Below are 51,372 nucleotides of genomic sequence, written 5' to 3'. Positions count from 1 at the left end.
CTATGAGTTCGGCCACAACGACGACTATCAGCGCACCGCTCAGCACTACGTCAAGGACGGCACGCTGATCTACGACGACGTCACCGGCTACGAGTTCGAGAAGTTCGTCGAGAAGGTCCAGCCGGACCTGGTCGGCTCGGGCATCAAGGAAAAGTACGTGTTCCAGAAGATGGGCGTACCGTTCCGCCAGATGCATTCCTGGGACTACTCGGGTCCCTACCATGGCTATGACGGGTTCGCGATCTTCGCCCGCGACATGGACATGGCCATCAACTCGCCGGTCTGGAAGATGGCCAAGGCGCCCTGGAAGCAGGCGCCCAAGCCGTTGCTTCAGGCAGCCGAGTAAGCACCACCGCCCACGGCCTGGCTCTCCTTCGGCGGAGAGCCAGTGCTCCCTGATCGACACAGGAACATAGAGAGGGTTATCCCATGACGCAGAGTGCCGAACATGTGCTCGATCACTTCGAGCTTTTCCGTGGTCCCGAATACCAGCAGATGCTGGCGAACAAGAAGAAGATGTTCGAGAATCCGCGCGATCCCGCCGAGGTCGAGCGCATCCGCGAATGGGCCAAGACACCCGAATATCGCGAGAAGAATTTCGCCCGCGAGGCGCTGACCGTCAACCCGGCGAAGGCCTGCCAGCCGCTCGGCGCCGTGTTCGTTGCCGTCGGCTTCGAAAAGACGCTGCCGTTCGTGCACGGCTCGCAGGGCTGCGTTGCCTATTATCGCAGCCATCTGTCGCGCCACTTCAAGGAGCCGAGCTCCTGCGTGTCGTCGTCGATGACCGAGGACGCAGCCGTCTTCGGCGGCCTCAACAACATGATCGACGGCCTCGCCAACGCCTACAACATGTACAAGCCGTCGATGATCGCGGTCTCCACCACCTGCATGGCGGAAGTCATCGGCGACGACCTCAACGCCTTCATCAAGACCTCCAAGGAGAAGGGCTCGGTTCCCGCCGAGTTCGATGTGCCTTTCGCCCATACGCCTGCCTTCGTCGGCAGCCATGTCACCGGCTACGACAATGCAATGAAGGGCGTTCTCGAACACTTCTGGGACGGCAAGGCCGGCACCGCGCCGAAGCTGGAGCGCGTTCCCAACGAGAAGATCAACTTCATCGGCGGTTTCGATGGCTACACCGTCGGCAACATCAAGGAAGTGAAGCACATCTTCGAGGCGATGGGGATCGAGTACACGATCCTCGGCGACAATTCGAACGTGTTCGACACGCCGACCGACGGCGAGTTCCGTATGTATGATGGCGGCACCACGCTGGAGGACGCGGCCAACGCGATTCACGCCAAGGCGACGATCTCGATGCAGCACTTCTGCACCGAGAAGACCCTGCCGTTCATCAAGAACCACGGCCAGGAGGTCGTCTCCTTCAACCATCCGGTCGGCGTGACCGGCACCGACGCCTTCGTGATGGCGCTGTCACGCATCACCGGCAAGGAGATTCCGGAGCAGCTCGCGCTCGAGCGCGGCCGCCTGGTCGACGCGATCGCCGACTCCAGCGCCCACATCCACGGCAAGAAGTTCGCGATCTACGGCGATCCGGATCTCTGCCTCGGCCTCGCCGCGTTCCTGCTCGAGCTCGGCGCCGAGCCGACCCACGTGCTCGCCACCAACGGCAACAAGGATTGGGCCGAGAAGGTGCAGGCCGTGTTCGACTCGTCGCCGTTCGGAAAGAACTGCCACGTGTATCCCGGCAAGGACCTGTGGCACATGCGCTCGCTGCTGTTCACCGAGCCGGTCGATTTCCTGATCGGCAACACCTACGGCAAGTATCTGGAGCGCGACACCGGCACGCCGCTGATCCGCATCGGCTTTCCGATCTTCGATCGTCACCACAAGCACCGCTATCCGGTGTGGGGCTATCAAGGCGGCCTGAACGTGCTTGTCACGATCCTCGACAAGATCTTCGACGAGATCGACCGCAACACCAACGTGCCCGCCAAGTCGGATTACAGCTTCGACATCATCCGCTAGGACACGGCGCGCGGCGGTCCCTCAAGGGCCGCCGCGTTTCGATCTGGACGACGAGGCTCATGGGGAAGGCACTGAAAGCCTGAGCCTCCTCGGCCAAAAGACGCGCAGAAGGTCCGCCAACAGGAGAAGCCGATGAGCTCGCTGTCTGCCACGATCCAGAACGTCTTCAACGAGCCGGGTTGCGGCAAGAACGCCAACAAGTCCGAGGCCGAGCGCAAGAAGGGCTGCACCAAGCAGCTACAGCCGGGCGGTGCGGCGGGCGGGTGCGCGTTCGATGGCGCCAAGGTCGCCTTGCAGCCGCTGACCGACGTCGCGCACCTCGTGCACGGACCGATCGCCTGCGAGGGGAATTCCTGGGACAACCGTGGTGCGGCCTCGTCTGGCTCGCAGATCTGGCGCACCGGTTTCACCACCGACATCAACGAGACCGACGTCGTGTTCGGTGGCGAGAAGCGGCTGTACAAGGCGATCAAGGAAATCATCGAGAAGTACGATCCGCCGGCGGTCTTCGTCTACCAGACCTGCGTGCCCGCCATGACCGGCGACGACATCAATGCCGTCTGCAAGGCGGCCTCGGCCAAATTTGGCAAGCCCTGTATCCCCGTCAACTCGCCCGGCTTCGTCGGCCCGAAGAATCTCGGCAACAAGCTCGCCGGCGAGGCGCTGCTCGACCACGTCATCGGCACCGTCGAGCCGGAGGTCACAACGCCCTACGACCTCAACATCATCGGCGAATACAATCTCTCCGGCGAGCTCTGGCAGGTGAAGCCGCTGTTCGACGAACTCGGCATCCGCATCTCCGCCTGCATCTCCGGCGACGGCCGCTACAAGGACGTCGCCTCGTCGCACCGCGCCCGCGCCGCGATGATGGTGTGCTCCAAGGCGATGATCAACGTCGCCCGCAAGATGGAGGAACGCTACGGCATTCCGTTCTTCGAGGGATCGTTCTACGGCATCCAAGACTCCTCGGACTCGTTGCGCGAGATCGCGCGCCTCCTGGTCGAGCGCGGCGCGCCGGCCGATCTGCTGGACCGCACCGAGGCGGTGATCGCGCGCGAGGAGGCCAAGGCCTGGGCGGCGATCGAGCCGTTCAAGAAGCGGCTCACCGGCAAGAAGGTGCTGCTGATCACCGGCGGCGTGAAGTCGTGGTCAGTCGTAGCGGCGCTGCAGGAGGCCGGCATGGAGCTGGTCGGCACCTCCGTCAAGAAGTCCACCAAGGAGGACAAGGAGCGCATCAAGGAGCTGATGGGCCAGGACGCGCACATGATCGACGATATGGCGCCGCGCGAAATGTACAAGATGCTCAAGGACGCCAAGGCCGACATCATGCTCTCGGGCGGCAAGTCGCAATTCGTGGCGCTGAAGGCGGCGATGCCCTGGCTCGACATCAACCAGGAGCGCTCCCACGCCTTTATGGGCTATATCGGGATGGTGAAGCTGGTCGCGGAGATCGACAAGGCGATCTACAACCCGATGTGGGAGCAGCTGCGCAAGCGGGCGCCCTGGGAGCAGGCCGACAGCAACTGGCAGGCCAGGGCGATTGCCCAGGTCAATGCAGAAGCGGCGGCGCTGGCGACCGATCCGGTCGCCGCGGAAGCCGCGCGACGCGCCAAGAAGATCTGCCACTGCAAGTCGGTCGATCTCGGCACCATCGAGGACGCGATCAAGGCCCATGGCCTCGCCGATGTCGCCGGCGTTCGCGAGCACACCAACGCCTCGGGCGGCTGCGGCGCCTGCGCCGGCCGGGTCGAGGACATCCTGGCGACGTTCAAGGCGCCGGCCGAGCTGCTGCAGGCGGCGGAGTAGGGCGGCGCTCATGGCCAAGGTCACCATTGGAAAGAAGGCCTGCGCGGTCAATCCGCTCAAGATGAGCCAGCCGATCGGCGGCTCCTTCGCCTTCCTCGGCCTGCGCGGCGCGATGCCGCTGCTGCACGGCTCGCAGGGCTGCACCTCGTTCGGCCTGACCTTGTTCGTGCGCCACTTCAAGGAAGCGGTGCCGATGCAGACGACGGCGATGAGCGAGGTCGCCACCGTGCTCGGCGGCTATGAGAATGTCGAGCAGGCGATCCTCAACATCTACAAGCGACAAAAGCCGGAGATCATCGGCATCTGCTCGACCGGCGTCACCGAGACCAAGGGCGACGACGTCGACGGCTACATCAGGCTGATCCGCGAGAGACATCCGGAACTCGCGAATTATCCGCTGGTCTACGTCTCGACGCCGGACTTCAAGGACGCGTTCCAGGACGGTTGGGACAAGACCGTCGCCAAGATGGTCGAGGTGCTCGTCGACAAGCCGACCTCGACCCGTCGCGACCCGGCGCGGATCAACGTGCTGCCGGGCTGCCATCTGACGCCGGGGGATATCGAGGAGCTGCGCACCATCATCGAGGATTTCGGTCTGGAGCCATCGTTCCTGCCGGATATCGGCGGCTCGCTCGACGGCCACATCCCCGACGAGTTCACGCCGACAACGATCGGCGGCATCGGCCTGGAAGAGATTGCGACCATGGGCAGCGCGTCCTGGACGATCGCGATCGGGGCGCAAATGAAGCGAGCGGCGGAAGCGATCCAGGCCAGGACCGGCGTGCCGTATCGGCTGTTCGAGCGGCTCTGCGGGCTGCTGCCGAACGACGAGTTCATGACGTTCCTCAGCGAGATCTCGGGACGCCCGGTGCCGGCGAAATATCGCCGGCAGCGCGGCCAGCTCGCAGACGCGATGCTGGATGCGCATTTCCACATTGGCGGTCGCAAGCTCGCTGTTGGCGCCGAGCCGGATCTGTTGTTCGACGTCGCGAGCATGCTGCACGACATGGGCGCGCATGTGTCGGTGGCGGTCACCACGACGCAGTCGCCGGTGCTCGAGCGGATGCCCTGCGATGAAGTGCTGATCGGCGATCTCGAGGATCTCGAAAACCTGGCAAAGGAGCGCGACTGCGGCTTGATGCTCACGCATTCGCACGGCCGCCAGGCCGCCGCCCGCCTCAAGATCCCGTTCTACCGGATCGGCTTTCCGATGTTCGACCGGCTCGGGGCAGGGCATCTCCTGACGGTCGGCTATCGCGGCACGCGCGATCTGATCTTTGCGCTCGCCAATCTGATCATCGCCGATCGCGAGGACAACCATCAGCCGACGCCCGACACCTGGCTCGATCCCTGGAAGGACCTCGAACAGGCATCGATCGACACCGCCGTCGTGGCGCCACTGCATTGACGTTTCAGGAGAAAGGACCGACGACATGAAAGTCGCATTCGCTACCCAGGATCTGAAGCGCGTCGACGCCCATTTCGGCTGGGCCAAGAACATCGCGATCTACGATCTCGATCCCGAGGGCTACCGCTTCATCGAGAAGGTCGAGTTCGACGGCGATCTCAAGGAGGATGGCAACGAGGACAAGCTGGCGCCGAAGATCGAGGCGATCAAGGATTGCGCGATCCTCTATGTCGCCGCGATCGGCGGCTCCGGCGCAGCGCGCGTCGTCGCCAACAACATCCATCCGATGAAGGTCACCCAGCCCGAGGAGATCACCGATCTGCTCGGCAAGCTGCAGGCGGTGCTCAAGGGCACGCCGCCGCCCTGGCTGCGCAAGGCGCTGGCCAAGGGCCAGGAACGCGCGCTCGATTTCGAGGAATGAGGAAACCATCATGTCCGATACCGCGGTAGCCGTCGAAACCATCCCCGCCGAGCAGCGGCCCTTCGTCAAGGAGCTGATCAAGGTGTGGCGGGCCCAGGACACCCATGGCGCATGGGAGGGCAAGAAGGACATCGACCTGCTCGAGCCCTACATCCTGGACAAGGAGAAGCGGCGGGCGCTGCCGATCATCGGCGATCCCGATCCGGAGACGATCTGGCGGCTGGAGCTGTTCTTCAATGCGGTCGCGCTGTCGATCGAGAAGGCCACCGGCGTCATGATCTCGCCGATGCTGAAGATGAGTCACGAGGGCTTCGGCCGCATGGTGCTGATCGGCGGCCGGCTGATCGTCGTCAACAAGCAGCTGCGGGACGTGCACCGGTTCGGCTTCGACAATCTCGGCAAGCTGGCCGACGAAGGCGACAAGTTCGTCAAGGCCGGCGTCGAGATGATCGAGAAGTTCAAGGACGTCGCGAACTACTGAACGGCGAGGATGAGAGAGATGAGCGACCTGGATACCCTGAAGGCCGAGATCAAGAAGCTGTCGGCACGCGCCATGGATGCCAAGATGAACCTGCACGACCTGTCGGAGGAACTGCCCATCAACTGGGACCAGATCCTGCCGACGGCGCAGAAGGCGCATGACGCGTTCGCCGAGCTGGAGAAGAAGCGGGCCGAGCTGAAGAAGCTCGAAACCGCGTAAGCCCGATTTGAGGATCCGTCATCATGTCCAACGCAACCCGTGACGGTCGCGACTGGCGGCCGGACTATCTGGTCGCCATCGATCCGGCCAAGTGCATCGGCTGCGGCCGCTGCTACAAGGTGTGTGGCCGCGAGGTCATGACCCTGAAGGGCATCAACGACGAGGGCGAGTTCGTCGAGCTCGACGACGACGAGGATGATGAGGTCGAGAAGAAGATCATGGTCATGAACGATACCGGCGCCTGCATCGGCTGCGGCGCCTGCGCCCGGGTCTGCCCGACCAACTGCCAGACCCATTCGGCGGCGGCCTGAGATTGTCGAGCGTGCTGCCATGATGCGGATGGAGGCGAAATTCACGATCGGCCAGGTGACCCGGCACCGCGTCTACGATCTGCGCGGCGTCGTGTTCGACGTCGACCTGTCGTTCTCCGAGGAAGAGGGCTGGCGCGCCATCACCATGGACGCCAGGCTCGACAAGGAGCAGCCATTCTACTATCTGCTCGCCGAATGCGGCGAGAGCAGCTACATCGCCTATGTGCCTGAGCAGAACCTGGTGGCGGACGCTTCCGGGGAGCCGGTGAAGCATCCCGATATCGGCGAACTGTTCGATGTCGACGATGAGGGCAGCTATCGCTACCGCGGGCGGATCTTTCAGTAGATCTTGCCACTGCCGTCATTGCGAGGAGCCGCAGGCGACGAAGCAATCCAGAGTTCCTTGTGCCGCCCTGGATCGCGTCGCTGCGTTCGCGATGACGGAGACTTGTGTTGGCCACGATCTATCCGCTCGTCATTCCGGGGCGCGCGAAGCGCGAGCCCGGAATCCATAACCACGAACGGGCATTGTCTTCTAAGAAGAGCGCCACAGGCATCTCGCGCCTCACAACCGCCTGTGGCTACGGATTCCGGGCTCGCGCTTCGCGCGCCCCGGAATGACGGTCGAGAGATGAGGGCCAGGCCGAAAGCGGGGACTTTTACTCGATCCCCTGTTCCCTGGCCTTCCACATCGCCGCGATCCGGAAGCGCTCGTTGATCGCGGCAGGGTTGGCGAGGATCTCGGCCTGGGCGGCGGCGAACGCGCTCTCGACGATCGCTGCCTCGTCCTTGGTCAAAGTGATGCGGCCGGCCATATGAGTCGCGTCGGGCGCGGCCTCCCAGATCTTGCGCCGGTTCGGATGCAGCTTGACCTCGACCAGCTCGAAAGCCTCGAGCTCGCCTTCGAGGCAGATGGCGAGGCCAATCACCTCGACCTTGCGGCCGTCCTGAGTGGTCTTGACCAGAGTCTTTGCCATGCTCGTGCTCCCGTCGTTGAAATCACGCCGCGACCGGCGTGTCGTCGAGCTGGCTCCATTCCGCCCAAGCGCCGTCGTAGACGGCGGCGTTCGGAACGCCGAGCCGGTAGAGCGCCAACGCCAGCATGCAGGAGGTGATGCCCGAGGCGCAGGTGGTAACGATCGGCTTGTTCAGATCGACGCCCGCGGCCGTAAAGCGTGCGGTGAGCGCGTCGGGCGCCAGCAGCACGCCGGAGTCCGGATCGACCAGATCGGCCCAGGGCAGGTTGATGGCACCTGGAATGTGGCCCTGGCGCTTGAAGGTGAACACGTCTGCCTGCGTGCCGTCGAACTTGCCGGGCCCGCGCGCATCGATGAGTTGGCCGCCGGCCTGCAGCAGGCGACGCACGTCGGCCGAGGTCGCGACCAGGCCGGGCTGGAAGCTGGCGGTGAAGCTCGCCGGCACCGGGCGCACCGGCGTCATCTCCGCCGGCCTCTTCTCCTTGGTCCATTTGCCGAAGCCGCCGTCGAGCAGGGCGACGTTGTCGTGCCCGAATACGCGGAACATCCACCACACGCGGCCCGCGGCCGAGCCGCCATAGTGACGGTCGTAGACGACGACGCGATCGGCATTGCTGATGCCGAGCAGCCCGACCTTGTGGGCGAAATCGCCCGCTGACGGCAGCATGTGCGGCAGCGGGTTGGACTTGTCGGCGACCTGGTCGATATCGAAATGCACTGAGCCCGGCAGGTGCCGGCCGCGGTATTGCGTACGGCCGTCCAGGTTGGTGCTCGGATGGTGCCAGGTGCAGTCGAGGATCTTGGTGGCGGGATCGGAAAGATGTTGTGCCAGCCAGTCGGAGCTGACCAGGGTGCTCGAGGGATCCGTGCTCATGCATGCGCTCGCGATTTGAAGAGCCAACAGGATGACTGACGCGCTTGCGGGCGTCAGAGCGTCTTCGGCATCGGATAGCCCGGGCGTGGATGGGTGTCGTAGTATTCCGGACGCTCCGGCCAGCCGCCTTCGGCGACGATCTTGAAGGTCGCGACCGTGACCGGCGCGCCGGGCGAGCACGACACTTCGGTGAACTTGATTTCGCGCTCGCCTGGGCCGGCGGAGAAATCGGCGACGGTAGTACCGTCCGCCTTGCGCGCCCGCGCAAAGCCGGGCGTGCCGACGGTGGCCGCCGGCACGGACGTCGCGACGAAGTTCGGCTGCTCGAGGCCATCCACCGCGGCGCCGAAGGCGGGCGAGCCGAACGTGAAGGTCGCGAGCACGCCGCTGCGGTCGACCGGCTTGTCCGCGGTGATCGGACGCGCCACCGAGTAGACCGTCAGCGTGCCGCCCTCCAATGCCGCCTTGATGTCGTCGAGCGAGCTCTCGACGAATTCCAGTGCCACGTTCATGTCGATCTCCTTACAAAGAGGCGCCTTTGCAGGAGAAATTTTCAAGTTCTGTGCCAGTCTATCGCAGCAGCAAAGAAGGCGAGGCGGACAGGCGGAGTTGCGCGAATCTTGCAACGCGGCTCGCAAGCGAGCCGACCGTCGCTCCTGCTGCGCCGAAGCGGCCGTGTCGGAGATGCGCCAGACATCGATGAGGCCCGACATGACGACCGACGTCGCCTACGCCATCTGCAGCTTCAACGACATTCCGAGCCGCCGCGCCATGGGCTTCCAGCTCATGATCGTCGCGGAGGACGGCAGCCACCGCCCGTGGCCGATCTTCGTGATCCGCTGGGGCAAGCAGGTGTTCGGCTATCTGAACATGTGCCCGCACGACAAGGTCAATCTCGACTGGGAGCGCAATCAGTTCCTGGAGGGCAACGGCCTTCGCATCCTCTGCGGCAAGCACGGCTCGCTGTTCGAGATCGGTACCGGGCTCTGCGTCGATGGCCCGTGCAGGGGCGAGAGCCTGACGCCGGTCGCGCTGAGCGTGCTGGATGGCGACATCTGCGTGACCGGCGTGACCCTCGTCGAGGATGACGAGGAAGAGGGTGAGACCGGCCTGCAGTGTGAGGACGGCTGAGGCGGCGATCGCGGTGAAGTCCCGACGGAAACTGCCGGGACTTCATCTTGAATTTGAAGAAACGGACGGTCTCAGACTGGCCGGTTCTCGTTGCGGTTCTTGACCGGCTCCATCCTGGCCAGTGCATCCGCGTAGGGCACGAGATCGTAGTTCTCGCTGAAGTCCTTGGCGGCGTCGAGCACGTAGTCGAGCTTGCCGGCGGTATCGAGCTTCTTGATGTCGTTCTTGTCGATCGACAGCAGCTCCAGCATCTCCTTCCAGACCGTGGATTCGTCGCAAGGCAGCACGTAGAAGGTGATGTCGTCGATCTTGATGCGGTACTTCGCCAGCAGATCGATGTTGTTGCAGAACATGAAGTACTTGCCGTCCGGCGTCAGCAGGCCCTTGAGCACCTCGGCCGCGGTCTCGAGATAGGCCAGCGAGTGGATGTAGCCGACGAGCACCGGGATCGTCGATGCGCCGTCCTGCGCGATCGTCAGCACCTGCTCGATCGAGAAGTCCGGCGGACGCTTCTCGTCCGCAACCTGGGTCTGGAACTTCAGCGCGATATCGCCGCGGAAGCCGAACCGCCCCGGCTTGGTGGTCGGCGCCTTGAGAACGGCGTTCAGCAGCCGCCCTTCCTTGTCGAGCTGCGCGAGCGCGGTGGTCTCGATCGCAACCGTCTTCTCCAATGTCGTCATCAGCAATCCCCTCGCATGTCCTTGTCAGCCGTTCGCCGCACGGCGCGGTCGAAAGGGGCGTGATGCAAATTGTCTGCCGGTGTGTGCTGGGGCTTGATTTGCTTGGTTCTTTTGCCTCTCGCGCCAGTCGATTGTCGGGTTTGCGCCCCGACATCGCGCCGACGCCCGCGCGACACGGCGTGAACAGCGCCTGTCGGAAAGCCGACACGCGTCGGAAACGCCACAGCGACAACATGAAAAGTTGAGGTCTTTCAGGCGATTGCTGCATGGCATGAGACTTGCCAATTCCGTTCACAACAGCCGAATGGGAAAGGCGAGACGATGATGATCAACCTGACCGACAGCGCCATCAATGCGGTCCGCAACGCGATCACGACCTCCGACAAGCCGGTCGACGGCCTCAGGATCATGGTCGAAGCCGGCGGCTGTGCCGGGCTCAAATACAACATGGGCCTCGTCAGCGGCAGCGAGCCGGAGGACACCGTGATCGAGCGCGAGGGTGTGCGCGTGCTCGTCGATCACAAGAGCCTCGAATATCTCGAAGGCACGACGATCGATTTCGTCATCGCGCTCGAGGGCTCCGGCTTCACCTTCGAGAACCCGAATGCCAAGTCGAGCTGCGGCTGCGGCAAGTCGTTCGCTTGAGTCTTCGCTCGATCATCCAACACGCGAGAAGTGAAACCATGCTGGTCGAATCCCAGGGCATCGTCGAAGCGCCGTCGCAGATGAGCGAGCGCGAGCGGATCATCCGGACCGTGATCGAGGAGGTCCGTCCGAACCTCAAGCGCGACGGCGGCGATTGCGAGCTCGTCGAGATTGACGGCAACAAGATCATGGTCAAGCTCGCCGGCGCCTGCATCTTCTGCAAGCTCGCCAGCGCGACGCTGGAGGGCATCCAGGCGCGCATGATCGAGAAGCTCGGCGAATTCGTCCGCCTCGTTCCGGTGGCCGGCGCAGCCAAGGCGCGGCATTAAGGAGCGGCCTTGCGTCCGGTCTATCTCGACAACAACGCGACGACACGAGCCGATCCGGAGGTCGTCGCGGCGATGTTGCCGTTCTTTACGGACCAGTTCGGCAATGCTTCGTCCTCGCATGCCTTCGGCAGCGAGGTCGCGGGCGCCGTGAGGCAGGCGCGCAAGAGCCTGCAGGCGCTGCTGGGCGCCGCCTTCGACCACGAGATCGTCTTTACCTCCGGTGGGACGGAATCCGACAACACCGCGCTGCTGTCGGCGCTTGAGACGCAGGACGGTCGCGACGAGATCGTCACGACGGCGGTGGAGCATCCCGCAATCCTGTCGCTCGTCGAGTATCTCAGCGGCAAGCGCGGCCTCACGGTGCATTTGATCGGCGTCGATGCGGCCGGCCGGCTCGATCTCGAGGCTTACAAGCGCGCGCTCGGCCCGCGCACGGCGATCGCCTCGGTGATGTGGGCCAACAACGAAACCGGCACGCTGTTTCCGGTGTCCGATCTGGCCAGGCTCGCGCATGAGGCCGGCGCGCTGTTCCACACCGACGCCGTGCAGGCGGTCGGCAAGATCGCGATCGATCTGAAATCCGCTGGCGTCGACATGCTGTCGTTGTCCGGCCACAAGCTGCACGGCCCCAAGGGCATCGGTGCGCTTTATGTTCGGAAGGGCACACCGTTCGCGCCGCTGCTGCGCGGCGGCCCGCAGGAGCGCCGCCGGCGCGGCGGCACCGAGAACGTGCCGGGCATCATCGGGCTCGGCAAGGCGGCCGAGCTGGCGGCAAAGCATCTCGCGGACGAGCAGGGCCGCGTCCGCGCGCTGCGCGACCGGCTGGAGCAGGGCATCCTCCAGAGCGTCGGCCATTGCGTCGTGCTCGGCGACCTCGCTGCGCGGCTGCCGAACACCTCCAACATCGCCTTCCAGCATCTCGAGGGCGAGCCGATCGTCATGCGGCTGAACCAAGCCGGTATCGCCGCCTCGCTCGGCTCGGCCTGCGCCTCCGGCTCGATGGAGCCGTCGCACGTGCTCCGCGCGATGAACGTGCCGCCGGACCTGCTGCGCGGGGCTGTCCGGTTCTCGCTGTCGCGCGACACCACGGACGACGACATCGATCGCATGCTGCAGATCCTGCCCGACATCGTCGGCCGGCTGCGCGAGACCTCGCCGGCCTGTCTGCAGCATCGTCAATCGCCCTCGACGGACGCCCTTCGCCCTACGGAGCTCACGCAATGAAAGTCATGATCCGCCGCTCGCCGGAAACGGGCTTGTCGATCTACGTCCCCAAAAAGGATCTCGAGGAGCCCATCGTCGAGTCGGAGCACGAGTCCTTGTGGGGCGGCTGGATCCGCATCGCCAACGGATGGGTCCTCGAACTGCCGCAGATGGCCGCCGACACGCGGCTGCCGATCACGATCAACGCGCGCAAGCGCGGTGGCGAAGGGGACGAGTGATGAATGCGCCGCTTCCTCATATCGACATCGTCAAGCAGGCCGATGCCGAGGCCCTGCTCAAGGACGTCGTCGCCGGACTGAAGGCCGGCAAGGTCGTCCCGTTCCTCGGTCCCGCCGTGTCGGAGCAGTCCGGCGCCACGGTGCCGATGAATCCCGAAGCGCTGGCTGCGTTCTTCGGCACCAAGGTGGCGCTGCCGCGCCGAGCCAAGGGCAATGCGTGGGCTTCAGCCCAGCACATCGAGAGCACGCGCCACCGCTCGACGGTGACGGCGTTGATGGCCGAAGCCTTTGCCGCGCCCGTTGCACCGACACCGCTGCAGCAGCATCTGGCGTCGCTGCCGCTGCCGATGATCGTCGACAGTTGGTATGACGGCGCAATGCGAACCGCGCTCGCCGGGCGCGGCGATTGGGGCGAGGTGCAGGGCATCACGCGGGCCGGAATCGGCGAGGACCGCTGGTATCGCTTCTACGACGCCGCGGGCGCCGAGAGCGATCGCGAGAAGGCCGCAAGCTGGACTACGCTGCTCTACAAGCCGCATGGCGGGATCACGCCGGCCAGGAACTTCCTGATCACCGACGCCGACTATGTCGAGGTGCTGACCGACATCGATATCCAGACACCGATACCCGACACGGTCAAGGACCGGCGCACCGACCGCAGCTTCCTGTTCATCGGCTGCCGCTTCAACGACCAGTTGCTGCGCACCTATGGCCGCCAGGTGATCAAACGCTCCGGCGCCGATCACTACGTCCTGGTCGAGCCCGACTCATTGTCGAAGAACGAGCTGAAGTTCTTCATCGCCGAGCGGTTGACGCCGATCGCGATTCCGCTGGCCCGCGCGAGCGAGATCATCATCGGCGGCTGAGCGAAACCACGACACCGGAAATCGAACAGCGCGGCCGCAAGCCGCGCTGTCTTGCCGTTCGTCGTGTGTCCCAATTCGAGTCTGTAACGTTTCTAACAACGCCCGAAACGAGAGCCTTTCGCATGTTGGCAAGGCGACAGCCGCAATGATTTTGCTAAGGCGTTGATAGTTCGATGAAATGATCTTGTCCGCGGCGTGGCACGCGAGTTGCTGAACCCTAGCCCAAGGCGGTTTGCGGCTCGCCAGCAACGTTAAGGAGCGGACATGGACGCGTCAGTGCAGCACGAACAGGCGACGATACCGGACGGCGACAAGCTGAGCTCGGTGATGCAGACCATCGCGGAGCACAAGGGCTGCGGCACCTCGGGCGGCAGCGGCAAGGCGAGCTGCGGCTCGGGCGCCGGCGAGAACGACCTGCCGCCGGAGATCTGGGAGAAGGTGAAGAACCATCCCTGCTACAGCGAGGAGGCGCATCATCACTACGCGCGCATGCACGTCGCCGTCGCGCCCGCCTGCAACATCCAGTGCAACTACTGCAACCGCAAATATGACTGCGCCAACGAGTCGCGTCCGGGCGTGGTCAGCGAGAAGCTGACGCCGGAGCAGGCCGCCAAGAAGGTGCTCGCCGTCGCCTCGACCATTCCGCAGATGACCGTGCTGGGCATCGCCGGCCCCGGCGATCCGCTCGCCAACCCCGAGAAGACCTTCAAGACCTTCGAGCTGATCGCGCGCACCGCGCCCGACATCAAGCTGTGCCTGTCGACCAACGGCCTCGCGCTGCCCGACCATGTCGACACCATCGCCGGCTTCAACGTCGACCACGTCACGATCACCATCAACATGGTCGATCCCGAGATCGGCGCCAAGATCTACCCTTGGGTATTCTGGAAGCACAAGCGCTACACCGGCGTCGAGGCGGCGAAGCTGCTCACCGACCGCCAGTTGCAGGGCCTGGAGATGCTGACCGAGCGCGGCATCCTCTGCAAGGTCAACTCGGTGATGATCCCAGGGGTCAACGACAAGCACCTCGTCGAGGTCAACAAGGCGGTGAAGTCGCGCGGCGCGTTCCTGCACAACATCATGCCGCTGATCTCGTCGCCGGAGCACGGCACCGTGTTCGGTCTGACCGGCCAGCGCGGTCCGACCGCGCAGGAGCTGAAGGCGCTGCAGGACGAGTGCGAAGGCGAGATGAACATGATGCGGCATTGCCGCCAGTGCCGCGCGGACGCCGTGGGCCTGCTCGGTGAGGATCGCTCGGCCGAATTCACCACCGACAAGATCATGGCGATGGAGGTGAACTACGATATCGACAGTCGCAAGGCCTATCAGGAGGCGGTCGAGCAGGAGCGTGTCGCCAAGGTCGTGGCGAAGCAGGAAGAGCTCGCCTCGCTCGCCGGCCAGTCCAGCGACATCAAGCTCTTGATCGCGGTCGCGACCAAGGGTTCGGGCCTGATCAACGAGCATTTCGGCCACGCCAAGGAGTTCCAGGTCTACGAGCTCTCCACCGCCGGTGCCAAGTTCGTCGGTCACCGCCGTGTCGACCTGTACTGCCAGGGCGGCTATGGCGACGAGGACAGCCTGGAGACCGTCATCCGCGCCATCAACGACTGCCATGCGGTGTTCGTGGCCAAGATCGGCGGCTGCCCGAAGAGCGACCTGCTGGCCGCGGGCATCGAGCCGGTCGATCAGTTCGCGCACGAGTTCATCGAAAAGTCCGCGATCGCCTGGTTCAAGAGCTACCTCGACAGGGTGAACAGTGGCGAGATCCAGCACGTCGTGCGCGGTGACGCCGAAATTCGCCAGGGCGCCCTGATCTCGGCGGCGTGACATCAGACCCCGGCGGCGCCGTCGCGTCGCCGGGCCCCTTCGACAGGAGCCTTTGATGACCTTGAAGATCATTGCCTCGCAGTGCACGAGCTGCTCGGCCTGTGAACCCGAATGTCCGAACGTGGCGATCTCGGAGAAGAACGGCACCTTCGTGATCGATCCGAAGAAGTGCACCGAGTGCATCGGCCATTTCGACGAGCCGCAATGCGCGGCGGTCTGCCCGGTCGACAACACCTGCGTGATCGACAATTCGTTCCCGCGCTACCAGCCGCCGGCTTGAGGGAGACCGAGATGAATTTCACCCTCACGCCAGCCGCGCAGAAATTCATGCGAATGATGCTTCGAACCGACGGTACCGCGGGCTCCGGCTTCCGTCTCGCGGTGTCGCCCGGCGGCTGCTCCGGCCTTGCGGCCGATATCAGCGTGCTCGCCACGCCGCAGCCCGGTGATGCCGTGGTCGAGCGCGACGGTGTCAGGCTGTTTCTGCCGGCGGAAAGCCGCTTGCTGCTCGACGGTGTGACCATCGACTTCGCGGATACTGCGACGCAGACCGGCCTCGTGTTTCACGATCCGAAGCAGGTTTCGTGCTCGACCCACGCCTTGAAGGCGCTGGAGCACTAGGACAGCTCGCCATGCCCACCGATGCCCGGCCCAGCTCTCAGACCGCCATCGAGGACGCGTTGCTCGCCGACGCGCTGCTCGGCGGCGGCCTGCCGGAGGAGGCCGAGTATCATCTGTGGCAGGCGGGCCAGAGCTATCATCTCGACGAGGTTGCGGAGACGCATCTGAAAGAGGCGGAAGCGCTGGCGCCTGGGCATGCGGCGGTCCTGATCGGCTTCTACCGGTTCTATTTCTACAAGGGACGGCTCGCCGACGCGCTGCGCATCGCCAAGCGGTGCCTCGCCAAGGCGGCCGCCGAAAACAGCTTGCCGCCGCATTGGCGCGACGTTCGCGCCGGTCATGCCGAGTTCGGCAGCTATGACAACATGCTGCCGCGTTTCTTCATGTTCACCTTGAAGGGATACGCCTATTTGCAGATGCGCCTCGGCAATCTCGTCGAGGGACGGCTCGCGGTGCAGAAGCTGCTCGAGCTCGATCCCAGCGATAAGATCGGCGCACGCGTCCTGCTCGAGGTGGTCGACCGGGTGGAGCTCGACGATGAATGACGACATCGACGAGGCCATCGACTGGCAGGGCAACGAGATCAGTTGCACGGGCTGCGAACACGTACAGCTCAACGCATCCGGTGGCTGTCGCCTTCGGCACGCCTGCGTGCACGACCGCTACGCCCGGCGCATCGACCGCTTCTTCAACTGGAATCCGGCGCTCGCCAACGGCTATGTCAAGCATCCGCATTTCGAGGTGCGTGCGATCGCGGCGAAGCATGCCAGCCCGTTCTTTCTGCCTCCGCTGCTCGATGATTCCGAGGAGACCGTGCGCTGGAACGCAGCGCGGCGGCTGCCGAAGCGGCTGGTGTTGCGGCTGCGCCATGATCCGCATCGCGAGGTCCGCATCCGGATCGCGACGGTGCTCGATCCGGAAGACCTGATGCCGATGATGATCGACGACGATTACTACGTCCGTCTGGTCGTGGCGCGCCGCATCGTACCGTCCGTGCTGGGCCGGATGATGGGGGACCCGGAGGCCGAGGTCCGTCGCGTCGTCGCGCGGCGCATCCCGAGCGACTGGCTGCTCGGCATGATCAGCGACCCCGATCCACGGGTGCGGCTCGAGATCGCCGAGCGCCTCGCGCCTGATCTCCTCACCGCGATGCGCAAGGACGCCGACTGGCGGGTGCGTCACGAGGTTGCGAGCCGGATCGCGCTCAGCGAGCTCACCGAGTTGACGCGCGACGAGGATCCGCTGGTGCAGGAGATGGCGCGCGACCGGCTCGCGAACCGCTCCGAGGCTGCGATGGAGAAACCGGCATGAGCAACATCGTTCGTGACAGCGAGGTCGTGGAGTTGTCGGCGCCGCCGTACTTCACGTTCGGCGAGAAGGTCAAGGCCAAGCGCACGATCCGCAACGACGGCACCTACGCAGGCAAGGAAATCGGCGAGATCCTCGCGAAGAAGGGCGAGATCGGCTACGTCGTCTCGATCGGAACCTTCCTGCAGCAGTTCTACATCTACGGCGTCGAGTTTCTCGAAAGCGGAAACCGCGTCGGCATGAAGCGCAAGGAGCTCGAATCGACCGTCCCCCGCGGGGAGGCCGAGGACGAGTTGCCCCTGCCGGGAGCATACAGATCATGATCGAGCCACGCCTGCCGAAATATCAATGGGGTCAGCGTGTCAAGGCGCTGATCGACCTCGTCAATGACGGCTCGTTCCCGAACGCGCCGGCCGAGGCCAAGCTCGTTGGCGTCGGCGATATGGGTGAGATCGTGCAGGTCGGCACCCACACGGAAGCGAACATGCCGATCTATCTCGTCGAGTTCGGCGAGCAGCTCGTCGTGGGGTGTCTCGAAGAGGAGATCGTCCCGGTTGAGGTGCGATGATCCACGATGGCCGCAACCGCGCTCAAGCCCAGCTTTGTCCTGCCCGCGCATCCCAATGAGTTGGATCGCAAGCGGATCGCGCGCGCGCTGAAGTCACGCAAGCGCTACCGCTATGTCGAGCCGACAGTGTCGCCGGTCGACGAGGGTTATCACGTCCGCAGTCCTTGCTGCTCGCGCAACATCGACAAGGACGGCGGGGTGATCGACGTCGCGCTGCTGCGCCATGATCCCGCGAATGCGATGTGGAAGCTGTTCTGGAGAGATCACGCGCAGGGGACGTGGGAGCTGCACAGTCTGCATCGGCGGTTGACCGCGGCGGTCGACGAGCTGAACGCGGACCCCGAGCGGATCTTCTGGCAGTAGAGCGAAGAGGACGGGTGACATGGCATTGGCCGAACAGGAATTGAATGAGATCGCGCAGGTCCTCGAGCGACCCGACGCCGGCAGCGCGGCCTTCGGCGAGCTGCGCCGCCGCTTTCCAAGGCTGGTACTGACACGTTGTGACGCGTCCGATGTCACGGAAGCGCCGTTCCGCAGCTATCCGGCATTCGACCTGCATCTGCTCGACGCCAGCGACCACTGCGCGGGTGTGACCGATGACCTTGCCAAAGCCACCGGCCTGATCCTGGCCAAGCGGAGCTGAGCATGACCAAGCCCTATCTGGTGCATGACGCCGATCGGCAGGAGCAGGATGAAGCGGAGCTTACGCCGGTCGAGGCGAGCTTCATTCCGCTCTCTGATCCCGACATTACCACGGCGGAGATTGCCGCCGTGGACGCCGCGCTGCGCTCGCCGCGGCTGTCCTGCGGTCCGCTGGTCGAGGAGTTCGAGGCGGCATTCGCAAGCTATCTCGGGCGCAGATACGCCATTGCCGTCCCGAGCGGAACGCTTGGCCTGGTGCTGGTCCTGAAAGCGATGGGCATCGGGTCGGGCGACGAGGTGATCACGTCGTCGTATTCGTTCCGCGAGATCGCGCATGCCATCAGCATCGTCGGCGCCAAGCCGGTGTTTGCGGATATAGATTACTACTCGGGCACGCTGGGGCCAAGCAAGATCGAGGCGCGCATCACGGAGCGGACAAAGGCGATCCTGGCCGGCAACACCAACGGCCATCCGGCCAAATGGTCGGAGCTGCAGGCGATCGCGAAGACCCGCAATCTGCCTGTCATCGAGGATTCGACCGAGGCCATCGGCTCGAAATACAGGGGGGCGCTGGTCGGCACATTCGGTACGGCCGCGGTGTTCGATTTCTCGCAGCCTTTCGCGCTCACCTGTGGTGAGGGTGGCATGGTCGTCACCGACGACGTCGACATCGCGGTGGCCGTGCGTCGGCACCGTTCGCACCGGCTCGACGAGCGCGCATCGGTCGTGGTCAGCAACAGCGCGTCGCACCAGGCGGTGATGAGCGACGTGACCGCCGCGCTCGGGTTGGCGCAATTGCGGCGGATCGACGAGATCCTCGAGCGGCGCAAGCTGATCGAGCAGATCTATTACAGCGAGGTGCAGTCGTTCGAGGGCATCAAGGACCCCTATGTCGGGCCCGATGTCACCGAGGTGAACTGGTTTCTCTACCAGGTGCATCTGGGCACGCGGTTCTCGAAGTCGAGCCGGGATTCGATCGTCGAGGATCTCAGGGTCGAACAGGTCGAGGCCGTGGCCTATTCGAATCCCCTGCATCTGCAGCGGCATTATTTCGACATGGGCTATCGCCGAGGCGATTATCTCGTGACCGAGAAGGTCGCCGATCGTGTGGTGGCCCTGCCATTCCACGTGCATCTCACCAGGGATCAGATCGCCTTCATCGTTGCGACGATGAAGGACGCCTCGGTCAATGTCGGGGCGGGCGCCGCGATCTACTGAGAAGTTCTAAGTTCAAACCGAAAAGGAGAATCCAAGTGGCGACATTGACGGTAATGCCCTCCGGCAAGACGATCGAGGTGGGCGAGGGCACCACCATTCTGGCAGCGCTGCTCGGCGCCGAGGTCGAGATCCAGCACAAATGCGAGGGCCAGGCAAAGTGCGGTTCCTGCCACATCTTCCTGCAGGAGGGACGCAAGGGCGTGTCGAAGGTCACCAAGCTGGAGAACGAGAAGCTCGACACCATCGTCGGCGTCGGCTCGAAGTCTCGCCTCGCCTGTCAGGCGACCATTCTTGGCACCGAGAACGTCAAGATCGAACTCCTGGGCTTCGGCTCGGGCCTGTAACAGGAGGATCACATGGACAAATTGACGCTTCATGTCCGCTTTGCCAATGATGGCACGGTCGCCGAGATCAGCGAGCGGCCGGTCGGGCTGACGCCGCAGCAGTGGTTCGACAAGCTCAGCGAGGCCATCGGCATGAAGGCCTATCAGACCTTCGCCGGCGGCCGCGGCGTGTTCAAGGTGGCTCGTGAGCAGATCGAGGCCCTGAAGACAGCGGCTGTCTCGTGACACGGTCGGCAGCATGAGCACCGATGCGGGACAGGCGTGCCGATTCTTCGTCTCCTACACGGGCGTCAAGCTGCCGCTGCGGCTGGTGACTGCGATTGCGCCGGAGCAGCTGTCGAACCGCAACACGTTCATCCGCGGCTATTTCGATGCCGCGGGCGTGCTGACCGGGTTCGAAAAGATCGTCTATGGCGAGATCGAACTCACGCACAGCTACAGCTACCATGCCAGCGGGGCGTTGAGCCGGGCCGAGATCGTCATGCTCCACGAGGATCCGGTGACGCTGAATTTTGACGAGACCGGCGCGCCCATCGCCGGTCAGGATGCGTCGGTGAAGGAGGCCTCGTGACTGTCGCCAAGCTGATCGAGGCTCTTGCAAGCATGCCGAAGGACGCTATCGTGCTGATGGACAGCGGCGGCGGATTGTCGCGTGTCGATGCGCTTCAGCTTGTGGACGAGCAGGGCCCGGGCGCTCCGGCCGAGGTGATCCTGCAGCCGAGCTTGGATGAGTAGAGGGCGGACTGGTCGGATGGCGGACGCTGGGACTTCAGAGACCGGAACTCCGGACGCAGGGCCGGTCGCGACCCCCTATGAGCGGATCGGCGGAGCGGTTGTCGTGGACCGTCTCGTCGAATCCTTCTACCACCGAATGGATACGCTGCCGGAGGCCAAGGGCATCCGCGACATGCACGGCCGCAATCTCGGGCCGATCAAGCACATCCTGAAGCGCTATCTCTCCGAATGGCTGGGCGGCCCCAAGCTTTATTCGCCCGAGAAGGGCCATCCGCGGCTGCGCCAGCGTCACATGGGCTTTGCCATCGGCAATGCCGAGCGCGACGCCTGGCTGCTGTGCATGCGCGGCGCGCTCGAGGAGACTGTCAGCGACGTCAAGGCCCGTCAGGATGTCGACGCCGCCATGACCAAGCTCGCCGACTGGATGCGCAACCACGCCGGCAACCCGCACGATGCTCGGGCCGCGCGGCCGTGAGCCTGCGGTGACGTCATCGCGAGGAGACGAAGGCGACGAAGCAATCCAGAGTCGCCCGCGTTACCCTGGCTTGCTTCGCTGCGCTCGCAATGACGGAGAGGGCGTGACACGTAGGCTGGACCAAGCGAAACGCGCCCACCGGCGGTCTCGCCTGCAAGATGGACCAGAAAAAGATGGACCAGAAAGGTGGGCACGGCGATCTTCCGACGGTGCAATTCACTGCCGTCCGTGGCGCCTTTGCCGACCTTACGCAATCCAGCTAATACAACGGCACGCCGAAGAAGGTCTCGTCGTCGCCGCCCCAGGCGCGGTGCAGCGCCAGGGCGTTCTGCCATTGCATCATCTCGACCTCGCTGGCATTGCGATGCGTGATTCTGCCGTCCGGCACCTCGGCAAGCAGAAAAGGCTTGCCGTTGCGGATGAAGCGGTTGAGATCCTTGGTGTCGTTGGGGCGCACGACGCAACGTGGCCGCTCGTCGATCAGGATGGTGGTCGGCAGCATCGCGGTGCTCTCACTCCATCGGATTGTCAATCGGCCGGCGGTCCCATGTCGTCGTCGGCTTTCTTCTTCTTTTTCTTGTCGGTCTTGGCGAGCGCATAGGCGCCGGCGTTCTTCAGCGTGATCGGCGGCTGCCCGACGACATATTGCGAGATCCACGCCAGGGTCCGGTCATGTGCCAGCGCAGCTGCAGATTCATCATAGGTCTCGCCGTCACCGTCGAACGCATGCGCGGCATTCGGATAGGAGAACGCGCTGACCTCGGGATGATAGGCGCGGAACATGGTCACCTCCGCGAACGGCACGACGATGTCGGCCTCGCCGAAATGGAGCAGCGTCGGAATCTTGCGCTTGGCGCCGGCCGCGTTGACGACACCGGTCGCGTAGTAGCTCACTGCGCAGGCCACGCCGGAGACGCGGTTGGCCGCGTCATAGGCGAGACCGCCCCCGGCGCCGAAGCCGACCACCGCCACCTTGCCGCAGTCCTTGACGCTGTCGACCGTTGACTGGATCTCGGCGAGCAGCGGTGCGGCCGGATCCGGCACGCTCTCGGCCGGCTCGCCCTCCGTTGCCGCTTCGATCGCGGTGGGAGGCGACAGCTCCGGCGCGATCACGACATAGCCGCTCGCGGCGAAAGTATCGGCGACCTTGCGTAGTTTGCCGGCAGCGTCGGCGCCGTCCGGCAGGACGACGATCGCCCCCTTTGGCGCGTCGGCGGGATCGGCACGAAACGCCTGAAAGGTATGGCCGTCGCTGGCGGTCAGCTTGATCGTGCTCGCCGTAGGCATGTGATGCTCCTGCTTCGTTGCGCGGTTGGCGCGCGTTACAACAAACCCAGCTCCAGGGCGGTCTCTTCGGACATGCGCGACTTGTCCCATGGCGGCTCGAAGACAAGGGTGACCTTGACCGACACCACACCGTCGACGGCCTGTACGGCGTCCTCCACCATTCGGACGATCTCGCTTGCGACCGGACAGCCGGGCGCCGTCAGGGTCATGTCGATCTCGACCGCGCCGCCGCCCTCGTGCGCGATTCGATAGACCAGCCCGAGATCGTAGACGTTCACCGGAATCTCCGGGTCATAGACCGTTCGCAACGCTGCAATCACGCTCTCGGCTGCACTCTGGGAGCCGGTCGCTACGGCGTTCTGCGCCGGGGAAGGAGGGGGCGGGGCGTGCATGGTCATCATGCGTTGGTTCCTCTCATGATCCTGGTTCGCACCGGGGGATGGTCGTTGGAATTCGAGTCATGTTTCGCTCATGCATGGCGTCGCCTCATTCCGAACCGAGCCCCTCGGCCAGCGCGGCGACGACCGGCCATCCGACGGCGCCGGTGGGATCGAGTCGCCGCAGCGCCGCGAGCATTTCGGCTGCTCCGTCGGAATCAGTCTTGCGCAGATGGATGAAGGCTAGGGCCTTCAGCGTGTAGAGCGCGAAGCGGCCGGCGCCATCCGGCAGCGGATCATGCGGCGTCCAGTGCCGCCAATCCCGTGGCCAGCCGGCCTGGCGCGCCGCTTCCGCAAGGCCCAGCTCGGCGACCGCCTCTGCCTCGTCGAGATGGCCTTGATAGGTGTGAATCTTGTACAGACAGAAGTAGGTCGGAAGCTGCTGCGGAGCGGCCGCCAGCGCCTGGCGAAACAGCCGATCCGCCTGCGCGTGGTCGCGGCGATACGCCGCCACGCCCTGTTGCAAAAGCGCATCGATCTCTTGCGGCAGATCGCCGAAGTTGATCGTGTCGGGTTCGCTGACGAGTTCGAGCATCTGCATTGACCTCGATCAAATCACTGCAAGACGCGGACCGTTTTCGCGCGGGTGCAGCAGCGCCGGAGCCGGTACGAGGCGGGCGGAAGAGCGGGCCGATGTTGGATTTTGCACGTCGCCTCTTCGCTCCGCCGCGGCCGATGTCGGAAAGACGACGCAACGCTTGGCGAATTGGCGTGGACGCGTCGTCAGATGCCGGCGAGACGGCGATTGCGGCGAGCAAATCACTGGTTCGGAGCTTGCATGAGGCCTTCATCAATCCAGCGGGAGTGGCAGCGATGGCGATGGCAGCAACGGACATCGAGCGTCTGATCAAGGAGGCGTTCCCGGATGCCGTCGTCGTGATCGAGGATCTGGCGGGCGATGGCGACCATTATTCGGCGCGCGTCACCTCACAGGCTTTCGCCGGGAAGAGCCGGGTGCAACAGCATCAGATGGTCTATTCGGCTCTCAAGGGCCAGATGGGCGGCGTGCTGCATGCGCTGGCGCTCGAGACGTCATTGCCGAAATGATCGTTGCGGCCGGGCTGATCGGTCGCATTCAGGGAAAGGATCCAGTCTATGTCGACATCCGAACGCATTCAGAAGCTGATCGACAGCAATGACATCGTGCTGTTCATGAAGGGCGTGCCGGCGGCGCCGCAATGCGGCTTCTCCGCCGCGGTGGCACAGATCCTGGCCAAGCTCGACGTGGCCTACGAGAGCGTCAACGTGCTCGCCGATCCCTTCATCCGCGAGGGCATCAAGGAGTTCTCCAACTGGCCGACCATTCCGCAGCTCTATGTGAAGGGCGAATTCGTCGGCGGCTGCGACATCGTGCGCGAGATGTTCCAGGCCGGTGAGCTCGCGACCCTGCTCGCCGACAAGGGTATCAAGGCGTCTGCGTCATGAGCGATGCCGATGTCGCCGAGGCGGATGACGCATTCGAGATTCCGCAGCTCTACAAACATCACGCCTTCGTCTGCCTGACGCAGCGCCCGCCCGGGCATCCGCGCGGCAGCTGCGGCGCGCTCGGCGTGCAGCCGCTGTGGGACCGGCTGACCAAGACCATCGAGGCGCAGCGGTTGACGGATATCGGCGTCACCGCCGCCGGCTGCTTCGGCTTCTGCAGCGCCGGACCGATGATGGTGGTCTATCCGGACGGCGTCTGGTATCGACCGACCAAGCCGGAGGATATCGACGAGATCGTCGAATCCCACTTCAAGCAGGGCAAGCGTGTCGATCGCCTGGTCATGGTGTTGAAGCGCTGAGCTTGCAGAATGGAGCCGCTCAACGCGGCTCCGGACAAGGTGTCGACCCATCCGGACGCGTGCAGCCCTGGACATCCTCCAGACCGTCGCCCTGCCGAAGCAGCGAGATGACGGGTTCACGATCGAAGCCGGCGCAGCACCGGCCGCCGGCTTCGATCAATGGCCGGCGGATCAGCAGCGGATCCTCGAGCATCAGGTCGATGGCCGCGACGGCTTCGATCGTCTCTGGCTCGATCTCTCCCGATCTCACGCGCGGCGAGGCCGGATTGAACCAGGCCCAGACGGGGGTCCCGGCGAAATATGTGCGCAGCCGCTCGCCCGTCCAGGGTTCGGTCAAGAGGTTCCTGGCGATGACATCGTGGCCTGCTCGCGTCAGCATCAGCTTCTGCCGGGCGTTGGTGCCGCAGCCCGGCTTCTCGTAGAAGACGACGGTCGTCACGTCAGGCACCGCCGAGCTGGACCAGCTGCGCGCCGCCGGCGCGGCCGAGAATGGTGTCGACCTTCTTGCGCACCGCCTCGATCGTGAGCGGCTTGACCACGGCGCCATGCGCGCCGGCCTTGAGACCTTCGATCGCGATCGCCTCGTCGGCCTTGGCGGTCACGATCAGAATGCGCACGCCCTTGAACTTCGCCAGGATCTCGCGGACGAGCTCGGGGCCGCGTTGCTTCAGGAAGGAAACCCCGAGCAGCACCACGTTCGGTGCCAGCCAGTCGACGCCCTTCTCGTACGCCTCCTCCGGCGTCGCCAATTCGTGGGTCTCGATTTCATCGTGCAACATGAACTGCAGGGCCGCGCGCGTGATCTCGTCGTCGTCGATCACGAACACGCGCCGCTGGTCCACTGCCTTGGCCGTCTCCACTCCGATCTGCATTGCATCCTCCTCAACGTTGTCAGCGTCTGTGCCGCAGGGCTGCAGAGGGGATCTAGCAAATCTCGTTCCGGGCACCGCCCGGCTGAAAAGCTACCGCTGTTGTGTCGTTTCGGACAGCGCCGCGCGTCGTCGCATCTTGCGAAGCATTCCGATGTCGGGTTTGCAACAACTCGCAATCGCGCCCGGATTGCTCCGCATCTCCTTTAAAACATGATCGTTTTGGCCCTGTGCGCGTGCTGGCACAGCCGTTGCAAAACCGGGTTCAGGCAATGGTTGAGGGCTGAGTGCACGCCGACGCTCCGGACGAGCGATGCTCTCCTTCCCAACAACCCGTCTGCCGGTTCGGACACACAGAGGACGCGGTCACGCCTCGCGAGCAGCGCGGGCGCGACATTGGCAATCGGTTGATGGAGAGCAGAATGTCATCACTTCGACAAATCGCATTCTACGGCAAGGGCGGCATCGGCAAATCGACGACGTCGCAGAACACGCTCGCGGCGCTCGCCGAGATGGGTCATCGGATCCTAATCGTCGGCTGCGACCCCAAGGCGGATTCGACCCGCCTGATCCTGCACGCCAAGGCGCAGGACACGATCCTGAGCCTGGCCGCTGCCGCGGGCAGCGTCGAGGACCTCGAGATCGAGGAGGTCATGAAGGTCGGCTATCGCGACATCCGCTGCGTCGAGTCCGGCGGTCCGGAGCCGGGCGTCGGCTGCGCCGGCCGCGGCGTCATCACCTCGATCAACTTCCTGGAGGAGAACGGCGCCTACGAGGACATCGACTACGTGTCCTACGACGTGCTCGGCGACGTCGTGTGCGGCGGCTTCGCGATGCCGATCCGCGAGAACAAGGCGCAGGAAATCTACATCGTGATGTCCGGCGAGATGATGGCGATGTATGCCGCCAACAACATCTCCAAGGGCATCCTGAAATATGCGAATTCCGGCGGCGTGCGCCTGGGCGGCCTGGTCTGCAACGAGCGTCAGACCGACAAGGAGCTGGAGCTGGCGGAGGCTCTCGCCAAGAAGCTCGGCACCCAGCTGATCTACTTCGTGCCGCGCGACAACATCGTGCAGCACGCCGAGCTGCGCCGCATGACCGTGCTGGAATATGCGCCGGATTCGGTCCAGGCCGGGCACTACCGCTCGCTGGCGCAGAAGATCCACAACAACGGCGGCAAGGGCATCATCCCGACCCCGATCACGATGGACGAGCTCGAGGACATGCTGATGGAGCACGGCATCATGAAGGCCGTCGACGAAACCCAGATCGGAAAGACTGCCGCCGAACTCGCCGCAACGGCTTAAGCAGTCTTGGTACCGGCCTTCCTCCCGTCGGAAGGCCGGTACCTCATCGCATGTCCCGTCGGCGCGCGGCAGGGGATCAAGCTATGACCATCGCAATCGTGGGCGTCTCGGAGTCCGTCGCTGCCGGCCTGCAACCGTCGCCGCGCAACGGCTCCTGCGAAGAGAACGCGCGGCATCACGGCCGCCAGATTTACCGCCTGCTGACCGGCGTCGATCCCGACGAGGCGCTGATCGACAGTGACATCGGTTTCGATCGTCACGTCATCGCATCCGTTCTCGCCGTTTCAGCGATGGAGCATGGCGCGCTGGCGGAGCGCGCGGGGCTTTCGACCGTCGAACTGATCGCACTGCTGGCGCAGTTGTTTCCGGCAGCCTCGATCGACTCCTCATGGCTGCCGATCACCGGGGCCGTGGCCGCGCCGGACGAGGACGAAATCACGATGGTGCGCGATCTGCTCGCCGCGCAGCGCTCCACGGACGGCGAGGTAGGCCGCTGGCTCGCGGCCATGGTGGCGCGTCGCGCGATGGAGCCCAACCATCTCTGGGAAGACCTGGGCCTGCGCGAGCGCTCCGAATTGTCGCGCCTGCTGATGCGCCACTTCGCGCCGTTGGCGAGCCGCAACACCAGCAACATGCGCTGGAAGCGCTTCTTCTACCGCATGCTGTGCGAGGATGATGGCTTCGTGATGTGCACGACGCCGGTCTGTACCCAGTGCAACGACTTCCAGCTCTGCTTCGGCGAGGAGAGCGGCGAGAGCCGGATGGCCGAACGGCGGCGCGAGGTGGCGCTGCAGGAGGCGGCGGGCGCCGCGATGTGAGTTCGAGGACCGTGATGATGTTGATGGACAGCCAGCTTGGATCCCCGTGCAACTCCGACGGCGGACGTTGTCCTCAGGCGGAGACCTGCGAAGCTGGCGAGATCCTGATGCGTCGATGCGAGGACGCGCTGCGCCGGGCCGGGTTGCGCCCCACCCAGCAGCGTCAGCAACTGAGCCGGATTCTGTTCGGCGGCGGTGACCGCCACATCACCGCCGACGCGCTCTATGCCGCAGCCGTTGCTTCGGGCATGAAGATCTCGCAGGCCACCATCTACAACACGCTCAACCAGTTCGTGGAGCTGGGCCTGCTGCGCCAAATTGGCGTGGACGGCTCGAAATCGTTCTTCGACACCAATACGACCGTGCACCCGCACTTCTTCTACGAGGACGAAGGCGCGCTCGTCGATGTGCCCGGACAGGTCGCGTTCGAGCAGATGCCCGAGCCGCTGCCGGGTTATGGCATGGAGCGGATCGACATCGTCATTCATCTGCGCCGCAGGCGTCACGCCTGACGGCAGCGCAGGTCGCCACGCGGTCCAGGCGCTGCGCGGGCATGTCTCTCTGCGTCGACGTTCGACGTTCGATGTCCGACGCTGTTACGAATCCGACAATTCGGGGCGTTGGAAAAACAATCAGATATTCAATTGGTTGGCGTGGTGTCCGGCGGTGGCATGGCCGTTGCTGAGTGAATGGCAGGCCGCAACGGAGCGTCGTGCTTCTGGCGGCCGCACACAGGTTGCGACGGAGCGAGTGAATGCCAGACGTCTCCGGACAGCGCGGGTCTAGGAATGCCCGAGATGCCGGCTCTGCCCACGGGGGCACAGCCTCGGGGAGCCCGATGCCCCGGGTCATCCTCAACGATACCACGCTCCGCGACGGCGAACAGGCGCCGGGCGTCGCCTTCGCCCTCGGCGAGAAGGTCGCGATCGCTCGTGCGCTCGCCCGTGCCGGCGTTCCCGAGATCGAGGCCGGCACGCCGGCGATGGGGGCCGACGAGATCGCGGCGATCAGGGCGATCGTCGAGGCCGGTCTGCCCGCGACCATCATCGGCTGGTGCCGGATGCGCGAGGCGGATGTCGATGCGGCGATCGCGGCCGGCGTCTCGATGGTGAATGTCTCCATCCCGACATCCGACGTGCAGATCGCCGCCAAGCTCGGCGGCAGCCGCAGCGCCGCGCTGGAGCTGCTCAAGCGCGTGGTCGGCTATGCGCGAAGCCGCGGACTGGCCGTTGCCGTCGGCGGTGAGGATTCGTCGCGCGCCGATGTCGGCTTTCTCGCCGAGGTGATCGCGACCGCGAAGTCGCTCGGTGCCCGACGCTTCCGCGTCGCCGATACACTGAGCGTGCTCGATCCCGACGCGACGTCAGCCCTGGTCGGCGCCTTGCGTGCGACCACGGACCTGGAGATCGAGTTTCACGGCCATGACGATCTCGGTCTTGCCACCGCCAACACGCTGGCGGCGGTCAAGGCGGGCGCGACCCATGCGTCGGTCACCGTGATCGGCCTCGGCGAGCGTGCCGGCAATGCCCCGCTGGAAGAGGTCGCGGTCGCGCTGCGGCAGCTCTACCGGCGCGAGACCGGCATCGTGCTGGCCGAGCTCGATCACGTCGCCAATGTCGTGGCGGCCGCCGCGGCACGCGCCATTCCACTCAACAAGGCCATCGTTGGCGAGCACGTCTTCACCCATGAATCCGGCATTCACGTCGACGGCCTGCTGAAGGATCAGCGCACCTACCAGGCGCTCGATCCGGTACTGTTCGGCCGCTCCAATCGGATCGTGATCGGGAAGCATTCCGGGCTGTCGGCGATCACCTCGTTGCTGTCGGATTTGCGGCTGCCGGCGAGCGCCGACCAGGCCCAGCGCATCCTGGCGCGGGTGCGCAGGCATGCCGTCGCTCACAAGGGGCCGGTGCCGAAGGAGGCCGTTGCGGCCATCTGGCGCGAAGTCTGCGATCACCCGCTGGCGAGCTTTGCCTGATCATGAGCGACATCGTCGATACCCCCATTGCAGAGCCGATCGTCGTCGAGGCGAGCCGGCCTTCGCTGCTTCGCCTGATCCGCGAGGACATTGCGTGTGTCCGCTCGCGCGATCCGGCGGCGCGCAGCGAAATCGAGACACTGCTGACCTATCCCGGCATTCACGCGCTGATCTGGCACCGCCTGGCGCATCGGCTGTGGATCCGCGGCTGGCGTTTTCCGGCGCGCTTGTTGTCGTGGCTCGGACGTTTCCTGTCGAATGTCGACATTCATCCGGGCGCCGAAATCGGCCGCCGCTTCTTCATCGATCATGGCGCCTGCGTCGTGATCGGCGAGACCGCGGAGGTCGGCGACGATGTCACGTTGTATCACGGCGTCACCCTGGGAGGTACGTCGTGGTCGCCAGGCAAGCGGCATCCGACGCTGGACAGCGGTGTCGTCGTCGGCGCCGGCGCCAAGATTCTCGGACCGATCACCATCGGTCCGCGGACCCGCGTCGGTGCCAACTCCGTCGTCATCCAGAGCACGCCGCCCGACGTCACGGTGGTCGGGATCCCCGCCAAGGTGGTGCGGCCTGAGTTCACCCATCGGCGGACCGTCGGACGGATCGATCTGGACCATCATTTGATGCCTGATCCGGTCGGTGAAGCCCTTTCCGTGATGCTGGACCGGATCGAATTCCTCGAGGCGCAGCTCGCTCACACCAGGCAGAGGATGCGTCAGGGACCGCCGCCTCCGGCGCCGACCTCTCTCTGCGAGGTTGATCCGATTTCGAGTCAAGGAGCAAAGCAATGACTGCGGCAACGCCGAACGTTCTGGACGAACTGAAGAAGACCTCCGCGGCCGAGGAGTTCTTCAAGCTGCTCGGTGTCGACTACGATCCCAAGGTGCTCAACGTCTGCCGGCTGCATATCCTCCGCCGGATGGGGCAGTACCTCGTCAGCGAGGACTTCTCCGGCGTTTCCAGTGAGGACGTCGCAGCCCGCTGCAAATCGTTCCTGGAGCAGGCCTATCAGGACTTCCTCGTCTCGACGCCGCTCGATCAGCGGGTGTTCAAGGTGCTCAAGGAGGCGGTGGCGCCGCCGAAGCCGGCTCCAAAGCCGTTCGTGTCGCTGACGACGCTCAAGTAGCGCATGAACTGACGATCGCTCCCACCAGCGCCGCCAGCACGACTGGCGGCGCTTCTGCGTTCAAGCGAGCCGTGCGCTTTCAAGTTCCTGTCGCATTCCCGACGCGTGTTGCTTGCGACGTGTCGGACCTCGTCGGCGAGTTTTCAGAAGCAGATCGGGTTCATGCGCCAAGGTGTTGAATCCGTGCCAATAATCATCGCGGCCGAAACTGGTACGACAATTGCTGTCCTGATCGCAGGACTACACACCCGGAGTGATCGCATGCATATCGTCGTCTGCATCAAGCAGGTTCCGGACTCCGCGCAGATCCGCGTTCATCCGGTGACCAACACCATCATGCGCCAGGGTGTGCCGACCATCATCAACCCTTACGACCTGTTTGCGCTCGAGGCGGCGCTGCAACTGCGCGACAAGTTCGGCGGCGAAGTGACGGTGCTGACCATGGGACCGCCGTCCGCCGAGGACTCGCTGCGCCGGGCGCTGACCTACGGCGCCGACCGCGCCGTGCTGCTGACCGATCGCTTCTTCGCTGGCGCCGATACGCTGGCAACCACCTATGCGCTGGCGACAGCCATTCGCAAGGTCAGCGAGACCTTTGGCGCGCCCGACATCGTGTTCACCGGCAAGCAGACGATCGACGGCGACACCGCCCAGGTCGGCCCGGGCATCGCCAAGCGGCTGGGCCTGCTGCAACTGACGTACGTGGCGAAGATCCGCGAGGTCGATCCTGTCGCGCGCACCATCGAAGCCGAGCGCCGCTCCGAGGGGGGCGTTCAAGTGCTGAAGACCAAGCTGCCGTGCCTGGTGACGATGCTGGAGGCGACCAACGAGATCCGCCGCGGCGCCATGGCCGATGCGCTCCGTGCGGCGCGCGCTCAGATCGTCACCTGGAGCGCCAAGGACGCCGGCGTCGAGGACATCTCGAAGTGCGGCTTGAAGGGCTCGCCGACCATCGTGAAGCGGGTCTTCGCGCCGTCGGCCCGGGCGGAGAAGGCAACCATGGTCGACTTCTCGAACCGCGCGCCGGCCGACGCCCTGATCGAGGAATTGTTCAAGCGGCAGCCGAAGCTCGAAGCCGAGCTGACGACGTCAGCGCACGGCTTCTGATCCAGACGGCTTTTGACGGACCAAGGGACGACGATCATGAGCGAACCCACCAAAGCACCGCCCGCCGCAGCCGGTCGCGCCGCGACCAAGAAGGAGCTGCCCGAGCATTTCAAGGCCTACAAGCACGTCTGGGTGTTCATCGAGCAGGAGCGCGGCCAGGTCCACCCGGTATCCTGGGAGCTGATGGGCGCCGGACGCAAGCTCGCCGACAAGCTGAAGGTCGATCTCGCGGCCGTCGTGATCGGTCCTCCCGGAGAAGCCGTGCAGCACGCTGCCGCGGAGTCGTTCTGCTATGGCGCCGATCTCGCCTACATCGTCGCGGACGGCGTTCTCACCGACTATCGCAACGAAGCCTACACCAAGGCGCTGACCGACGTCGTCAACACCTTCAAGCCGGAGATCCTGCTGCTCGGCGCCACCACGCTCGGCCGCGACCTCGCCGGCTCCGTCGCGACAACGCTGCTCACGGGTCTGACCGCCGACTGCACCGAGCTCGACGTCGATGCCGACGGCTCGCTGGCCGCGACGCGTCCGACCTTCGGCGGCTCGCTGCTCTGCACGATCTACACGCTGAACTATCGGCCGCAGATGGCCACCGTCCGCCCGCGCGTGATGCCGATGCCGGACCGCGTCGAGAAACCCGCCAGTCGCATCATCGAGCACAAGCTCGGTCTCGTCGAGGAGGACATCGTCACCAAGGTGCTGTCCTTCATTCCGGATCGCGATTCCGCCAAGTCCAATCTCGCCTATGCCGACATCGTCGTGGCGGGCGGGCTCGGGCTTGGCTCGCCGGAGAACTTCCAGCTCGTCAAGGGGCTCGCCGCGGTGCTCGGCGCCGACTTCGGCTGCTCGCGGCCGCTGGTGCAGAAGGGCTGGGTGACCTCGGATCGCCAGATCGGCCAGACCGGCAAGACCATTCGGCCCAAGCTCTACATCGCCGCGGGCATCTCCGGCGCGATCCAGCATCGGGTCGGTGTCGAGGGCGCCGACCTGATCGTTGCCATCAACACCGACAAGAACGCGCCGATCTTCGACTTCGCGCATGTCGGCATCGTCACCGATGCGATCCGGCTGCTGCCCGCGCTGACGGAGGCATTCCGCGCGCGTCTGTCGCCGCATTCGCGCGATCGCATCGCAAGCTAGGCACCAGAGAGGGAGCAGGGCAATGATCGAGGAACGTTTCGACGCGATCGTCGTGGGTGCCGGCATGGCCGGTAATGCGGCTGCGCTGACCATGGCCAAGCGCGGCATGAAGGTGCTGCAGCTCGAGCGCGGCGAGTATTCCGGCTCCAAGAACGTGCAGGGCGCGATCCTCTACGCCGACATGCTGGAGAAGCTGATTCCGGACTTCCGCGAGGAAGCGCCGCTGGAACGCCATCTGGTCGAGCAGCGCTTCTGGATGCTCGACGACAAGTCGCATGTCGGCCTGCACTACAAGTCGGACGACTTCAACGAGGAAAAGCCGAACCGTTACACGATCATCCGCGCCCAGTTCGACAAATGGTTCTCGTCCAAGGTCAAGGAGGCTGGCGCCACCGTGCTGTGCGAGACCACCGTGACCGAGCTCGCGCAGGATGCCTATGGCAAGGTGATCGGCGTCAGAACCGATCGGCGCGATGGTGAGATCCATGCCGACGTCGTCGTGCTGGCCGAGGGCGTCAACGGCCTGCTCGGAACCCGCGCCGGCCTGCGCGAGCGGCCGAAGCCGGAGAACGTCGCTCTCGCGGTCAAGGAGATGCACTTCCTGCCGCGCGAAACGATCGAGGCGCGCTTCAACCTGAAGGGCGACGAAGGGGCCGTCATCGAGGCCGTCGGCACGATTTCCCGCGGCATGACCGGCATGGGCTTCATCTATTCCAACAAGGAGTGCATTTCGCTCGGCATCGGCTGCCTCGTCTCCGACTTCCAGAAGACCGGCGAGACGCCATACGGCCTGCTCGAGCGGTTCAAGCAGCATCCGTCGGTGGCGCCGCTGATCGAGGGGTCGGAAGTCAAGGAGTACTCGGCGCACCTGATTCCCGAGGGCGGCTACAACGCGATCCCGCAGCTCTGCGGCGATGGCTGGGTGGTGGTCGGCGATGCCGCCCAGCTCAACAATGCCGTCCACCGCGAGGGATCCAATCTCGCGATGACCTCCGGCCGCATCGCCGCCGAGGCGATCTTCCAGGTGAAGTCGCGCCGCGATCCGATGACCAAGGAGAACCTCGCGCTCTACAAGAAGATGCTGGAGGACTCCTTCGTCATCAAGGACCTGAAGAAATACAAGGACATGCCGGCGCTGCTGCACAACCAGTCGCAGAACTTCTTCCTGACCTATCCGCAGCTCGTCTCCAAGGCGATGCAGAACTTCGTGCGCGTCGACGGCACGCCGAAGAAGGAGAAGGAAAGCAGCACCGTGCGCTCCTTCGTGAATGCAAGGTCATGGACCGGCCTGTTCGGTGACGCCTTCAGGTTTGCTCGGGCGTGGCGATGATTGGTGAATGAACGAAACAGCTCAGGCGAGGGAGATCAGACATGAGCACGGACGTCGCAGTCAGGGTCGAAGACAAGCTGTTCTATAATCGCTATCAGGTCGATCCCGGCCGGGCCCATATCAAGGTCCGTCCGCATACCACGCCGACGCCGCAGTTGAAGGCGCTTCTCAAGGCCTGCCCGGCACGCTGCTACGAACTCAACGACAAGGGCCAGGTCGAGATCACGGTCGACGGCTGCATCGAATGCGGCACCTGCCGGGTCATCGGCGAGGCCAGCGGCGACATCGAGTGGAGCTATCCGCGCGGCGGCTACGGCGTGCTGTTCAAGTTCGGCTGACGCCGTCGGATCATGCCGTCGACGGGGTGCCGCAAACGCAGCGCCGGATCATCAATCCTGTATTGTGTTTGATATAGGTCATTGAGTTCTGGCACGCGTTCTGTTTACATTGAGCAGCAGCAACGAGGCTGCAACGGATGAGGAACAGCACGTGAAGCTGAGCGCACGAAATGTCTTACCGGGACGAATCATCTCGGTTGAAAAGGGAACGACCACCGCCCACGTCAAGGTGGAGCTCGCCCCGGGACTGACAGTCTTCTCGGCGATCACCAACGAGGCGGTGGACGAACTCGCGCTTGCCGTCGGCGACAGCGTCTCCGCCGTCATCAAGTCGTCGGATGTGATGATCGGCAAATAGAAGCGTGGCGCCGAATTGCTGCGCCGATCAGCCGCGCGACGCCTGTCGCGCGCGCAGGTCGAGCCACCAGGTTTCCATCGCGGAAAGCGACGGCTGGAGCAGCGTGCCGAAATCGCCCGCAAAGGTCCGCCAGTCGTCGATGCATTTCTGCGGCACGGCCGTCAGCACCGGAATCCCCGACGTGATTGCGTCGGCCAGCTCGCCGCGCAACCCGCTTCCGGAAGCCTCCTGCTTGGAGAACTTGTTGATCACGATGAGGTCGGCATGGGCCGCGATGGCGCGGTGAACGGCCATGCCGGCTTCGGCAAGGCCTGCGGTGTCGAGCTTGCAGGCTGTCGATCCGGTGCCGAGGTCCTGACAGATCGAGATCGTGTCGCCATTGGCGAGATCGATCACGTCCATTCCGCTTTTCTTGCCGACTTCGTCTCTCGTATTGCGCTGAACGATGCCGCCGACGCGGACGCCCCGTTGCAGCAGCTCCTGGGCAAAGGCGTCCAGCAAGGCATCGGCGTCGTCGCCCGGTCCGTAGAGAATGGCGGCGAGACGGGGCTGATTGGGCTCGGCGGAAGCAGGAAGATCGTGCGGGATCATGCGGGGCCTGGCGATCGGGGGCGGGCGGCGACCAGGGTTTATATAGAGGATGCAGCCTGTGGAGAAAGAGCAGATGTCGCGCGCGCCGACCACCGCTACGCACCATGATCTGGAAGCGCTGCTCCGCGACGATGTCCCCTATGGCGACCTGACGACGGAGACGCTCGGGATCGGCGCCGAGCCGGGCCTGATGCACTTCGCTGCGCGCGGCCGCATGGTATTGGCCCTGGCCGAGGACGCGGCGGCCTTGATCGAGCTCACGGGCTGCCATGTCGAATTGTTCGCCGGCAGCGGAATGGTACTGGAGGAGGGGGCTCCGATCCTCCGTGCAGAGGGCACGGCGGCCGGCCTGTTGCGGAGCTGGAAGGTGGCGCAGACGCTCATCGAGATCTGGTCAGGCGTCGCCACCGGGGCGGCTGCGATCGTCGGCGCGGCGCGCGCGATCAGGCCTGGCATTGTGGTCGCCTGCACGCGCAAGAACGTCCCCGGAACCAAGCCGTTCGCCGTTGCCGCGGTGAAGGCGGGTGGCGCGGTGATGCATCGGCTCGGCCTGTCGGAGTCGGTGCTGGTGTTTCCGGAACACCGGGCGTTTCTCGGCGATGCGCCGCTTGCCGATGTCGCCGAGCGGTTGCGGCGGAGCGCGCCGGAGAAGCGGCTCGTGATCGAGGTCACCACGGTCGAGCAGGCCGTCGCCGCCGCCGTGGCCGGCTTCGACGTCATCCAGGCCGAGAAATTTTCGCCTGCCGACATCGCTGCGCTGACGGAGCGTATCGCCATCAGCGCGGCGCTGCCGCGGCGGCCGATCATTGCGGCCGCGGGTGGCGTGAATGCGCAGAACGCCGCTGCCTATGCTGCGGCGGGGGCAGACGTGCTGGTCACCTCGGCGCCCTACCTCGCGCGTCCCTGCGACGTGCAGGTGCGGATCAGCCCTGCCTCGGCCACGGCCACGGCTTGACCGCACGACCCGGCTACTGTGGGTGCCGCGGAGCGGCGCGCTTCTGGCGGTTGGCTCGCCATTCCATGAATTCACGGAACAGCCGGGGATCGGCCGATACGCCGCTAGCCTGCAGATCGTTGGCCTGTGCGTTCGCCCCCAGCATCTGGGGAGGCGGCGTATTGCGATCGAGCCAGTCCTGTGCCGTCTTGAACCGTGTCCAGCCGGCGATCGGCGCCAGCGGCGCCACCTCCTGCCATTTCGGGTGGTATGGCGGCCGTTGCAGCGTCTGCATGTTGCTGAAGAAGGCTTCGACCAGCAGAGACAGCCGGCGGTGACGGTCGCTGCCGGCCGGCCAGTTGAACGACGCCAGCACGGCCTCGGCCGCGATCGTGTTCACCGGCGCCGAGGCGCCGACGAGGTTCGGATAGTCCTCGGCGGACAATTGCGCCGGCAGATAGTCGTCGTGCAGAGCCTTGTCGTAGTCGACGGGCACCAGATGCAGATTGGGATCGCTGACCTGACTCAGCCATTGCACCGGCTTGCCCTCGACCGTGATGATGGCGTCTATGTCGCCCCTGCGCAGCATGTCCAGCGCCAGCCGCGGCTCGATATAGAGCAGATGTGGCCTGATCCCGAGGCGCTCGAACACGTTGATCGAGGTGACGAAGGTGCCGCCGTCGGGCAGGTCGACGGCGATGGTCTTGCCGTCGAGCTCGCTCAGGCTGGCGATCGATCTCGGCGCCAGCACGTGCATCTCCTCGTTGAACAGCTTGGTGACATAGACCAGTTGTTCGCGGATGTTGTTGGCGAAGTCCTTGCGCTCGAGAAAGGCCAAGGTGTCCTTGCGGATGATGCCGGCGTCGACGCCGCGCAGCAGCAGGATGTCGGCGACCGATTGCACCGAGCCGCGGCCGATCACGGGAAGGATGCGCAACTCCGTCCCCTTGTCGAGCGCGGATGCGAGGTCCGCGCCCATATTGGCGTAGGTGCTGCCGAACGAGCCGGTCATCAGCGTGACGGTATTGGCATTCAGCTGGTTGGCCAGATCGCGCTTCGCCGTGCCGTAACGGAAGATGGTCTTGAAGGAATCGCTGACGCTGCCGGGATCGATACCGCTCCGGACCGGACCGAAGCGCTGCCACTTGCCGCCGGTGAACTGCATCATCTGCATCTGCTCCAGCGGCGCGTGATCATGGGGGCTGGTGTTGACGGTGATGCCGGGCGTCAGCATCGGCAATTTGAGGCTTTTCAGGGATGCCGCCTGCTTCATGATATTGTCGCGCGACAGGTCGTCGCCGCAACTCCGCAGCACTGCGACCATCGCGTTTGCCGCGAGGTAGCCGAAGGTCGCAAGACCATTGCTCCTCGGTACGTCCGGCAGATAGCGGTCCATGAAGGCGGACCATTCGCGGTAGGATGGATCGCCTGCAGCCGCGGCCTCCTCGCCCTCGTAGTAATAGCCCGCGGACAGGATGCCTTCGGCATTCTGCAGGCCGGCCGGCTGCATCACGGCGGACACCGATTCCGAGACCGTCGAGATGATGTGGTCCGGACGCCAGCCGAGCTCGGCCGCGCGGCGGATCGCCATCACGGCGAATTTGGGCGTGGTCACGTCGAAGAAGATGTCGGCGCCGGAGGCCTTCAGCGTGGCGATCTGCTGATTGACGTTGGCGTCGGTGACCTTGTAGCCGGCTTCCGCCACGATCGGGAGCTTGCCGCCCAGGCCGTCCTTCAATCCCTTGACGTAATCCCTTCCGAAATCGTCGTCCTGATAGAGAATTGCGATCTTGCCGCGGCTGTGGGTCTCCAGCAGGTACTGGGCATAGACGTGCGCCTCGGCCTGGTAGCTCGGCTGAAAGCCCATGGTCCACGGAAAGTCGTGCGGCTGGTCCCATTGCGAGGAGCCGGATGCCACGAACAATTGCGGGACTTTGTTGGCGTTGAGATAAGGGCGCACCGCCAGGTTGGGAGCCGTGCCCAGGCTCGCAAACATCAGCAGGACGTTGTCCTCCTCGACGAGCTTGCGCGTCATCTCCACCGTCCTCTGCGGCGCATAGCCGTCATCGTAGGAAATGAAGTTGACGCGCCGGCCGTTGATGCCGCCCTCGGCATTGATCTTGTTGAAGTAGGCCGCGATCGTCTTGCCGATGACGCCATAGGCGAGAGCCGGGCCGCTGTAGGGCATGGTGTTGCCGATGCGGATCTCGTTGTCCGCGGCGACCGCTTGATGTCCGGTCAGCGCCAGCGGAGCGGACAGAGCCAGGGCGAGGCATGCGGCTGCTCGAGGGGGGCTGATCTTTGCATCCCGTGGTCTGCGACGTCGGCTCCATCTGGCGGCCAAGCCGGCGCGAACTGCAGCATGGATGCCGTGCATCATCAGTCCTCCCATCGATATTTGGTTCTCGGGCGCAGCAGATCGCGGCCGCCCGTCTCGCAGGGAGCGGTCCGGGTCGCGTCTCGAGCGCTTCGAGATTTATGCGTTAGCGCGCAGCCGAGATGCGTCGGCTGGCTTCCGGCGATCCTTGCTCCGCAGCCCTGAGATACCAGGTACGCGCCTTGGCTGCGTCGGGAACAGCACCGAGCAACCGCGATTTCGTCAGTTCGGCCGGGTCATAGGTGCGCGCGAGCAGAAGGGAGGCGTCCGCAATTCCGGCGTCGGAAAGCCGCGTCAGGATCAGGCGCGCGCTGGCGACGTCGCCCGCGGCGAGCAGGTCGCGTCCGCGCTTCATCAGCGCATCGACCTCGTCTCGCGGCAGCGGAACGGTCGGGCGAGGCGAGGCCATCGGGAGCGCAGCGGAGGGGGGCGAGACCGCCGGTGCTGCCGCGGCTGGCGCTGGCGACGTCGGCGTCGAGGGCCATGGCCGCATCGCCAGTTCTGTACCGCTGGGAGCCGCGAGCGCGGCGACCGTCTGCGGCGGGTCGTCCTGGGCGACCTTGGCTTCCGCAGGATCGATCTGGGCCAGGCTTTCCAGCACGGCGGTCGGCATGATCGGGCTCTTGCCACCCGGTGTCGCTGCGCTGTTGTCGAAGGAGACCATGTTGACCACCATCATGGCGATGGAGGCCGCGATGCCGACGGCGGCACCGATCTTGATGATGCTACTCAGCCGCAACGATTTGTCCGGATCCTCCGGCGGCAGGGGCATCACCACGGGATCGAGCTTCGCGCTCCAGGCACGGTGGGCCTCCTCATCGTCGAGGTCAAGGGCCGCTGGCCGGGCCGGCAGGGAGCTTGGCCGGGACACCAGATGATGCGGCAGGGGGATGCCGTCGGCGGGCGGATCGAATGCCGTCGGGCCGGCCTCCGTCTGGCGGCGGCGCGGCGCATATCTGCGGAGCTCTTCGTTCGCCCAGGGCGGCGCTGGTTTCGCCGGATCGTTCTGATCTGGAGCACTCATCACTAGCCTCCTGTCTCCGACGAACGGGTCGTGGGAGATAGCTTCAGGACGTCGGGCGCGCGCGGTCCAACCGAAGCGCACATGATGCGACATCGGGGACATTGCATCAACGCTTCCGTCGAGACCGACAGGTCCGGTTTCCTTCCGACATGCACGCCATTGTTTTCGCGCGCCCTGGTCACAATCGATGTTGCTTGGTCCCTAAGCTGATCAATGTTCTTGTCGGGAAGGGTGAGTAGGTAAGGCTATTTGATGGAAATTTCCCGGCGCGCCGCATCGGTGACTACGCGCAATGCGCGAGACCGGGGGCGAGTTCTGCGCTTTGCGGAAAGATCGGTTGGAGTATCAGGATGCCGCAGCCATCTCGACTTTGCCGCGAGGTCAGGGGCTTAGCGGACCGAGGAGTTGCAGGCGCGCCGGGAAATTCTGCAACTCAGGCGAGAAATGGCGAAAGACAAATGCGGCCGGACAATGCCGGCCGCATTCACATATCCGATCGATTCTTATTCCGCCGCCAGCGCGACGGACACACCAGCGGCTTCGATCGCAACGGCAACCGACTGGATGATGGCGGCAAAGCGCACGGCGGTCTGGATCGTGGCCGCGGGCACGCCCGCATCCTGCAGGACCTTCTCGTGCGAATCGATGCACGTGCCGCAGCCGTTGATGGCGGACACCGCGAGCGACCACAGCTCGAAATCGGCCTTGGCGACGCCGGGGTTGGCGATGACGTTCATCCGCAGCCGGGCCGGCATCGTCGCGTACTCCTTGTTCGAGGCAAGGTGCACGAAGCGGTAGTAGACGTTGTTCATGGCCATGATCGCGGCGGCCGATTTCGCCGCCGCCAAAGCGGCGGGCGACAGCTGCGCGGCCGCAACCGATTCGAAGGCCGCAACGACGCTCGGATTGCGAGTCGCAATCGCGCAGGCGACGAGCAGGCCATATTTGGCCTGCGGCGACAGCGTCTCGTCGGAGACCATGGACGACAGATTGAGCCTGACGTCCTTGGCGAAGTCCGGGATCTGGTCCTTCAGCTGCTCGATCGACATGATCAGGCGACCTTCAGGGTCTCGCCGCCGACTTCGCGGTTGCACGGGCAGAGCTCGTCGGTCTGCAGCGCGTCGAGGACGCGCAGCGTATCCTTCGGAGCGCGGCCGACATTCAGGTTGGTCGCATAGACGTGCTGAATCGTATTGTCGGGATCGACGATGAAGGTGTAGCGGTAGGCGACGCCGTCGGGCGAGCGGACGCCGAGGCCGTCGACCAATGCGCCCTTGGTGTCGGCGAATTGCCAGATCGGCAGCTTGTGCAGATCCTTGTGGTCGCGGCGCCAGGCGAGCTTGCAGAACTCGTTGTCGGTCGAGCCACCGAGCACCACGGCATCGCGGTCCGCGAAGTCCTTCGCCAGGCGCGCGAACTCGGCGATCTCGGTCGGGCAGACGAAGGTGAAATCCTTCGGATAGAAGAAGATGATCTTCCACTTTCCAGGGAAGCTGGTCTCGGTCAGGGTCTCGAAGGCGCTCTCGCCCTTCTCCTCCTGAAGATGAAAGCCGGGTTTCACGCCGACGATTTCAAACGATGGCAGCTTGCTTCCGATTCCGAGCATTGGGGCACTCCAAGAAAATTATTGCGCTGCAATAGCGAGGCGCATTGTGCATTGCAAGCGATATGCCATTCGTTTTTAGTATCAGTGGATTGTCGAAAACCCGACACGTGGCGGCAACATGCTGCGAGTGCGAGGCCGTGGCGATGGGGAGCTTTTGGATGGAGCTGGCTTGGAGCGTCGGCTTCGTGACATTGCGATCGGACATCGAGCGACGACAGCCGGAGCGCGCGCGTCGTCGCCACGGCAAAAGGAGGTTGATATCCCGCTTGGTCGAAGCGCCATGCGACGTCGTGTTGACGGTCTCGACGACGCCCGACGTGCAATTTCTTTGTGCGGCCGAAGTGGCAAAATTGACATTATCGCCTTCGTCGCGATGCACGTTTGACCACGGCGACTCGCTAAGCGGCATCAAGGCGACAAGCCGTCGGCAGATCACGGCGCGGCACGGTGCAAGGTGTCGCGCGGCGCACAGTGTTGTCAGCTTTTCGGCAGATCGCGTCTGTTATTTCGCCTTGCTGCGCGATGACCCGACCATAGTCTCCTCGCAGATTTTCATCGGCCTGGGAGGAGTTCATCACCATGAGCGAAACCGTCTCGGCACCAAATGCAAGCGCGAGCCTGTCGATCGATCGACGATTTCTCGCGACCTCAGCCGCGCTCGCGGCAGGATGGGGAGCCCTGCCGCGGGAGCGCGCCGACATCTCGCCGCCACTCTCGGTCTTCGGCCGCGAGGCGCCGCCGCACTATGCAGCCATGCCGAGCTGACGCCGCTATCCCCCCTGGACGGCCGTGAGCGGCCAGTCTCCGATGATGCGGAAACGTTCGTGGGCCTTGGCCTGGCGGAACAGCACAATCCTGTCGATCCGAAGCTCTGTCAGTGACAGTGCCGCGAATCTCTCCTGCAGCATCATCAGGATCGGCCGGCGCCGTTCGTCGGACAGCCGGCAAGTGAGCGTCATGTGGAAGCGGAAATCCTCCATGACATAGGGATACCCCCAACGATCGAGATGATCGCGCTGCCGTGGTGTCAGCAGATCCGGCTTGCGCCGAGCACGGTCGTCGGCCGTCATCGGAGCGCGAAATGGCTCAAAGGCCTGGACACAATCGGCCGCGAGCTGTTGCAGCGCCGGCGACGGCTCGCCGGGGATCATCGCGATGAAGCCGCTGATTGCGTCCACGAACGGACGGATGGCCGGGACGGCTCGCGGCGTGGCCGCGAACTCAGCACAAGCGGCGCAGAGCGCGGCTTCGCTCTCCGCATCCGCCAGCTCGAACGGAGCCTTCAAGGTCGCGTGAAAGCCGTATTTGCGCGGGTCTGCGGTCAGCTCAGCCCAGTCTGGAACCGCGCGGACGATCTCGCTCGGAAAGCTGCGGTCGTCGCCGCTCCACGCGTCGTAACCGAGCAGGCGCGCGCCGAATTCCGTCAGGTCGGCTGTTGCTGGTGGAGCATAGTAGATCGCATAGCGCGGAAATTTGGCCATGGTTCGCTACTCCGCCGCCATGGCACGCGCCGGCCGGGCGTTCAGCCGGTCTGTCTCGGTGAGATAGACCAGCCGGCCGGACGCGATCACAGCGACGACGCGGGGGCGCAACGGTACGCGGTCGTCGACCAGAATGATATCGGCGCGGCGGCCCTCGGCGAGCATGCCGCGGTCCGCCAGCCCGGCTGCGCGTGCAGGGCCGCCCGAGATCAGACCCCAGGCGCGCGCCAGCGGAAGAACGCCCTCGGCTGCGAGCCGGTACGCTGCCAGCAGCGGCGCTGGATAGTAGTAGTCGGAGGCCAGCACCGAGCAGAGGCCCTTGGCGATCATGTCGCTGGCCTTCGTCCACCCGGTATGGCTACCGCCACGGACGACGTTGGGCGCGCCGAATACGATCGCGTCGCCCCCTTGAGCGGCCTCGCGCGCGGTCTCCTCGTTGACCGGAAACTCTGCGATGGTCACTCCCTGGCTGCGAAACGCCTTGCGCATGGCCGGGCTGTCGTCGTCATGCGACAGCATGCGGACACCAGCCTTGCGTGCGATCTCGGCCAGCCGCGCGATCGAGGCCGGAACGGCATCGGCGCGAGCGGCGATGCGCGCGACCAACCGGTCGAACTCCGCGCCGGGCAGGCCGGTGCGGTCGACCATGCGCTGGCGCTTGTGCGGCTTGTCCAGACTCGCCACCGTCGAATCCATGTGATCGTTGAAGGCGAACAAGTCAACGCGCCGGTCGGCGAGCCACCGGCCGATCTCCTCCTCATCGTCGAGATTGAAGGTCTCGTGACGCAGATGAAAGCGCGTGTCGGCTGCGAGCCGCGGGCGCAGCGCTTCGATCGATTCGAGCAGGCGCCGCGCATTGTCGGCGCTGCGCAGGCCCGGCTCCCATGACCAGGTCGTCGCGTGAAAGACCGTGGTGATGCCATTGCTGATGGCCTGGCGGTCGCTGTCGATCAGCGCAACGTCTGTCGGGAAATCGACCCCGGCGCGCGGCATCATCTGGCGCTCGAACGCATCGCCGTGGATGTCGACGATGCCGGGAAGCACAGTGAGCCCCTCCGCATCGAGTTCGAGACCCGACCGGCGTCCCGGTGTCCCGATGCCGGCGATCACGCCGCCGGATATGATCAAGGAGGTGTCGACGAAGTCGGTATCGACGAGGCCGCGGCCTCGCGAGATGGAGATATCGGTCATGGGGCGGCACTCTGCCGCACCGAGACGCGTGCGTCGAGGGCAGCCTCGTATTTGTCGAGAAACGCGGTGATCGCGAGCTTGCGGAAATCCGGCAGCGCCGCGCGCAGCGCCTCGTGATTCCAATCCCACCACGCCAGATCCAGCAGCCGCTGCTCGACCTCGCGCGGAAACCGGCGCTTGATCGGGCGCGCCGGATTGCCGGCGACGATGGTATAGGCCGGAACGTCCTTGGTGACGATGGCGCCAGCCGCCACGACCGCGCCGGTGCCGATGTTGCGGCCCGGCAACACGATCGCGCCATGGCCGATCCAGACATCGTGTCCGATCTGGACATGATGCTCTCTCCGCCAGGCGAAGAACTCCGCATCGTCCGGCTCTCCTGGGAAATAGGCGCTGGCGCGATAGGTGAAATGGGCCTGCGTCGCCCGCTGCATCGGGTGGTTGCCCGGATTGATCCGGGTCATCGCCGCGATCGAGCAGAACTTCCCGATCGTCGTGTAGGTGATCTGGGAATCGTTCACCACGTAGGAGTAGTCGCCCATCGTCACCTCCTGCAGGATGGTGCGGGCGCCTATCTCGCAATAGGCGCCGAGCGTCACGTCCTGGAGCTTGGCCGAAGGGTCAACTGTAGGTTCAATCGAAAGCGACTTGCCGGCCATCTCGCGTCCTGTCTCTACGCCTGTGAGGGTGTTGGATCTCCCCTATGACAGAGGCGTGACATCTGCATGACTGTGACCGGCATGTGGACGGACGTGGCGCCGCAGTGTCCCTGTCACATAACTGTAGAATCCAAACGCTAGCGATAGGCCAAAGCGAGGCGTCTGGAGAATTCAATGCTGGTGGTGGATGGCCTGACGTGCCGTTTTGGCATGAAAGCCGCAGTCGACAATGCATCCTTCTCTGTTGCACCGGGCAGCTTCGTCGGCGTGATCGGGCGTTCCGGCGCCGGCAAGTCGACCCTGCTGCGGTCCATCAATCGCCTGAGCCCGGTGAGCGGCGGCCGCATCCTCTTCAAGGATCTCGACGTGACGGCGCTGCGCGGCCGTGACCTGCGGCAGTGGCGCGCGCGCTCGGCGATGATCTTCCAGCAGTTCAATCTGGTCGGCCGATTGGACGTGCTGACGAACGTGCTGATGGGGCGACTGGCCGAAATCCCGTCGTGGCGCTCGCTGGCGCAGCTCTGGCCAGCGGAGGATGTCGCCATGGCGCTGTCGGCGCTCGAGCAGTTCGACATGGCCTCCCTCGCCGCGCAGCGCGCCGATCAGCTCTCGGGCGGGCAGCAGCAGCGCGTCGCGATCGCGCGCGCGATGGTGCAGAACCCCGAGATCATTCTCGCAGACGAGCCGATCGCCTCGCTCGATCCCCGTAACACCAAGATCGTGATGGACGCGTTGCTGCGCATCAACAAGCATTTCGGCATCACCGTCGTCTGCAATCTGCATTCGCTCGATCTGGCGCGCAGCTATTGCGATCGCCTGATCGGCATGGCGACCGGACGGATCGTGTTCGACGACGTGCCGTCGGCGCTGACGGCGCAGATCGCACGTGAACTCTACGATCTCGAGGCGGACGAGGTGATGGGTTCGATCCATCCGGCACCGGCGGCAACGGTGCCGGTACTTGGCGAAGCGGCCGTGGCCTGAGACGCGGATTTCTGCAAGCTCGAGCTTCCGCATGGCGCGGGGGCGAGACCTGTTACTTACTGCAACAAGAGGGCATGTTATGATCAATCGTCGCATCGTTCTGGCGGGCGTCGCTGCGCTGGCTTTCACGGCCTCGGCGTCAGCCGAGGACTGGAAGGCGAAGTATCCTGAGCTGACCTTCGCCGTGGTCCCGGCAGAGAACGCCTCGGGTGTCACCGAGCGCTGGACGCCTTTCGTGAACTATCTCTCGAAAGAGCTGGGCGTGAAGGTGACGCTGCGTATCGCCAACGATTATGCGGCCGTGATCGAAGGCCAGCGCGCCGGCAACATCCACATCGCGAGCTATGGCTCGGCGTCGTTTGCCCGCGCCCGGCTCACCGGGGTCAAGACCGATGCCTTCGCCAACGACATCAACTCCGACGGCAGCACCGGCTACTATTCGGTGTTCTTCGTCAAGGCGAGCAGCCCGTACCGGAAGGTCGAAGACCTCAAGGGCAAGAATCTCGGCCTCGTCGATCCGAACTCAACGTCGGGCAACAACGTGCCCCGCTTCGAGCTCAACAAGATGGGCGTGACCGACGCCGAGACGTATTTTGGCAAGGTTGTCTTCACCGGCAGCCACGAGAACGCGGTGCTGGCCCTTTCGCAGGGGACTGTCGACATCGCGGCCAACCAATGGACGAGCGACAACGATTCGACGTTGGCCCAGATGCTGACCAAGGGCATGCTGAAGAACGCTGACGGTTCGCCGATGAAGAAGGACGACTTCCGCATCATTCACAAGTCGGCGCCGATCATCAACGGCCCCTACGCCTACAACACCGACCTGCCGGCCGATCTGAAATCGGCGATCGCCAAGGCCTTCTTCGATGCGCCGATCAAGGACAAGGCCGCCTTCGACCGTCTCTCCGACGGCCAGAAGAAGGGCTTCCACCCTGCCACGACGAAGGACTGGGATGGCACGATCGACCTGATCAAATTCGTCGACAGCCTGCGCAAGAAGGCGTCCTGATCGACGATCCATCGATGGTGAGCCGGGTCTCGTGGGGCCCGGCTCGTCCGTTGAAGAATCCCTCGCACGTCCGAACCAAGAGCAGCACGAAGCCGATGGCTGTTGCCGTTTCGATCCTTCCGAGCCAGCAGCTTGCGGCTCTGAACGAGACCTATCGGCGGGCCGTTTCGCGCCGCCGTTTGCGTCTTGCCCTGTCCGCCATGGTATTCCTGGCGGTGCTCTTCGCCGCGGCCATCGGTGCCGAGGTCAATCCGCGGACGTTCTATACCTACTTCGGCAACTTCATCAGCTACTTCGATCGCATCTTCACGCTCGACGACGGGCAGCGGGTCTGGACCAATCTGCCCGAATGGTTCTGGGGCTTCAAGAAGTGGATCAAGCTTCTGGCAGAGACGCTGCTGATCAGCTACGTCGGCACGATGACCGGAATGCTCGTCGCATTCGGTCTCAACTTCCTCGCCGCCGAGAACACCTCGCCCGCGCCGTGGATCCGCTTCACGGTGCGCCGGCTCCTGGAATTCGCCCGCACCGTTCCGAGCGTCGTGTTCGCCCTGATCTTCGTCATTGCTTTCGGGCTTGGGCCGATCCCGGGCGTCCTCGCCATCGCCCTTCATTCGAGCGGTGCGCTCGGCAAGCTGTTCTCCGAGGTCGTCGAAAACGCCGACATGAAGCCGGTCGAGGGCGTGCGCGCCACCGGCGCGAGCTGGCTGTCCTGCATGCGCTTTGCCGTGCTGCCCCAGGTCATCGCCGGCTTCTCCAGCTACACGCTGCTGCGGTTCGAGATCAACGTGCGCGAGGCGTCCGTGATGGGCTTCGTCGGTGCCGGCGGCATCGGCCAGGAGCTCGTGGTCGCGATCCGCAAGTTCTACTATTCCGACGTCAGCGCCATTCTTGTCATGATCGTGGTCACCGTGTTCCTGATCGACATCGGTACCGGCTGGCTGCGCGGCCGCCTGTTCGGCTCGGAGGCCCGCACATGAGTATCTCCGGCTCACCCGACCCGAAGCAGCTCGCCGAGCGCTATCCGCAGATCTTCAATCGGCCGTTGTCCGCACGCCTTGCAACGCCGCTCGTGCTGGCGTTGGCCGTGGCGATCTTCGTCTTCGGTCTGGTCGATCTCGACTTCTCGCCGTCGCGGATGCTGTCCGGCCTCGGCCAGCTCGGCTGGATCGCGCGGATGATGCTGCCGCCGGATCCCGGCTCATCGCTTCCGATTTATCTCAAGGCGCTCGGCGAGACGCTCTCGATCGCGGTGCTCGGCACCACCTTGGCGGCCGTGTTCGCTCTTCCGGTCAGCCTGCTTGCAGCCAGGAATATCATCCCGTCGGCGATCTTCCGTTTTCCGGTGCGTCGCCTGTTCGACACCATTCGTGGCGTCGACACACTGATCTGGGCGCTGGTCTGGATCAATGTCGTCGGCCTCGGGCCGTTCGCCGGAGTGCTGGCGATTGCGGTCTCGGATTTCGGAGCGCTCGGCAAGCTGTTCTCGGAGGCGATGGAGAGCGCCGACCGGCGGCAGGTCGAGGGCGTTCGCGCTGCCGGCGGCAGCCCGCTGCATGAGATCCGCTTCGGCCTTCTGCCGCAGGTTCTTCCCGTGATTGCCGGCCAGGTGCTCTACTTCATCGAATCCAACACGCGCTCCGCGACGATCATCGGCATCGTCGGCGCGGGAGGCATCGGGCTGCAGCTGGCGGAGCAGATCCGCGTGCTGGAATGGCAGAAGGTGTCGTTCCTGATCCTGATGATCCTCGTGGCGGTGGCTGTGATCGACTGGATCTCAGGCAAGCTGCGCTTTGCGATCATCGGCCGCCGCGCCATCGCCTGACCGGAGCGGCATCCGAAGGTTGCGATCGTTCGCTTACGAACGATCAGGATGCGGTGCCGGCTGTGTGTGCTGCACCGACTGTCGCAAATCCTTCATGTGCCGCCTTTAGGGGAAGCTCCGGAACTGGCTGCCATGCCAGGACATACGGAGTCCGTCTTCATGAAGCTCACTCGCCTCGTTCTCGCGCTGCTCGCGCTATGTGTTGCCGCATCATGGCAGCCGGCCAAGGCCGCGGACGTCATCTGCTACAACTGCCCGCCGGAATGGGCCGACTGGGCCTCGATGCTCAAGGCGATCAAGACCGATCTCGGCTACGACATTCCACACGACAACAAGAACTCCGGCCAGGCGCTGGCGCAGATCCTCGCCGAGAAGAGCAATCCGGTCGGCGACATCGGCTATTTCGGCGTCACCTTCGGCATGAAGGCAAAGACGCAGGACGCGCTGGAGGCCTACAAGCCCGCAAACTGGGATCAGGTCCCCGCCGGCCTGAAGGATGCGGACGGCTACTGGACCACGATCCACTCCGGCACGCTCGGCCTGTTCGTGAACAAGGACGCGCTCGGCGGCAAGCCCGTTCCGGCCTGCTGGAAGGACCTGCTCAAACCCGACTACAAGGGCATGGTGGGCTACCTCGATCCGAGCTCTGCGGCCGTCGGCTATGTCGGCGCGGTTGCCGTCAACCTCGCGCTCGGCGGTTCGCAGGCCAATTTCGAGCCAGCCCTTACGTTCTTCAAGGATCTGCGCAAGAACGATCCGATCGTGCCGAAGCAGACGTCCTATGCGCGTGTCGTCTCGGGCGAGATCCCGATCCTGTTCGACTACGACTTCAACGCCTACCGCGCGAAATATACCGAGAAGGGCAATTTCGAGTTCGTGATTCCCTGCGAAGGCTCGGTGGTCTTTCCCTATGTCGTCGGCCTTGTGAAGAACGCGCCCGACAAGGACAAGGCGAAGAAGGTGATCGACTATCTGCTCTCCGACAAGGGCCAGGCGATCTGGACCAATGCCTATCTGCGTCCGGCGCGCCCGATCGAGCTGCCGGACTCGGTGAAGAACAAGTTCCTGCCGGACAGCGACTACGCCCGCGCCAAGAGCGTGAACTGGGGCGATATGGAAGCTGCGCAGAAGGGCTTCGTCGATCGCTATCTGTCCGAAGTCCGCTGAAGGAGCACCGCGCCTCCGCCGGAGACGATCCGGCGGAGGTGCACTTGATCACATGTCGCACAAATCCTTCGTCCGGCTCTGCCTGCTGCCCCTGGCAGCCGTCACCGCGGCATTCTTCCTGTTGCCGATGGCGAGGCTGCTCGCGACCGGCGCCGAGGGACCGCACGGTCTGACCGAATATCTCGCGATCATTCTCGAACCGCGCTACCGCACGACTCTCCTCAACACGCTGGCGCTGGCGGCGGCCACCACGATCGCGACCCTGATCATCGCGACGATCGCCGGCCTGTTTCTGCAGCGTCACCGGTTTCCGGGCCGCGCGATCCTGGTTGCGATCCTGACGTTTCCGCTCGCTTTTCCGGGCGTTGTGGTCGGCTTCATGATCATCCTTCTGGCTGGCCGTCAGGGGCTGATCGGCGAGGTCTCGTCCCGGCTCACCGGCGACAAGCTCGTATTCGCCTATTCGATCTACGGGCTGTTCCTCGGCTATCTCTATTTCTCGATTCCGCGGGTGATCCTCACGATCATGGCTGCCGCGCAGAAGCTGGACCCGGGGCTGGAGGAGGCCGCGCGCTCGCTCGGCGCAAGCCCCTGGGCCGTGCTGCGCGACGTGATTCTGCCGGCACTGACCCCGGCGCTGATCGCATCCGGCGCAATCGCGTTCGCGACGGCGATGGGCGCGTTCGGAACGGCATTCACCTTGGCCACGAACATCGACGTGTTGCCGATGCTGATCTACACGGAGTTCACGCTGGCCGGAAACCTGGCCACCTCGGCGGCGCTCTCGGTCGGCCTTGGCCTGATGACCTGGCTGATGCTCGCATTGGCGCGCTCCTTCGCCGGCAGCTCGGTGGCAGCGGCAGGGTAGGCACGTGCGCGACAGAGCCATCTTCATTCTTCAACTGCTGTTCACACTGCTGGTCGCCGCCTTCCTGGCCGTGCCGGCCGGCCTTTCGATCGCCGCGGGCGTGACCGTCAACTACTTCCGCGGCATTCAATCCGGCGTGACGCTGCAGTGGGTGGCCCAGGTCTGGGAGCTCTACGCGGGCACGATCATGGCATCGATCCTGATCGCGCTGGGCACGCTGGCGGTCACGCTCGTGGTCGGTGTTCCCGCTGCCTATGCGCTGTACGTTCGCGGCGGACGGCTGGCGCGGCTGGTCGAGGAGATCATCACCTTGCCGCTCGCGATTCCCGGGCTCGCCATCGCGCTCGCGCTGTTGCTCACCTATGGCGGGGCGGGAAGCTTCCGCCGCTCATGGCTGTTCATCCTCGCCGGCCATGTGATCTTTACGATGCCATTCATGGTGCGGTCC

71 protein-coding genes (2 of these 71 running past the window's edge) are annotated in these 51,372 nt (G+C 64.6%); 53 read left to right on the top strand and 18 right to left on the bottom strand.

Annotated elements, in window-relative coordinates:
- The 9 genes from nifD to hspQ form a co-directional block, all read left to right on the top strand.
- On the top strand, positions 1-346 hold the final stretch of the coding sequence (gene nifD, locus ACQR0U_RS23865) for a nitrogenase molybdenum-iron protein alpha chain (protein ID WP_315713160.1). 1,157 nt of this gene lie to the left of the window's left edge; the window shows 346 of its 1,503 coding nt (coding positions 1,158-1,503); its start codon lies off the left edge, out of view; the stop codon is at positions 344-346.
- Between the two features lie 83 nt (positions 347-429).
- Entirely contained in the window at positions 430-1,989 is a 1,560-nt protein-coding gene (gene nifK / locus ACQR0U_RS23860) for a nitrogenase molybdenum-iron protein subunit beta (protein WP_434844210.1), read from the top strand.
- 132 nt (positions 1,990-2,121) lie between these two features.
- On the top strand, positions 2,122-3,795 hold the full coding sequence (nifE, locus tag ACQR0U_RS23855) for a nitrogenase iron-molybdenum cofactor biosynthesis protein NifE (protein WP_434844209.1): 1,674 nt from the start codon (positions 2,122-2,124) through the stop codon (positions 3,793-3,795).
- A 10-nt stretch (positions 3,796-3,805) separates the two neighbouring features.
- Positions 3,806-5,203, top strand: a complete 1,398-nt coding sequence (nifN, locus tag ACQR0U_RS23850; RefSeq protein ID WP_434844208.1) for a nitrogenase iron-molybdenum cofactor biosynthesis protein NifN — start codon at positions 3,806-3,808, stop codon at positions 5,201-5,203.
- 25 nt (positions 5,204-5,228) lie between these two features.
- Positions 5,229-5,624, top strand: coding sequence for a nitrogen fixation protein NifX (gene nifX, locus ACQR0U_RS23845; protein ID WP_315713153.1), 396 nt, complete (start codon positions 5,229-5,231; stop codon positions 5,622-5,624).
- Between the two features lie 10 nt (positions 5,625-5,634).
- Positions 5,635-6,105: a NifX-associated nitrogen fixation protein gene (locus ACQR0U_RS23840; protein ID WP_315752838.1), complete on the top strand. Its 471-nt coding sequence runs from the start codon at positions 5,635-5,637 to the stop codon at positions 6,103-6,105.
- Positions 6,106-6,123: 18 nt separating this feature from the next.
- On the top strand, positions 6,124-6,324 hold the full coding sequence (locus ACQR0U_RS23835) for a CCE_0567 family metalloprotein (protein WP_315713150.1): 201 nt from the start codon (positions 6,124-6,126) through the stop codon (positions 6,322-6,324).
- A gap of 23 nt (positions 6,325-6,347) precedes the next feature.
- Positions 6,348-6,635: a ferredoxin III, nif-specific gene (gene fdxB, locus ACQR0U_RS23830; RefSeq protein WP_434844207.1), complete on the top strand. Its 288-nt coding sequence runs from the start codon at positions 6,348-6,350 to the stop codon at positions 6,633-6,635.
- 19 nt (positions 6,636-6,654) lie between these two features.
- Positions 6,655-6,981, top strand: coding sequence for a heat shock protein HspQ (gene hspQ / locus ACQR0U_RS23825; protein WP_315752839.1), 327 nt, complete (start codon positions 6,655-6,657; stop codon positions 6,979-6,981).
- Positions 6,982-7,294: 313 nt separating this feature from the next.
- Here hspQ and ACQR0U_RS23820 read toward each other — a convergent pair whose 3' ends face one another.
- The 3 genes from ACQR0U_RS23820 to ACQR0U_RS23810 are packed head-to-tail and all read right to left on the bottom strand — an operon-like array spanning position 7,295 to position 8,998.
- Positions 7,295-7,612 (bottom strand): hypothetical protein, encoded by a 318-nt coding sequence (locus ACQR0U_RS23820; protein WP_315713146.1) that lies wholly within the window; start codon positions 7,610-7,612, stop codon positions 7,295-7,297.
- Positions 7,613-7,634: 22 nt separating this feature from the next.
- Entirely contained in the window at positions 7,635-8,486 is an 852-nt protein-coding gene (locus ACQR0U_RS23815) for a sulfurtransferase (RefSeq protein ID WP_315752840.1), read from the bottom strand.
- 53 nt (positions 8,487-8,539) lie between these two features.
- Positions 8,540-8,998 (bottom strand): hypothetical protein, encoded by a 459-nt coding sequence (locus ACQR0U_RS23810; RefSeq protein WP_315768856.1) that lies wholly within the window; start codon positions 8,996-8,998, stop codon positions 8,540-8,542.
- A 199-nt stretch (positions 8,999-9,197) separates the two neighbouring features.
- On the opposite strand from ACQR0U_RS23810, the gene ACQR0U_RS23805 reads away from it, so the two are divergent.
- Positions 9,198-9,617, top strand: coding sequence for a Rieske (2Fe-2S) protein (locus tag ACQR0U_RS23805; protein WP_434844206.1), 420 nt, complete (start codon positions 9,198-9,200; stop codon positions 9,615-9,617).
- A gap of 71 nt (positions 9,618-9,688) precedes the next feature.
- Here ACQR0U_RS23805 and ACQR0U_RS23800 read toward each other — a convergent pair whose 3' ends face one another.
- Positions 9,689-10,297: a hypothetical protein gene (locus tag ACQR0U_RS23800; RefSeq protein WP_315825171.1), complete on the bottom strand. Its 609-nt coding sequence runs from the start codon at positions 10,295-10,297 to the stop codon at positions 9,689-9,691.
- A 324-nt stretch (positions 10,298-10,621) separates the two neighbouring features.
- Here ACQR0U_RS23800 and ACQR0U_RS23795 point away from each other — a divergent pair, with 324 nt between their 5' ends.
- From ACQR0U_RS23795 to ACQR0U_RS23700, 20 genes are all read left to right on the top strand, one after another.
- Positions 10,622-10,942 (top strand): HesB/IscA family protein, encoded by a 321-nt coding sequence (locus ACQR0U_RS23795; protein WP_257170758.1) that lies wholly within the window; start codon positions 10,622-10,624, stop codon positions 10,940-10,942.
- A gap of 38 nt (positions 10,943-10,980) precedes the next feature.
- Positions 10,981-11,271 carry a NifU family protein gene (locus ACQR0U_RS23790; RefSeq protein WP_434844205.1) on the top strand — a complete coding sequence of 97 codons (291 nt, stop codon included), beginning with the start codon at positions 10,981-10,983 and terminating at the stop codon, positions 11,269-11,271.
- Between the two features lie 9 nt (positions 11,272-11,280).
- Positions 11,281-12,495 (top strand): cysteine desulfurase NifS, encoded by a 1,215-nt coding sequence (gene nifS / locus ACQR0U_RS23785; protein ID WP_315752844.1) that lies wholly within the window; start codon positions 11,281-11,283, stop codon positions 12,493-12,495.
- Positions 12,492-12,713: a putative nitrogen fixation protein NifT gene (gene nifT, locus ACQR0U_RS23780; protein ID WP_315713133.1), complete on the top strand. Its 222-nt coding sequence runs from the start codon at positions 12,492-12,494 to the stop codon at positions 12,711-12,713. The genes nifS and nifT overlap by 4 nt, the downstream gene beginning before the upstream one ends.
- Positions 12,713-13,579 carry an SIR2 family NAD-dependent protein deacylase gene (locus tag ACQR0U_RS23775; RefSeq protein ID WP_434844204.1) on the top strand — a complete coding sequence of 289 codons (867 nt, stop codon included), beginning with the start codon at positions 12,713-12,715 and terminating at the stop codon, positions 13,577-13,579. The genes nifT and ACQR0U_RS23775 overlap by 1 nt, the downstream gene beginning before the upstream one ends.
- A gap of 264 nt (positions 13,580-13,843) precedes the next feature.
- Positions 13,844-15,406, top strand: a complete 1,563-nt coding sequence (gene nifB / locus ACQR0U_RS23770; protein WP_316187639.1) for a nitrogenase cofactor biosynthesis protein NifB — start codon at positions 13,844-13,846, stop codon at positions 15,404-15,406.
- Positions 15,407-15,461: 55 nt separating this feature from the next.
- Positions 15,462-15,686 carry a YfhL family 4Fe-4S dicluster ferredoxin gene (locus ACQR0U_RS23765; protein ID WP_006609676.1) on the top strand — a complete coding sequence of 75 codons (225 nt, stop codon included), beginning with the start codon at positions 15,462-15,464 and terminating at the stop codon, positions 15,684-15,686.
- Between the two features lie 11 nt (positions 15,687-15,697).
- Positions 15,698-16,027 (top strand): HesB/IscA family protein, encoded by a 330-nt coding sequence (locus ACQR0U_RS23760; protein ID WP_315713125.1) that lies wholly within the window; start codon positions 15,698-15,700, stop codon positions 16,025-16,027.
- Between the two features lie 11 nt (positions 16,028-16,038).
- Positions 16,039-16,572 carry a hypothetical protein gene (locus ACQR0U_RS23755; RefSeq protein ID WP_434844203.1) on the top strand — a complete coding sequence of 178 codons (534 nt, stop codon included), beginning with the start codon at positions 16,039-16,041 and terminating at the stop codon, positions 16,570-16,572.
- Positions 16,565-17,338: a 4Fe4S-binding leucine-rich repeat protein gene (locus ACQR0U_RS23750; protein WP_434844202.1), complete on the top strand. Its 774-nt coding sequence runs from the start codon at positions 16,565-16,567 to the stop codon at positions 17,336-17,338. The genes ACQR0U_RS23755 and ACQR0U_RS23750 overlap by 8 nt, the downstream gene beginning before the upstream one ends.
- Entirely contained in the window at positions 17,335-17,658 is a 324-nt protein-coding gene (locus tag ACQR0U_RS23745; RefSeq protein WP_009032133.1) for a nitrogen fixation protein NifZ, read from the top strand. The genes ACQR0U_RS23750 and ACQR0U_RS23745 overlap by 4 nt, the downstream gene beginning before the upstream one ends.
- Positions 17,655-17,903, top strand: coding sequence for a nitrogen fixation protein NifZ (locus tag ACQR0U_RS23740; RefSeq protein WP_315752850.1), 249 nt, complete (start codon positions 17,655-17,657; stop codon positions 17,901-17,903). Before ACQR0U_RS23745 ends, ACQR0U_RS23740 begins: the two co-directional genes overlap by 4 nt.
- 6 nt (positions 17,904-17,909) lie before the next feature.
- A complete protein-coding gene (locus ACQR0U_RS23735; RefSeq protein ID WP_315713117.1) occupies positions 17,910-18,266 on the top strand; it encodes a DUF3024 domain-containing protein in 357 nt (118 codons plus the stop codon).
- A 19-nt stretch (positions 18,267-18,285) separates the two neighbouring features.
- Entirely contained in the window at positions 18,286-18,546 is a 261-nt protein-coding gene (locus tag ACQR0U_RS23730; RefSeq protein ID WP_315752851.1) for a hypothetical protein, read from the top strand.
- Between the two features lie 2 nt (positions 18,547-18,548).
- Complete coding sequence (locus ACQR0U_RS23725) at positions 18,549-19,763, top strand: DegT/DnrJ/EryC1/StrS family aminotransferase (RefSeq protein ID WP_434872288.1); 1,215 nt, start codon at positions 18,549-18,551, stop codon at positions 19,761-19,763.
- A 35-nt stretch (positions 19,764-19,798) separates the two neighbouring features.
- Positions 19,799-20,107 (top strand): 2Fe-2S iron-sulfur cluster-binding protein, encoded by a 309-nt coding sequence (locus ACQR0U_RS23720; protein ID WP_315713113.1) that lies wholly within the window; start codon positions 19,799-19,801, stop codon positions 20,105-20,107.
- 12 nt (positions 20,108-20,119) lie between these two features.
- Complete coding sequence (locus tag ACQR0U_RS23715) at positions 20,120-20,332, top strand: hypothetical protein (RefSeq protein ID WP_315713111.1); 213 nt, start codon at positions 20,120-20,122, stop codon at positions 20,330-20,332.
- 13 nt (positions 20,333-20,345) lie between these two features.
- Positions 20,346-20,678 carry a DUF6156 family protein gene (locus ACQR0U_RS23710; protein WP_434872287.1) on the top strand — a complete coding sequence of 111 codons (333 nt, stop codon included), beginning with the start codon at positions 20,346-20,348 and terminating at the stop codon, positions 20,676-20,678.
- Positions 20,675-20,842, top strand: a complete 168-nt coding sequence (locus ACQR0U_RS23705; RefSeq protein ID WP_315752856.1) for a hypothetical protein — start codon at positions 20,675-20,677, stop codon at positions 20,840-20,842. Before ACQR0U_RS23710 ends, ACQR0U_RS23705 begins: the two co-directional genes overlap by 4 nt.
- 16 nt (positions 20,843-20,858) lie before the next feature.
- On the top strand, positions 20,859-21,317 hold the full coding sequence (locus tag ACQR0U_RS23700; protein WP_315752857.1) for a group II truncated hemoglobin: 459 nt from the start codon (positions 20,859-20,861) through the stop codon (positions 21,315-21,317).
- Between the two features lie 259 nt (positions 21,318-21,576).
- On the opposite strand, the gene ACQR0U_RS23695 is transcribed toward ACQR0U_RS23700, so the two are convergent.
- The 4 genes from ACQR0U_RS23695 to ACQR0U_RS23680 all read right to left on the bottom strand — a co-directional run bounded on the left by ACQR0U_RS23695 (position 21,577) and on the right by ACQR0U_RS23680 (position 23,582).
- Positions 21,577-21,819, bottom strand: coding sequence for a hypothetical protein (locus tag ACQR0U_RS23695; protein ID WP_315752858.1), 243 nt, complete (start codon positions 21,817-21,819; stop codon positions 21,577-21,579).
- Between the two features lie 26 nt (positions 21,820-21,845).
- On the bottom strand, positions 21,846-22,604 hold the full coding sequence (locus tag ACQR0U_RS23690; protein ID WP_434844200.1) for a dienelactone hydrolase family protein: 759 nt from the start codon (positions 22,602-22,604) through the stop codon (positions 21,846-21,848).
- Between the two features lie 35 nt (positions 22,605-22,639).
- Entirely contained in the window at positions 22,640-23,002 is a 363-nt protein-coding gene (locus ACQR0U_RS23685) for an iron-sulfur cluster assembly protein (protein ID WP_315752901.1), read from the bottom strand.
- A gap of 88 nt (positions 23,003-23,090) precedes the next feature.
- Positions 23,091-23,582, bottom strand: coding sequence for a tetratricopeptide repeat protein (locus tag ACQR0U_RS23680; protein ID WP_316169744.1), 492 nt, complete (start codon positions 23,580-23,582; stop codon positions 23,091-23,093).
- A 272-nt stretch (positions 23,583-23,854) separates the two neighbouring features.
- Between ACQR0U_RS23680 and ACQR0U_RS23675 the strand changes: the two genes are divergently transcribed.
- Genes ACQR0U_RS23675 through ACQR0U_RS23665 form a run of 3 tightly spaced genes read left to right on the top strand, consistent with a single transcriptional unit; the run spans position 23,855 to position 24,825 of the window.
- A complete protein-coding gene (locus ACQR0U_RS23675) occupies positions 23,855-24,088 on the top strand; it encodes a BolA/IbaG family iron-sulfur metabolism protein (protein WP_006609694.1) in 234 nt (77 codons plus the stop codon).
- A gap of 48 nt (positions 24,089-24,136) precedes the next feature.
- On the top strand, positions 24,137-24,466 hold the full coding sequence (grxD, locus tag ACQR0U_RS23670) for a Grx4 family monothiol glutaredoxin (RefSeq protein ID WP_315752861.1): 330 nt from the start codon (positions 24,137-24,139) through the stop codon (positions 24,464-24,466).
- The gene (locus tag ACQR0U_RS23665; protein ID WP_315752862.1) at positions 24,463-24,825 is read left to right on the top strand and encodes a (2Fe-2S) ferredoxin domain-containing protein; all 363 of its coding nucleotides are present in this window, start codon (positions 24,463-24,465) and stop codon (positions 24,823-24,825) included. Before grxD ends, ACQR0U_RS23665 begins: the two co-directional genes overlap by 4 nt.
- 19 nt (positions 24,826-24,844) lie before the next feature.
- Here the strand turns inward: ACQR0U_RS23665 and ACQR0U_RS23660 are convergent, their stop codons facing one another.
- Positions 24,845-25,264: an ArsC/Spx/MgsR family protein gene (locus tag ACQR0U_RS23660; protein ID WP_315825162.1), complete on the bottom strand. Its 420-nt coding sequence runs from the start codon at positions 25,262-25,264 to the stop codon at positions 24,845-24,847.
- 1 nt (position 25,265) lies between these two features.
- Positions 25,266-25,697: a response regulator transcription factor gene (locus ACQR0U_RS23655; protein ID WP_315713088.1), complete on the bottom strand. Its 432-nt coding sequence runs from the start codon at positions 25,695-25,697 to the stop codon at positions 25,266-25,268.
- Between the two features lie 419 nt (positions 25,698-26,116).
- Between ACQR0U_RS23655 and nifH the strand changes: the two genes are divergently transcribed.
- The 11 genes from nifH (at position 26,117) to ACQR0U_RS23600 (ending at position 35,205) form a co-directional block, all read left to right on the top strand.
- Positions 26,117-27,004 carry a nitrogenase iron protein gene (gene nifH / locus ACQR0U_RS23650; protein ID WP_315713086.1) on the top strand — a complete coding sequence of 296 codons (888 nt, stop codon included), beginning with the start codon at positions 26,117-26,119 and terminating at the stop codon, positions 27,002-27,004.
- An 83-nt stretch (positions 27,005-27,087) separates the two neighbouring features.
- Positions 27,088-27,822 carry a nitrogen fixation protein NifQ gene (locus ACQR0U_RS23645; protein ID WP_434844002.1) on the top strand — a complete coding sequence of 245 codons (735 nt, stop codon included), beginning with the start codon at positions 27,088-27,090 and terminating at the stop codon, positions 27,820-27,822.
- A 17-nt stretch (positions 27,823-27,839) separates the two neighbouring features.
- Entirely contained in the window at positions 27,840-28,334 is a 495-nt protein-coding gene (irrA, locus tag ACQR0U_RS23640; protein ID WP_315713082.1) for an iron response transcriptional regulator IrrA, read from the top strand.
- Positions 28,335-28,660: 326 nt separating this feature from the next.
- Positions 28,661-29,800: a homocitrate synthase gene (gene nifV / locus ACQR0U_RS23635; protein ID WP_315825160.1), complete on the top strand. Its 1,140-nt coding sequence runs from the start codon at positions 28,661-28,663 to the stop codon at positions 29,798-29,800.
- A gap of 2 nt (positions 29,801-29,802) precedes the next feature.
- Positions 29,803-30,594: a serine O-acetyltransferase gene (gene cysE / locus ACQR0U_RS23630; RefSeq protein ID WP_315825159.1), complete on the top strand. Its 792-nt coding sequence runs from the start codon at positions 29,803-29,805 to the stop codon at positions 30,592-30,594.
- Positions 30,591-30,929 (top strand): nitrogenase stabilizing/protective protein NifW, encoded by a 339-nt coding sequence (gene nifW, locus ACQR0U_RS23625; RefSeq protein ID WP_315713078.1) that lies wholly within the window; start codon positions 30,591-30,593, stop codon positions 30,927-30,929. Before cysE ends, nifW begins: the two co-directional genes overlap by 4 nt.
- A gap of 261 nt (positions 30,930-31,190) precedes the next feature.
- Positions 31,191-32,036: an electron transfer flavoprotein subunit beta/FixA family protein gene (locus ACQR0U_RS23620; protein WP_315752866.1), complete on the top strand. Its 846-nt coding sequence runs from the start codon at positions 31,191-31,193 to the stop codon at positions 32,034-32,036.
- Between the two features lie 36 nt (positions 32,037-32,072).
- Positions 32,073-33,179, top strand: a complete 1,107-nt coding sequence (locus ACQR0U_RS23615; RefSeq protein ID WP_315713073.1) for an electron transfer flavoprotein subunit alpha/FixB family protein — start codon at positions 32,073-32,075, stop codon at positions 33,177-33,179.
- 22 nt (positions 33,180-33,201) lie between these two features.
- Positions 33,202-34,509: an FAD-dependent monooxygenase gene (locus ACQR0U_RS23610; protein ID WP_315768820.1), complete on the top strand. Its 1,308-nt coding sequence runs from the start codon at positions 33,202-33,204 to the stop codon at positions 34,507-34,509.
- A 41-nt stretch (positions 34,510-34,550) separates the two neighbouring features.
- Positions 34,551-34,847 carry a ferredoxin family protein gene (locus ACQR0U_RS23605; protein WP_172112536.1) on the top strand — a complete coding sequence of 99 codons (297 nt, stop codon included), beginning with the start codon at positions 34,551-34,553 and terminating at the stop codon, positions 34,845-34,847.
- A 151-nt stretch (positions 34,848-34,998) separates the two neighbouring features.
- Positions 34,999-35,205, top strand: a complete 207-nt coding sequence (locus ACQR0U_RS23600) for a TOBE domain-containing protein (protein ID WP_315713067.1) — start codon at positions 34,999-35,001, stop codon at positions 35,203-35,205.
- Between the two features lie 27 nt (positions 35,206-35,232).
- Here ACQR0U_RS23600 and ACQR0U_RS23595 read toward each other — a convergent pair whose 3' ends face one another.
- Entirely contained in the window at positions 35,233-35,796 is a 564-nt protein-coding gene (locus ACQR0U_RS23595) for a DUF2478 domain-containing protein (protein ID WP_315768941.1), read from the bottom strand.
- Positions 35,797-35,869: 73 nt separating this feature from the next.
- Between ACQR0U_RS23595 and modD the strand changes: the two genes are divergently transcribed.
- Positions 35,870-36,751, top strand: coding sequence for a ModD protein (modD, locus tag ACQR0U_RS23590; RefSeq protein WP_434872286.1), 882 nt, complete (start codon positions 35,870-35,872; stop codon positions 36,749-36,751).
- A 13-nt stretch (positions 36,752-36,764) separates the two neighbouring features.
- Here the strand turns inward: modD and ACQR0U_RS23585 are convergent, their stop codons facing one another.
- From ACQR0U_RS23585 to ACQR0U_RS23570, 4 genes are all read right to left on the bottom strand, one after another.
- Positions 36,765-39,110 carry an ABC transporter substrate-binding protein gene (locus tag ACQR0U_RS23585; RefSeq protein ID WP_316174144.1) on the bottom strand — a complete coding sequence of 782 codons (2,346 nt, stop codon included), beginning with the start codon at positions 39,108-39,110 and terminating at the stop codon, positions 36,765-36,767.
- Between the two features lie 103 nt (positions 39,111-39,213).
- Complete coding sequence (locus tag ACQR0U_RS23580; RefSeq protein ID WP_315752869.1) at positions 39,214-40,131, bottom strand: sel1 repeat family protein; 918 nt, start codon at positions 40,129-40,131, stop codon at positions 39,214-39,216.
- Between the two features lie 503 nt (positions 40,132-40,634).
- Complete coding sequence (locus tag ACQR0U_RS23575) at positions 40,635-41,180, bottom strand: carboxymuconolactone decarboxylase family protein (RefSeq protein ID WP_434872285.1); 546 nt, start codon at positions 41,178-41,180, stop codon at positions 40,635-40,637.
- 2 nt (positions 41,181-41,182) lie between these two features.
- Positions 41,183-41,737 carry a peroxiredoxin gene (locus ACQR0U_RS23570; protein WP_315713058.1) on the bottom strand — a complete coding sequence of 185 codons (555 nt, stop codon included), beginning with the start codon at positions 41,735-41,737 and terminating at the stop codon, positions 41,183-41,185.
- Positions 41,738-42,316: 579 nt separating this feature from the next.
- Here ACQR0U_RS23570 and ACQR0U_RS23565 point away from each other — a divergent pair.
- Positions 42,317-42,502: a hypothetical protein gene (locus tag ACQR0U_RS23565; protein ID WP_316186997.1), complete on the top strand. Its 186-nt coding sequence runs from the start codon at positions 42,317-42,319 to the stop codon at positions 42,500-42,502.
- Between the two features lie 5 nt (positions 42,503-42,507).
- Here ACQR0U_RS23565 and ACQR0U_RS23560 read toward each other — a convergent pair whose 3' ends face one another.
- Genes ACQR0U_RS23560 through ACQR0U_RS23550 form a run of 3 tightly spaced genes read right to left on the bottom strand, consistent with a single transcriptional unit; the run spans position 42,508 to position 45,068 of the window.
- Positions 42,508-43,218 (bottom strand): DUF1045 domain-containing protein, encoded by a 711-nt coding sequence (locus tag ACQR0U_RS23560; protein ID WP_434872284.1) that lies wholly within the window; start codon positions 43,216-43,218, stop codon positions 42,508-42,510.
- A 6-nt stretch (positions 43,219-43,224) separates the two neighbouring features.
- Positions 43,225-44,409, bottom strand: coding sequence for an alpha-D-ribose 1-methylphosphonate 5-triphosphate diphosphatase (locus ACQR0U_RS23555; RefSeq protein WP_434872283.1), 1,185 nt, complete (start codon positions 44,407-44,409; stop codon positions 43,225-43,227).
- The gene (locus ACQR0U_RS23550) at positions 44,406-45,068 is read right to left on the bottom strand and encodes a DapH/DapD/GlmU-related protein (protein WP_434872282.1); all 663 of its coding nucleotides are present in this window, start codon (positions 45,066-45,068) and stop codon (positions 44,406-44,408) included. Before ACQR0U_RS23550 ends, ACQR0U_RS23555 begins: the two co-directional genes overlap by 4 nt.
- Before the next feature lie 174 nt (positions 45,069-45,242).
- Here ACQR0U_RS23550 and phnC point away from each other — a divergent pair, with 174 nt between their 5' ends.
- From phnC to ACQR0U_RS23515, 7 genes are all read left to right on the top strand, one after another.
- Complete coding sequence (gene phnC / locus ACQR0U_RS23545; RefSeq protein WP_315713048.1) at positions 45,243-46,052, top strand: phosphonate ABC transporter ATP-binding protein; 810 nt, start codon at positions 45,243-45,245, stop codon at positions 46,050-46,052.
- Positions 46,053-46,131: 79 nt separating this feature from the next.
- Entirely contained in the window at positions 46,132-47,064 is a 933-nt protein-coding gene (gene phnD, locus ACQR0U_RS23540; protein WP_315713046.1) for a phosphonate ABC transporter substrate-binding protein, read from the top strand.
- A gap of 95 nt (positions 47,065-47,159) precedes the next feature.
- Positions 47,160-48,044, top strand: a complete 885-nt coding sequence (gene phnE / locus ACQR0U_RS23535; protein WP_315825154.1) for a phosphonate ABC transporter, permease protein PhnE — start codon at positions 47,160-47,162, stop codon at positions 48,042-48,044.
- A complete protein-coding gene (phnE, locus tag ACQR0U_RS23530; RefSeq protein ID WP_315713042.1) occupies positions 48,041-48,889 on the top strand; it encodes a phosphonate ABC transporter, permease protein PhnE in 849 nt (282 codons plus the stop codon). The genes phnE (ACQR0U_RS23535) and phnE (ACQR0U_RS23530) overlap by 4 nt, the downstream gene beginning before the upstream one ends.
- A 159-nt stretch (positions 48,890-49,048) precedes the next feature.
- Positions 49,049-50,056: an ABC transporter substrate-binding protein gene (locus ACQR0U_RS23525; RefSeq protein ID WP_315752875.1), complete on the top strand. Its 1,008-nt coding sequence runs from the start codon at positions 49,049-49,051 to the stop codon at positions 50,054-50,056.
- Between the two features lie 52 nt (positions 50,057-50,108).
- Entirely contained in the window at positions 50,109-50,924 is an 816-nt protein-coding gene (locus ACQR0U_RS23520) for an ABC transporter permease (protein WP_315713039.1), read from the top strand.
- A gap of 4 nt (positions 50,925-50,928) precedes the next feature.
- Positions 50,929-51,372 carry the 5' portion of an ABC transporter permease gene (locus ACQR0U_RS23515; RefSeq protein ID WP_315810534.1) on the top strand. The gene runs 342 nt beyond the window's last position, so 444 of the gene's 786 nt are visible here — the first part of the coding sequence; its start codon is at positions 50,929-50,931; the stop codon falls past the right edge of the window.

The organism is Bradyrhizobium sp. HKCCYLRH3097 (genome assembly GCF_051167875.1).
Lineage (GTDB): Bacteria > Pseudomonadota > Alphaproteobacteria > Rhizobiales > Xanthobacteraceae > Bradyrhizobium.
Note: the sequence above shows the minus strand (reverse complement) of the source record. Positions and strands in the feature narration are given on the sequence as shown.

Excerpts from the sequence above, each read along its gene's own strand:
- nifK (WP_434844210.1), top strand. The coding sequence starts at position 430 with ATGACGCAGAGTGCCGAACATGTGCTCGATCACTTCGAGCTTTTCCGT.
- nifE (WP_434844209.1), top strand. The coding sequence starts at position 2,122 with ATGAGCTCGCTGTCTGCCACGATCCAGAACGTCTTCAACGAGCCGGGT.
- nifN (WP_434844208.1), top strand. The coding sequence starts at position 3,806 with ATGGCCAAGGTCACCATTGGAAAGAAGGCCTGCGCGGTCAATCCGCTC.
- nifX (WP_315713153.1), top strand. The coding sequence starts at position 5,229 with ATGAAAGTCGCATTCGCTACCCAGGATCTGAAGCGCGTCGACGCCCAT.
- ACQR0U_RS23840 (WP_315752838.1), top strand. The coding sequence starts at position 5,635 with ATGTCCGATACCGCGGTAGCCGTCGAAACCATCCCCGCCGAGCAGCGG.
- ACQR0U_RS23835 (WP_315713150.1), top strand. The coding sequence starts at position 6,124 with ATGAGCGACCTGGATACCCTGAAGGCCGAGATCAAGAAGCTGTCGGCA.
- fdxB (WP_434844207.1), top strand. The coding sequence starts at position 6,348 with ATGTCCAACGCAACCCGTGACGGTCGCGACTGGCGGCCGGACTATCTG.
- hspQ (WP_315752839.1), top strand. The coding sequence starts at position 6,655 with ATGATGCGGATGGAGGCGAAATTCACGATCGGCCAGGTGACCCGGCAC.
- ACQR0U_RS23820 (WP_315713146.1), bottom strand. The coding sequence starts at position 7,612 with ATGGCAAAGACTCTGGTCAAGACCACTCAGGACGGCCGCAAGGTCGAG.
- ACQR0U_RS23815 (WP_315752840.1), bottom strand. The coding sequence starts at position 8,486 with ATGAGCACGGATCCCTCGAGCACCCTGGTCAGCTCCGACTGGCTGGCA.
- ACQR0U_RS23810 (WP_315768856.1), bottom strand. The coding sequence starts at position 8,998 with ATGAACGTGGCACTGGAATTCGTCGAGAGCTCGCTCGACGACATCAAG.
- ACQR0U_RS23805 (WP_434844206.1), top strand. The coding sequence starts at position 9,198 with ATGACGACCGACGTCGCCTACGCCATCTGCAGCTTCAACGACATTCCG.
- ACQR0U_RS23800 (WP_315825171.1), bottom strand. The coding sequence starts at position 10,297 with ATGACGACATTGGAGAAGACGGTTGCGATCGAGACCACCGCGCTCGCG.
- ACQR0U_RS23795 (WP_257170758.1), top strand. The coding sequence starts at position 10,622 with ATGATCAACCTGACCGACAGCGCCATCAATGCGGTCCGCAACGCGATC.
- ACQR0U_RS23790 (WP_434844205.1), top strand. The coding sequence starts at position 10,981 with ATGCTGGTCGAATCCCAGGGCATCGTCGAAGCGCCGTCGCAGATGAGC.
- nifT (WP_315713133.1), top strand. The coding sequence starts at position 12,492 with ATGAAAGTCATGATCCGCCGCTCGCCGGAAACGGGCTTGTCGATCTAC.
- ACQR0U_RS23775 (WP_434844204.1), top strand. The coding sequence starts at position 12,713 with ATGAATGCGCCGCTTCCTCATATCGACATCGTCAAGCAGGCCGATGCC.
- nifB (WP_316187639.1), top strand. The coding sequence starts at position 13,844 with ATGGACGCGTCAGTGCAGCACGAACAGGCGACGATACCGGACGGCGAC.
- ACQR0U_RS23765 (WP_006609676.1), top strand. The coding sequence starts at position 15,462 with ATGACCTTGAAGATCATTGCCTCGCAGTGCACGAGCTGCTCGGCCTGT.
- ACQR0U_RS23760 (WP_315713125.1), top strand. The coding sequence starts at position 15,698 with ATGAATTTCACCCTCACGCCAGCCGCGCAGAAATTCATGCGAATGATG.
- ACQR0U_RS23755 (WP_434844203.1), top strand. The coding sequence starts at position 16,039 with ATGCCCACCGATGCCCGGCCCAGCTCTCAGACCGCCATCGAGGACGCG.
- ACQR0U_RS23750 (WP_434844202.1), top strand. The coding sequence starts at position 16,565 with ATGAATGACGACATCGACGAGGCCATCGACTGGCAGGGCAACGAGATC.
- ACQR0U_RS23745 (WP_009032133.1), top strand. The coding sequence starts at position 17,335 with ATGAGCAACATCGTTCGTGACAGCGAGGTCGTGGAGTTGTCGGCGCCG.
- ACQR0U_RS23740 (WP_315752850.1), top strand. The coding sequence starts at position 17,655 with ATGATCGAGCCACGCCTGCCGAAATATCAATGGGGTCAGCGTGTCAAG.
- ACQR0U_RS23735 (WP_315713117.1), top strand. The coding sequence starts at position 17,910 with ATGGCCGCAACCGCGCTCAAGCCCAGCTTTGTCCTGCCCGCGCATCCC.
- ACQR0U_RS23730 (WP_315752851.1), top strand. The coding sequence starts at position 18,286 with ATGGCATTGGCCGAACAGGAATTGAATGAGATCGCGCAGGTCCTCGAG.
- ACQR0U_RS23725 (WP_434872288.1), top strand. The coding sequence starts at position 18,549 with ATGACCAAGCCCTATCTGGTGCATGACGCCGATCGGCAGGAGCAGGAT.
- ACQR0U_RS23715 (WP_315713111.1), top strand. The coding sequence starts at position 20,120 with ATGGACAAATTGACGCTTCATGTCCGCTTTGCCAATGATGGCACGGTC.
- ACQR0U_RS23710 (WP_434872287.1), top strand. The coding sequence starts at position 20,346 with ATGAGCACCGATGCGGGACAGGCGTGCCGATTCTTCGTCTCCTACACG.
- ACQR0U_RS23700 (WP_315752857.1), top strand. The coding sequence starts at position 20,859 with ATGGCGGACGCTGGGACTTCAGAGACCGGAACTCCGGACGCAGGGCCG.
- ACQR0U_RS23695 (WP_315752858.1), bottom strand. The coding sequence starts at position 21,819 with ATGCTGCCGACCACCATCCTGATCGACGAGCGGCCACGTTGCGTCGTG.
- ACQR0U_RS23690 (WP_434844200.1), bottom strand. The coding sequence starts at position 22,604 with ATGCCTACGGCGAGCACGATCAAGCTGACCGCCAGCGACGGCCATACC.
- ACQR0U_RS23685 (WP_315752901.1), bottom strand. The coding sequence starts at position 23,002 with ATGACCATGCACGCCCCGCCCCCTCCTTCCCCGGCGCAGAACGCCGTA.
- ACQR0U_RS23680 (WP_316169744.1), bottom strand. The coding sequence starts at position 23,582 with ATGCAGATGCTCGAACTCGTCAGCGAACCCGACACGATCAACTTCGGC.
- ACQR0U_RS23675 (WP_006609694.1), top strand. The coding sequence starts at position 23,855 with ATGGCGATGGCAGCAACGGACATCGAGCGTCTGATCAAGGAGGCGTTC.
- grxD (WP_315752861.1), top strand. The coding sequence starts at position 24,137 with ATGTCGACATCCGAACGCATTCAGAAGCTGATCGACAGCAATGACATC.
- ACQR0U_RS23665 (WP_315752862.1), top strand. The coding sequence starts at position 24,463 with ATGAGCGATGCCGATGTCGCCGAGGCGGATGACGCATTCGAGATTCCG.
- ACQR0U_RS23655 (WP_315713088.1), bottom strand. The coding sequence starts at position 25,697 with ATGCAGATCGGAGTGGAGACGGCCAAGGCAGTGGACCAGCGGCGCGTG.
- nifH (WP_315713086.1), top strand. The coding sequence starts at position 26,117 with ATGTCATCACTTCGACAAATCGCATTCTACGGCAAGGGCGGCATCGGC.
- ACQR0U_RS23645 (WP_434844002.1), top strand. The coding sequence starts at position 27,088 with ATGACCATCGCAATCGTGGGCGTCTCGGAGTCCGTCGCTGCCGGCCTG.
- irrA (WP_315713082.1), top strand. The coding sequence starts at position 27,840 with ATGTTGATGGACAGCCAGCTTGGATCCCCGTGCAACTCCGACGGCGGA.
- nifV (WP_315825160.1), top strand. The coding sequence starts at position 28,661 with ATGCCCCGGGTCATCCTCAACGATACCACGCTCCGCGACGGCGAACAG.
- cysE (WP_315825159.1), top strand. The coding sequence starts at position 29,803 with ATGAGCGACATCGTCGATACCCCCATTGCAGAGCCGATCGTCGTCGAG.
- nifW (WP_315713078.1), top strand. The coding sequence starts at position 30,591 with ATGACTGCGGCAACGCCGAACGTTCTGGACGAACTGAAGAAGACCTCC.
- ACQR0U_RS23620 (WP_315752866.1), top strand. The coding sequence starts at position 31,191 with ATGCATATCGTCGTCTGCATCAAGCAGGTTCCGGACTCCGCGCAGATC.
- ACQR0U_RS23615 (WP_315713073.1), top strand. The coding sequence starts at position 32,073 with ATGAGCGAACCCACCAAAGCACCGCCCGCCGCAGCCGGTCGCGCCGCG.
- ACQR0U_RS23610 (WP_315768820.1), top strand. The coding sequence starts at position 33,202 with ATGATCGAGGAACGTTTCGACGCGATCGTCGTGGGTGCCGGCATGGCC.
- ACQR0U_RS23605 (WP_172112536.1), top strand. The coding sequence starts at position 34,551 with ATGAGCACGGACGTCGCAGTCAGGGTCGAAGACAAGCTGTTCTATAAT.
- ACQR0U_RS23595 (WP_315768941.1), bottom strand. The coding sequence starts at position 35,796 with ATGATCCCGCACGATCTTCCTGCTTCCGCCGAGCCCAATCAGCCCCGT.
- modD (WP_434872286.1), top strand. The coding sequence starts at position 35,870 with ATGTCGCGCGCGCCGACCACCGCTACGCACCATGATCTGGAAGCGCTG.
- ACQR0U_RS23585 (WP_316174144.1), bottom strand. The coding sequence starts at position 39,110 with ATGATGCACGGCATCCATGCTGCAGTTCGCGCCGGCTTGGCCGCCAGA.
- ACQR0U_RS23580 (WP_315752869.1), bottom strand. The coding sequence starts at position 40,131 with ATGAGTGCTCCAGATCAGAACGATCCGGCGAAACCAGCGCCGCCCTGG.
- ACQR0U_RS23575 (WP_434872285.1), bottom strand. The coding sequence starts at position 41,180 with ATGTCGATCGAGCAGCTGAAGGACCAGATCCCGGACTTCGCCAAGGAC.
- ACQR0U_RS23570 (WP_315713058.1), bottom strand. The coding sequence starts at position 41,737 with ATGCTCGGAATCGGAAGCAAGCTGCCATCGTTTGAAATCGTCGGCGTG.
- ACQR0U_RS23565 (WP_316186997.1), top strand. The coding sequence starts at position 42,317 with ATGAGCGAAACCGTCTCGGCACCAAATGCAAGCGCGAGCCTGTCGATC.
- ACQR0U_RS23560 (WP_434872284.1), bottom strand. The coding sequence starts at position 43,218 with ATGGCCAAATTTCCGCGCTATGCGATCTACTATGCTCCACCAGCAACA.
- ACQR0U_RS23555 (WP_434872283.1), bottom strand. The coding sequence starts at position 44,409 with ATGACCGATATCTCCATCTCGCGAGGCCGCGGCCTCGTCGATACCGAC.
- ACQR0U_RS23550 (WP_434872282.1), bottom strand. The coding sequence starts at position 45,068 with ATGGCCGGCAAGTCGCTTTCGATTGAACCTACAGTTGACCCTTCGGCC.
- phnC (WP_315713048.1), top strand. The coding sequence starts at position 45,243 with ATGCTGGTGGTGGATGGCCTGACGTGCCGTTTTGGCATGAAAGCCGCA.
- phnD (WP_315713046.1), top strand. The coding sequence starts at position 46,132 with ATGATCAATCGTCGCATCGTTCTGGCGGGCGTCGCTGCGCTGGCTTTC.
- phnE (WP_315825154.1), top strand. The coding sequence starts at position 47,160 with ATGGCTGTTGCCGTTTCGATCCTTCCGAGCCAGCAGCTTGCGGCTCTG.
- phnE (WP_315713042.1), top strand. The coding sequence starts at position 48,041 with ATGAGTATCTCCGGCTCACCCGACCCGAAGCAGCTCGCCGAGCGCTAT.
- ACQR0U_RS23525 (WP_315752875.1), top strand. The coding sequence starts at position 49,049 with ATGAAGCTCACTCGCCTCGTTCTCGCGCTGCTCGCGCTATGTGTTGCC.
- ACQR0U_RS23520 (WP_315713039.1), top strand. The coding sequence starts at position 50,109 with ATGTCGCACAAATCCTTCGTCCGGCTCTGCCTGCTGCCCCTGGCAGCC.